General features: G+C 48.8%; 33 protein-coding genes, 1 tRNA gene and 2 pseudogenes (2 of these 36 running past the window's edge). 28 read left to right on the top strand and 8 right to left on the bottom strand.

Annotation, left to right across the window (positions count from 1 at the left end; translation table 11 throughout):
* The 4 genes and pseudogenes from serS to B5G27_RS08095 all read left to right on the top strand — a co-directional run.
* Positions 1–742 carry the 3' portion of a serine--tRNA ligase gene (gene serS, locus B5G27_RS08110; protein WP_087178393.1) on the top strand. Its footprint begins 545 nt before the window's first position, so the window shows 742 of its 1287 coding nt (coding positions 546–1287); the start codon falls outside the window, past its left edge; the stop codon is at positions 740–742.
* A gap of 45 nt (positions 743–787) precedes the next feature.
* The gene (locus B5G27_RS08105; protein WP_087178392.1) at positions 788–1663 is read left to right on the top strand and encodes a DUF3881 family protein; all 876 of its coding nucleotides are present in this window, start codon (positions 788–790) and stop codon (positions 1661–1663) included.
* Between the two features lie 26 nt (positions 1664–1689).
* The gene (locus B5G27_RS08100) at positions 1690–2715 is read left to right on the top strand and encodes a LacI family DNA-binding transcriptional regulator (protein ID WP_087178391.1); all 1026 of its coding nucleotides are present in this window, start codon (positions 1690–1692) and stop codon (positions 2713–2715) included.
* 350 nt (positions 2716–3065) lie between these two features.
* Positions 3066–3326, top strand: a pseudogene (locus B5G27_RS08095) (PfkB family carbohydrate kinase); the annotation flags it as partial.
* A gap of 153 nt (positions 3327–3479) precedes the next feature.
* Here B5G27_RS08095 and B5G27_RS08090 read toward each other — a convergent pair.
* The 3 genes from B5G27_RS08090 to B5G27_RS17060 form a co-directional block, all read right to left on the bottom strand.
* The gene (locus B5G27_RS08090) at positions 3480–4283 is read right to left on the bottom strand and encodes an ExeA family protein (protein ID WP_087177053.1); all 804 of its coding nucleotides are present in this window, start codon (positions 4281–4283) and stop codon (positions 3480–3482) included.
* Positions 4283–5527 carry a DDE-type integrase/transposase/recombinase gene (locus tag B5G27_RS08085; protein ID WP_087178389.1) on the bottom strand — a complete coding sequence of 415 codons (1245 nt, stop codon included), beginning with the start codon at positions 5525–5527 and terminating at the stop codon, positions 4283–4285. The genes B5G27_RS08090 and B5G27_RS08085 overlap by 1 nt, the downstream gene beginning before the upstream one ends.
* Before the next feature lie 64 nt (positions 5528–5591).
* Positions 5592–6113 carry a DUF6431 domain-containing protein gene (locus B5G27_RS17060; protein WP_442911428.1) on the bottom strand — a complete coding sequence of 174 codons (522 nt, stop codon included), beginning with the start codon at positions 6111–6113 and terminating at the stop codon, positions 5592–5594.
* 216 nt (positions 6114–6329) lie between these two features.
* Here B5G27_RS17060 and B5G27_RS08075 point away from each other — a divergent pair.
* From B5G27_RS08075 to B5G27_RS08025, 11 genes and pseudogenes are all read left to right on the top strand, one after another.
* Positions 6330–7115 (top strand): annotated as a pseudogene (locus B5G27_RS08075) (PfkB family carbohydrate kinase); the annotation flags it as partial.
* Between the two features lie 20 nt (positions 7116–7135).
* On the top strand, positions 7136–9067 hold the full coding sequence (gene iolD / locus B5G27_RS08070) for a 3D-(3,5/4)-trihydroxycyclohexane-1,2-dione acylhydrolase (decyclizing) (RefSeq protein ID WP_087178388.1): 1932 nt from the start codon (positions 7136–7138) through the stop codon (positions 9065–9067).
* Between the two features lie 30 nt (positions 9068–9097).
* The gene (locus tag B5G27_RS08065) at positions 9098–9883 is read left to right on the top strand and encodes a 5-deoxy-glucuronate isomerase (RefSeq protein ID WP_087178387.1); all 786 of its coding nucleotides are present in this window, start codon (positions 9098–9100) and stop codon (positions 9881–9883) included.
* 26 nt (positions 9884–9909) lie between these two features.
* Complete coding sequence (locus B5G27_RS08060) at positions 9910–11067, top strand: iron-containing alcohol dehydrogenase (protein WP_087178386.1); 1158 nt, start codon at positions 9910–9912, stop codon at positions 11065–11067.
* Positions 11068–11081: 14 nt separating this feature from the next.
* Positions 11082–12095, top strand: a complete 1014-nt coding sequence (iolG, locus tag B5G27_RS08055; RefSeq protein WP_087178385.1) for an inositol 2-dehydrogenase — start codon at positions 11082–11084, stop codon at positions 12093–12095.
* A 13-nt stretch (positions 12096–12108) separates the two neighbouring features.
* The gene (gene iolE, locus B5G27_RS08050) at positions 12109–13008 is read left to right on the top strand and encodes a myo-inosose-2 dehydratase (protein ID WP_087178384.1); all 900 of its coding nucleotides are present in this window, start codon (positions 12109–12111) and stop codon (positions 13006–13008) included.
* A gap of 25 nt (positions 13009–13033) precedes the next feature.
* Positions 13034–14365 carry an ABC transporter substrate-binding protein gene (locus B5G27_RS08045; protein WP_087178383.1) on the top strand — a complete coding sequence of 444 codons (1332 nt, stop codon included), beginning with the start codon at positions 13034–13036 and terminating at the stop codon, positions 14363–14365.
* Between the two features lie 188 nt (positions 14366–14553).
* A tRNA-Arg gene (locus B5G27_RS08040) sits at positions 14554–14627 on the top strand.
* 750 nt (positions 14628–15377) lie between these two features.
* Positions 15378–15815: a PTS fructose transporter subunit IIA gene (locus B5G27_RS08035; RefSeq protein ID WP_162611220.1), complete on the top strand. Its 438-nt coding sequence runs from the start codon at positions 15378–15380 to the stop codon at positions 15813–15815.
* Positions 15816–15841: 26 nt separating this feature from the next.
* Complete coding sequence (locus tag B5G27_RS08030) at positions 15842–16633, top strand: carbohydrate-binding protein (RefSeq protein WP_087178491.1); 792 nt, start codon at positions 15842–15844, stop codon at positions 16631–16633.
* Between the two features lie 332 nt (positions 16634–16965).
* Entirely contained in the window at positions 16966–21345 is a 4380-nt protein-coding gene (locus B5G27_RS08025; protein WP_087178381.1) for an Ig-like domain-containing protein, read from the top strand.
* Positions 21346–21503: 158 nt separating this feature from the next.
* On the opposite strand, the gene B5G27_RS08020 is transcribed toward B5G27_RS08025, so the two are convergent.
* Positions 21504–22367 carry a helix-turn-helix domain-containing protein gene (locus B5G27_RS08020; RefSeq protein WP_087178380.1) on the bottom strand — a complete coding sequence of 288 codons (864 nt, stop codon included), beginning with the start codon at positions 22365–22367 and terminating at the stop codon, positions 21504–21506.
* 373 nt (positions 22368–22740) lie between these two features.
* Here B5G27_RS08020 and B5G27_RS08015 point away from each other — a divergent pair, with 373 nt between their 5' ends.
* The 6 genes from B5G27_RS08015 (at position 22741) to B5G27_RS07990 (ending at position 29297) form a co-directional block, all read left to right on the top strand.
* Complete coding sequence (locus B5G27_RS08015) at positions 22741–23931, top strand: glycoside hydrolase family 88 protein (protein ID WP_087178379.1); 1191 nt, start codon at positions 22741–22743, stop codon at positions 23929–23931.
* A gap of 45 nt (positions 23932–23976) precedes the next feature.
* Entirely contained in the window at positions 23977–24468 is a 492-nt protein-coding gene (locus B5G27_RS08010) for a PTS system mannose/fructose/N-acetylgalactosamine-transporter subunit IIB (RefSeq protein ID WP_087178378.1), read from the top strand.
* An 18-nt stretch (positions 24469–24486) separates the two neighbouring features.
* Positions 24487–25272 (top strand): PTS mannose/fructose/sorbose/N-acetylgalactosamine transporter subunit IIC, encoded by a 786-nt coding sequence (locus B5G27_RS08005; protein WP_087178377.1) that lies wholly within the window; start codon positions 24487–24489, stop codon positions 25270–25272.
* Positions 25262–26071, top strand: coding sequence for a PTS system mannose/fructose/sorbose family transporter subunit IID (locus tag B5G27_RS08000; RefSeq protein WP_087178376.1), 810 nt, complete (start codon positions 25262–25264; stop codon positions 26069–26071). The genes B5G27_RS08005 and B5G27_RS08000 overlap by 11 nt, the downstream gene beginning before the upstream one ends.
* A gap of 76 nt (positions 26072–26147) precedes the next feature.
* Positions 26148–28145: a heparinase II/III domain-containing protein gene (locus B5G27_RS07995; protein ID WP_242958269.1), complete on the top strand. Its 1998-nt coding sequence runs from the start codon at positions 26148–26150 to the stop codon at positions 28143–28145.
* 147 nt (positions 28146–28292) lie between these two features.
* Positions 28293–29297 carry a LacI family DNA-binding transcriptional regulator gene (locus B5G27_RS07990; RefSeq protein WP_087178375.1) on the top strand — a complete coding sequence of 335 codons (1005 nt, stop codon included), beginning with the start codon at positions 28293–28295 and terminating at the stop codon, positions 29295–29297.
* An 87-nt stretch (positions 29298–29384) separates the two neighbouring features.
* On the opposite strand, the gene B5G27_RS07985 is transcribed toward B5G27_RS07990, so the two are convergent.
* A complete protein-coding gene (locus B5G27_RS07985) occupies positions 29385–30380 on the bottom strand; it encodes a cytidylate kinase-like family protein (RefSeq protein ID WP_087178374.1) in 996 nt (331 codons plus the stop codon).
* Between the two features lie 15 nt (positions 30381–30395).
* Positions 30396–31832, bottom strand: a complete 1437-nt coding sequence (locus B5G27_RS07980; RefSeq protein WP_330399017.1) for a sodium:proton antiporter — start codon at positions 31830–31832, stop codon at positions 30396–30398.
* Positions 31833–32044: 212 nt separating this feature from the next.
* Between B5G27_RS07980 and B5G27_RS07975 the strand changes: the two genes are divergently transcribed.
* Positions 32045–33187, top strand: a complete 1143-nt coding sequence (locus B5G27_RS07975; RefSeq protein WP_087178488.1) for a LacI family DNA-binding transcriptional regulator — start codon at positions 32045–32047, stop codon at positions 33185–33187.
* A 29-nt stretch (positions 33188–33216) separates the two neighbouring features.
* Here the strand turns inward: B5G27_RS07975 and B5G27_RS07970 are convergent, their stop codons facing one another.
* Entirely contained in the window at positions 33217–33480 is a 264-nt protein-coding gene (locus tag B5G27_RS07970) for a PIN domain-containing protein (RefSeq protein WP_242958268.1), read from the bottom strand.
* The gene (locus tag B5G27_RS07965; protein WP_087178373.1) at positions 33452–33736 is read right to left on the bottom strand and encodes an AbrB/MazE/SpoVT family DNA-binding domain-containing protein; all 285 of its coding nucleotides are present in this window, start codon (positions 33734–33736) and stop codon (positions 33452–33454) included. The genes B5G27_RS07970 and B5G27_RS07965 overlap by 29 nt, the downstream gene beginning before the upstream one ends.
* Positions 33737–33982: 246 nt before the next feature.
* On the opposite strand from B5G27_RS07965, the gene B5G27_RS07960 reads away from it, so the two are divergent.
* The 6 genes from B5G27_RS07960 to B5G27_RS07935 form a co-directional block, all read left to right on the top strand.
* Positions 33983–35890 (top strand): PTS beta-glucoside transporter subunit IIBCA, encoded by a 1908-nt coding sequence (locus tag B5G27_RS07960; protein WP_087178372.1) that lies wholly within the window; start codon positions 33983–33985, stop codon positions 35888–35890.
* A gap of 69 nt (positions 35891–35959) precedes the next feature.
* The gene (locus B5G27_RS07955; RefSeq protein ID WP_087178371.1) at positions 35960–37498 is read left to right on the top strand and encodes a glycoside hydrolase family 32 protein; all 1539 of its coding nucleotides are present in this window, start codon (positions 35960–35962) and stop codon (positions 37496–37498) included.
* Between the two features lie 338 nt (positions 37499–37836).
* Positions 37837–43320 (top strand): discoidin domain-containing protein, encoded by a 5484-nt coding sequence (locus B5G27_RS07950; protein WP_087178370.1) that lies wholly within the window; start codon positions 37837–37839, stop codon positions 43318–43320.
* A 101-nt stretch (positions 43321–43421) separates the two neighbouring features.
* Entirely contained in the window at positions 43422–49673 is a 6252-nt protein-coding gene (locus tag B5G27_RS07945) for an alpha-L-fucosidase (RefSeq protein ID WP_162611219.1), read from the top strand.
* Positions 49674–49990: 317 nt separating this feature from the next.
* Positions 49991–56005, top strand: coding sequence for a beta-N-acetylglucosaminidase domain-containing protein (locus tag B5G27_RS07940; protein WP_162611218.1), 6015 nt, complete (start codon positions 49991–49993; stop codon positions 56003–56005).
* Positions 56006–56020: 15 nt separating this feature from the next.
* Positions 56021–57671: the 5' portion of a discoidin domain-containing protein gene (locus B5G27_RS07935; protein WP_087178367.1), read on the top strand. The gene runs 3341 nt beyond the window's last position; the window shows 1651 of its 4992 coding nt (coding positions 1–1651); it begins with the start codon at positions 56021–56023; its stop codon lies beyond the right edge, outside the window.

The raw sequence follows: 57671 nt of genomic DNA, 5'->3' as shown, positions 1-57671 counted from the left end.
CGCATATGCAAGAGATTTTATGATCAACAGAGGATTTACCTACTGTGTACCCCCGTTCATGATCCGCAGCAATGTAGTGACAGGGGTTATGAGCTTTGCAGAGATGGATGCCATGATGTACAAGATCGAGGGAGAGGACCTCTATCTGATCGGTACGAGCGAGCATTCTATGATCGGCAAATTTATCAATACACAGCTTACGGAAGATGAGCTCCCGCAGACGCTGACCAGCTATTCACCGTGTTTCCGCAAGGAGAAAGGCGCGCATGGGATCGAAGAGAGAGGCGTATACAGGATCCATCAGTTTGAGAAGCAGGAAATGATCGTTGTATGTAAGCCGGAAGAAAGCATGGACTGGTATGACAAGCTCTGGAAGAATACGGTAGACCTCTTCCGCTCTATGGATATCCCGGTAAGGACACTGGAGTGCTGCTCGGGAGACCTTGCGGATCTGAAAGTGAAATCCGTGGATGTGGAGGCATGGTCTCCGCGCCAGAAAAAGTATTTCGAAGTGGGAAGCTGTTCGAACCTGGGCGATGCACAGGCAAGGAGACTTGGTATCCGCGTAAAAGGAGAAAACGGAAGCTATTTCGCGCATACACTGAATAATACAGTAGTCGCTCCGCCGAGGATGCTGATCGCATTCCTTGAGAATAATCTCCAGGCGGACGGCTCTGTCAGGATACCGGAAGTGTTGAGACCGTATATGGGCGGCAATGATAAGATCGTCCCGAAAAAATAGAGGCGGATACTCTCCGGGAAATAATTGTAGAAAGATGAAGGGCAGATGCATCAGTATTTAAAAGCAATCGGATTTGATAATATCAATACGAGATATGATCTGAAAGATCTTATGGATGATGTGGAGGCTGGATTTACACATCAGACGATCGTTTCATACAGGCCGGGGGAAGATTTCTGCGAGCTGCGCAGGGAGTATGGGCAGTGTGTCGGCGTTGCGATCTGCGGTGAGCTTGACGGCGATGACAATTTTTATCCGGATTATTATTTCCCCTATTTCGAGGGGAGCGGGATCAGTACCTACGCAGACATTGCCATAGAGAGGAAGATTGAAAAAGAGCAGTATGTGGGAATGTGCGAGGATTCTAAGATCGGGATCAGCCTGATCTTCACCCTGCAGAACGGGATCGAGTATATGAGAGAGCGGCAGGCCGGATTTACTACAGGAGTCACAACATCAGTCACATTGTCCGGTCTGGCTCTGTCCGGGATGATACTCCTGCCTGTCGTGAAAGATGAGCGGCAGCTAAAGAGTGAGCAGGCGGCGTCAGACAACAGAAAAATGCTGCTCAATGCAGCGAGGAACGGAGACCAGAGCGCGATAGAGACATTGACTCTGGATGATATTGATATTTATTCGCAGGTATCCAGACGCCTTGCGAATGAAGATGTTTTCTCCATCGTTGACACATATTTTATGCCTTATGGAGTCGAGTGCGACCTGTATTCCATCATGGGCGAGATACTTGCAGTCAGGCACAGGACAAACTCAGCGACAGGGGTGGAGTTGTACCAGATGAAGCTCAATGTCAATGAAATGCAGTTTGACGTATGCGTGCCGGCGGAGGAAGTCATGGGAGAGCCGGAGATCGGGCGGAGGTTTAAGGGCACGATCTGGCTGCAGGGGTATATCAATTTCTAAAGACCTTGTACTGATCGAGGTGAAGTATGAAAGTAACGATACAAAAAATAGCGGAAGCTGCAGGAGTATCCAGGGGAACAGTGGACAGGGCTCTCAACAACAGAGGGCGGATCGATCCTCAGGTTTCGGAAAGGATCCTGCGGATCGCAGATGAAATGGGATATGTTCCCAGAAGCCGCAGACAGACAGCTTCCAGGGGAAAACCCATTAAAATAGGCGTTGTAACACAACTTGCAGGATCGTCTTTTATGCTGGAAGTAAATAGAGGGATCCAAAAGGCGGCATCAGAGCTCAGAGAGAAAAATATCGAGCTGATCTTAAAAGAAGGAATGACAGTAGATGAAAAAGAGCAGCTCCGTTTTATTGAAGAACTGGAGTCTGAGGGGATCAGTGGTCTTGCTGTTATGCCGGTTGACTGTGAGTCTGTGAGGGAAAAGCTTGAATCTCTGTCAGTAGAGAAAAAAATCCCGGTGGTGACATTTAATTCAGATATTGTCGGGAGCAAGCGGCTCTGTTTTGTTGGTATGGACAACCGCAAGAGTGGAAGGACAGCGGCCGGACTGCTTGGCATGCTCACACGTGGAAAGGGAAAAATACTGATCATCACCGGTTACTTTAGTAATCATGTAGATAACCAGCGCGTGGACGGTTTTTTGGAAGAGGTAAAAAAAGAATATCCCGAGCTGGAAATCGCAGGAGTACATGGAAGCTTTGATGAAACAGCGGAGGTCGAAAAGATCATAGAGAATGTGATGACAAATATCGAGGGCATCACCGGGATCCTGGTAGTTTCCGGAGGGCAGGCCGGGGTAGGAAAGGCGTTTGAAAAACTGAAGCTGGATAAACGCCCTTATGTCGTGATCTATGACCAGACGCCAAAGAATGAAAAGGCGCTGAAAGATAATACGGTAGATTTTCTTATCGATCAGAACGGTTATGTCCAGGGGCATAAGCCGCCGCTTATCCTGGCGGACCTGCTGCTGAATGGGAAGACACAGAAAAAAGAGTTCCTGTTTACAGATATTATCATTAAAACAAAATATAATTTATAGGATCTGTTACTTTACAGGATCTGTTACGAAAAAAGGCGTATGCGCGTTGATGAACGTGCCTGCGCCTTTTTTTGATGCTGAAATTTTGATATTGAAATCTCTGCGTGCTTTATGCGTGCGAAAAAAGCTGCAAAAGAATATAAATAGTGCTGAAAAACAGAATGTAAATGGATTTATTATTAGAACTTATGAACTAAGTATTTTAAGAAATCAAAATAATAAGTACAAAATCCGTAAAGTACTTGTTAAATGTGCAAAAATGTGTTACCATACGAATTAAGAAAAGCACACGCTAATACATATAAAAGCACACTAATACACGCAGACAGTGAAAGGTATGGAGAGGAAAAATGAAATATATAGAATTCGATGAAACAAGAAAGATGGACCTGGTCCTGCTCGGAAGGGTGGCTATCGATTTTAACCCGGCATATAACGATCAGGTGAAGGAAGAATTTAAACCTTTGAAGAAAGTACATATGTTTGAAAAATTTGTAGGAGGTTCTCCTGCTAACATTGCGGTTGGAGTCACCCGGCATGGATTAAAGACCGGATTTATCGGAAAAGTTTCAGATGACCAGTTTGGGGAGTTTGTGACAGATTACTTTAATGTGTTGTCCGGCAAATTAAATGATGCTCTATCAGGCAGATTATTTTATGCCGATTTCGGCTCCCATGGGGGGAACAGTCACTTTAAAAATGGCTGTTTCTGCGAATTGTTTTCCTAAAAGAAAAACATCCGCAAATTAATTGCGGATGCCTTTTCAGCCAAGCGTGCTGTCGTTGATCGCCTGCATGACAATGTCGGATGTAATGCGGCCTGCAGATTGGCTGTGTCCAATCACAAGTGAGGCATTGCAGAGCTTGCTGATCACACGGGCTGTCCCATCGGAAGCGTTCAGGATCGCTTCAATTGCTGCATCGTCAAAAACAGAGTCTGTACAGCCTGCTTTTTTCAGTTTCCACTCAATGTAAGCGCGCCCCTCTTCCTTTGAGTACCCTTCAATGTTGTAGTTCATAATGATACGCTGGCGGAGTGGCTCATGGATGGACAGCTGGAGCGTATTGTTCAGCTGGGGCAGCCCAACCAGAAGGATCACTGCCCGGTCCCGGGAATCCATCTCAAAGTTGAACAGGATCTTCAGATCGTTCAGGACGGCGTTCTTGATATAGTTCGCCTCATCAATGATGATCACAGGGGTTTTCCGTTTGTCCAGGGCAAGGCGGTTGATCTCCTCTTGAATGATATGGAAGTTTTCTGTTTTACGGTAGGAAGCCTGCGCACCAAGGGATACGGCAAGATTACGGTAGAAATCATTTACCGTAACCGTGGAGAGGCTGGTATAGATCACTTTGTATAAGGAAGGATTCAGCCCGGCAGACCAGGAACGTACCAGTGTTGTTTTCCCACGGCCGGGGGCGCCGGTAAGAAGGCCGAAGCCTTTCGTCTTTGCGAGGTAATCCAGCCGGAACTTCGCTTCCGTATATTCAGTACCCTCAAAAAGGATCTCTTTGGAATTCTTTAAAAATGGGTTGAATTCAAGTCCGTAACGCGCAGTAAGCTCCATCAGTCCTCACCTCCTGCCAGCCGTACTTTGTCACGTTTTACAAAGGAGTTGTCCTGTTTGTTGAGGAGGTGGATCGGCGTAAGGGAACCATCGGCCTCCACAACAAAGATATCTTTCATGTCCGGCGTATAACGCAGGGTGATGCGCTGCTTTGCAAAACGGTAATCGACCTCATACTCTGTCTGGTCGATCACGATGACCGAGTCCGCCGATACCCTGCGTTCGATCTCAAGAAGGAAAGAGGATTCGATCTGTTCATCCGGCAGGCGGCGGATCAATTCCGGCTCCTGAAAGAAGCGTTCCTGCGGGGAGATCCCTTTCAGGGAGGAATGGGGCCTCTGGTTATAGCTTCTGACATAGGCCAGCAGGCTGCCCCGGAGCTCTTCGAGTGTGTGGAAGTCCCTCATATCCAGGGATGCCATCCATTGGTCCTTCAGGGTACGGAACCACCGTTCGATCTTGGCCTTCTGCGTGGGAGTATAGGGGCGGCAGTAACTGATCACAGAGCCGATCCGGGCAGCCAGCAGTTCCATCTGCCGGTTTTTATAGGCCGGGCCGTTATCAAAGTTGAAAACCTTGGGCTTGCCATACTTTGAGACGGCAGACTTCATGACGGACATCAGGTTCACGAAGGTATCGCGGAAGAAAACATCCGCGCCAAGGATAAACCGGCTGGCATCATCGATCAGGGCGATCACGTAGACACGGTGTTTCCTGCCGTCTGCGGTCTTGAGCCATGGGCCGGCACTGGAATCGCCGCACCATACCTCATTGATGTGCGGCCTCTCGTAACGCCGCATATCCTGATTGTTTGTCAGGCGCTGCTGCAGGACGAGCTGGTTGATGAAACGGCAGACCGTAGATTCTGAGAGCTGCCCGGAACGGATGCTGCCGTTGTCCTGGAGCTGCTTATAGATTGCTGCGGCAGACATCCGGGGATACTGGTGTTTGAGATAGATGATCTGCTCTTTCAGGTCCCCGTCAATCTTCCGGCTGACACCGCAGTCAGAACGGCCGGTGGGAACCAAAGCATCAAAGCCGGATTTGCGGTAGGCAAGATACCATTTTTCCAAAGTTCCCGGAGAATAGTGGCGAAGAGAACCGTCCGGCGCTTTGATCCCTTTTGCCGAAACGGTGCGGAAATAAGCACTCAGGGATTCATAGTCTTCCTGGGTGCCTGTAATGAGTGGTGCAATCGCTGAATAACGCATCAGTGCGACTGCCTGTTTCTTTTCCTGTTCCATAGGTCAGGCCTCCTTGTTGTTTTTTCTTTATTGTAAGAGGCAACAGGAAGCCTGTCAGGTAAGGTTATGTGGGATAGGGAAAAAGTTTGTTGACCCGCCGGTGTATCTGCATGAACTGGGAAGAATAATCCGAAAAACAGGAACGGATCAGCGCATTTATTGGGGAGAGAGGTATCCTGAGGGAACAGAGCTTTTCCCTCCAGCAGCGTGTGTAGTTTCGGAGGACTGACTTGACGTTATTCTCATCAATGGATGGATTGTCTGCACAGGTCGAACTGACGCACCTTCCCTCTTCGTAGTCGTTACAGATCCTTTGCTGGTCAGAAAGAGGGATCTGGGAGTAGGGGACTATGGAAGACAGGAGGATCGCATGGGTAGCCCCGCATTCCGAACACTTTACCCGGCAGACTCTGAGCCGGAGAGGTCCGGAAGGGAGTTTCACAGTCCGCCTGTAGTAGCCGTGTATGGAGAGGCAGGCAGCGTGGCCGCAGGAACAGGCCAGCTGATGGAATGGAAGGTTATAAATAACAGAATCATAAAAGGATTGAGAAATCTGATTGCAATCCCTGACAAAAATGGTTATCATAGTCTTGTGAATGTGCACAGGCAATACTGTGCGTATGAGCAGTAGCAGGCCAGACTTTCCAGGGTGCAGGCCTGCTATTTTAATGCAACGACCATTATGATAACACAAACGGCATAGCATAAAGCAATCTGATGGAAAATCTATCAGAATAATTTATGCTATGCCTCTTTTTAATTCAGCTGAATATAACATGATTTAAAGGTAGATAAAATGCGGGATAACATTAATGAAGAGGGAATTGATACCAGCCATATCACAAAATGTACAGGCGGAGAAAAACTCGGGCTTACTTTTACAGAAATGCTTTCACCTGAGGAAAGCAGTATACTGATGTACCGCAATTGCATCGCAGACCTTCAGCTCAGTGTGGATGATATAGATGAAGAGTATATCAAAAATACGAAAGCGATTTTGATCTCGGGGACTTCACTGGCAGAAAGCCCGTCAAGGGAAGCAGCTATGAAAGCGGTGATGCTGGCAAAGAAAAATAATACGAGGATCATTTTTGATATAGATTACAGGGCTTATAATTGGAAAAATAAAGATGAAATTTCCATTTATTACTCAGCTGTTGCAAAAGAAGCGGATATTATCATGGGTTCCAGAGAAGAATTTGACCTGACAGAAAGGCTGATCTGCCCGGGAATGGATGATGAGCAGAGTGCTGCATACTGGCAGTCGCATAATGCAAAGATCCTGGTCATCAAACATGGAATGTCCGGATCTGCCGCATATACATGCGATGGACAGAAATTCAGTATCAAGCCTTTCCCGGTAGAGGCGAGGAAAGGTTTCGGAGGAGGAGACGGATACGGTTCCGGTTTCCTGTATGGGCTTTACAGAGGATGGGAGATAATTGACTGCCTGGAATTCGGCTCTGCGGAAGCTTCCATGATGGTGAGGAGCAATAACTGTTCGGATTCACTTCCCGGACCGGAAGAGGTGGAAGCATTTATCAGGGAAGAAAAAGAAAAATACGGTGAAATGGTGGCAAGAGCGTAAACGGAAAGGGAGAAGGAAAAATGACAAAAACACTTCGATTGACAACAGCCCAGGCGATTGTGAAATTTTTAGATAATCAGTATGTTTCCATGGACGGGAAAGAAACAAAATTTGTAGAAGGATTTTTTACGATCTTCGGACATGGGATCGCAGTAGGCCTGGGGGAAGCATTAGACAGCGATCCGGGACAGTTAAAAGTTTTTCAGGGAAGAAATGAACAGGGGATGTGCCATGTGGCAACAGCTTTTGCAAAACAAATGAACAGGAAGAAGATCATCCCATGCGCTTCCTCTATCGGACCGGGCGCGGCAAACATGGTTACAGCGTGTGCGACAGCTACGGTAAATAATATTCCTCTGCTTGTTTTTCCGGCAGACACATTCGCTTCCCGGCGGCCGGATCCGGTCTTACAGCAGCTGGAACAGAGCAGCAGCCTGGCTACGACTACAAACGATGCGTTTAAGCCGGTGTGCAAATACTGGGACAGAGTGACCAGACCGGAAATGGTCATGACAGCGCTTATCAATGCGATGCGTGTCCTGACAGATCCCGCGGAGACGGGAGCGTGCTGTATTTCCCTGTGTCAGGATACGGAAGGGGAATCATATGATTTCCCGGAATATTTTTTCCGTAAGAGGGTCCACAGGATCACAAGACCAGCCGCTGTGGAGGAGGAACTCGAAGATGTTGCGGAAGTGATCGCAGGGGCAGAAAAACCACTCCTGATTGTAGGCGGCGGAGTAAGATACTCTGAAGCAGGCGAGGCAGTGGAAAAATTCTGCGAAGAGTTTAAGATCCCATTTGGCGAGACACAGGGAGGGAAGAGCGCATGCAGGTCCAGCCATCCGTACTGCCTGGGAGGTATCGGGGTGACAGGTACATCCGCATCTAATATTCTTGCAAAAGACGCAGATGTAGTAATTGCTGTGGGATCCAGGATGTCTGACTTTACGACAGGATCCAAGAGCCTGTTTAAAAATGAAAATGTCCGTTTCGTGACAATAAATAACAGCCGCTACCACGCATATAAACTGGATGCGGTGAAAGCGGTCGGAGATGCCAGGGTGACGATAGAGGCATTGGCGGAAAAGCTGCGGAAAAGAAATTACAGGTCCGCCTACACAGACGAGATCGAGCGCGCGAAAGCCGCATGGGATAAAGAGCTGGAACGGCTCGGGTCGATTGAATATACGGGAGAGGATTTCGAGCCTCTCATCAAAGCGAGAGATATGCGGACGATACCGGAATTTGTCAGGCTGACAGACGGAAAAATCACGCAGACGGCTGCCCTGGCGGCAATCAACAGGACGATCGACAAAAACGCCACGATCATTACAGCGGGCGGTTCTCTCCCCAGCTGTATGCAGCGGATGTGGAAGACAGATAAAAGAGGCGGATACCACGCGGAATACGGCTATTCCTGTATGGGATATGAAGTGGCTGCAACACTGGGAGTAAAAATGGCAGAACCGGATAATGAAGTATACTGCGTGGTGGGAGATTCCAGTTTCCAGATGCTCCACAGTGAGATCATGACCATTATGCAGGAAAAAAAGAAAGTAAATATCCTGATCTTTGATAATTGTGGATTCGGATGCATCAATAATCTGGAAATGAACCACGGGATCGGGAGTATTGCTACCGAGTTCCGCTATACGGACGGCAGGAAACCGACGGGAGACTTGATCCCCGTAGATTATGCAAAGATCGGAGAAGGGTATGGATTAAAGACATATACATGCCGCACGGTCCAGGAACTGACAGACGCCCTTGAAGATGCCAAAACACAGAGAACAGCCTGCCTGTTTGACCTGAAAGTTATACCAAAGACTATGACAGACGGGTATGGATCCTGGTGGGATGTGGGCATTGCAGATGTTTCTGAGAAAGAAAGCGTCCGCAAAGCCAGTGAAGAGGTGATGAAAGAGCGCAGTGAAGCAAGGGATTATTGATCTGGATGTGCATGACAGGAGGAAGGAAAGATGGGAAAGGTATTTGGCTGGCCGGAGTTTGATGCAGACGGGGAAAAAATCCTTACGACCTATGAGAATGATTACAGTGAGATGATGATGGATATACGCGTATACCGTATGAAGCCGGAAGAGAAGAGGGAGTTTCTGCGTACAGGGGAAGAAACGGCTGTGCTCCTCCTGGAAGGAACTGTGACTTTTCAGTGGGAAGGGCAGGAAAAGACGGTCAGCAGGAAAAACGTATTTACAGAAGGACCGTGGTGCGTGCATACATGTACGGGACAGAAGATCGATGTAACTGCCCTCACAGATGTGGAAATACTGGTACAGTGTACAAAGAATGACAGGAATTTTCCGGGAAAACTGTACACGCCGGAGGATGCCCCGTGGGCCTATTCCTGCGCGGGAAAGTTTGGGAATACGGCAAACAGGCGGGTGAATACAATATTCGACCATGATATAGCGCCTGATTCAAATATGGTACTTGGAGAAGTGCTCAATGACCGGGGCAACTGGTCGGGATATCTGCCGCACCGCCATCCCCAGCCGGAAACCTATTATTTCAAGTTCGACCGTCCGGAAGGATTTGGGGCAAGCTTTGTGGGAGACGAGGTATTTAAAAGTACGGACGGGAGTTTTTCCGCGATCCCGGGAGGATGTCTCCACCCACAGGCGGCTGCTCCGGGATTCCAGATGTATACGTGCTGGATGATACGGCATCTTGATGGGAATCCATGGCTGCAGACAGACCGGTGCGAAGATGAGAGATATACATGGCTTCATGATGCAAAATGGTAAAAGCTTAAAAAAGAAAGAGAGAAGAAATGGCAAGAGAATTTATTGTACCGGGACGGATCATTTCCGGGACCGGGGCGCTTGAAACTGCAAAAACGATCCTGAAAAAGATGGGAAAGAAAGCTTTGATCGTCACAGATAAAGTGATGGTCGAACTGGGGAACTGTGCAAAGGCAGAACAGATTTTAGCGGAAGAGGGCATCGCATACAGTATCTGTTCTGAAATCACCGGAGAGCCGACAGATATTATGATCGAGAAAGGGTTAAAGCAGTACAGGGAAGAAAATTGTGATTTCATTATTGCCCTGGGCGGCGGAAGCCCGATCGACTCGATGAAGGCGATCGGATCCCTGGTTGAAAACGGCGGGAATATTTCAGATTATATGGGAAAAGAGATCGATGTGAAGATGCCGCCTATGGCAGCGATCCCAACCACTGCGGGAACCGGGTCCGAGGCAACACAGTTTACGATCATCACAGACACAAAAAAGGATATAAAAATGCTGCTGAAAGGCAGAGTGCTCATGCCGGATCTCGCGATCATCGATCCTCAGTTTACGATGACCGCTCCGCCGGCTATCACAGCGGCGACAGGGCTGGACGCCCTGTGCCATGCGGCAGAGGCGTATACTTCAAGAAAAGCCCAGACTCTGTCGGACACTTTTGCACTGTCTGCGGTAAAGAGGATCTTTCAGTTCCTTCCGGAAGCATTCCGTGACGGAAAAAACGAGGAGGCAAGAGTGCAGATGTCGATCGCGGCGCTGGAAGCAGGAATCGCCTTTAATAATGCGTCTGTGACTATCATACATGGGATGAGCCGGCCGATCGGCGCACTGTTCCATGTCGCGCATGGACTGTCAAACGCAATGCTGATGAAGGAATGCCTGGCTTTCGCGCTGCCGGGAGCATACAGCCGGTTTGCGGACCTGGGAAGAGCCATTGGAGCAGCGGATGAAAAAGACGGAGAGAAAGAGGCGGCGGAAAAATTCCTCAGCGCGGTAGAAAGACTGACAAAAGAACTGAAAACACCGGCTCCTGCGGACGTAGGGATCGGCAGGGAGGAGTTTTTCAAAGCGATCGATAAGATGGCGCATGACGCGATGGAAAGCGGAAGCCCGCAGAATACGGCGCGTGACGTGAGCGAAGAAGATTTAAAAAATATTTATAAAAAATTGTGGGAAGCATAAGAGGAGAACACGTTATGATTAAAATAGGGATTATAGGAGCAGGCAGGATCGGAAGGGTACATATTACCAGTATTACAACAAGAGTACATGGAGCGGTCATCAAAACGGTAGCGGATCCGTTTTTAGACGAGGATACGGCAGCATGGGCGAAAAGTATGGGGGTAGGACATACGACAAAGGATTACAGGGAGATCATTGAAGACCCTGAGATCGACGCGGTGCTGATCTGTTCGCCGACAGACACACATTCAAAGATCTCACTGGAAGCCATCAGGAGCGGAAAACATGTATTCTGTGAAAAACCGATCGATCATGATATGGATAAGATACAGGAAGTTATCAAGGCACTGGAAAATACCAATCTGAAATATCAGGTCGGGTTTAACAGAAGGTTCGACCATAATTTTGAATCACTGCAGAAAACAGTAAAAGAAGGGAAAATAGGGACGCCGGAAATCATTAAGATCACATCCCGGGATCCGGAGCCGCCGAGTATTGATTACGTCAAAGTCTCAGGGGGGATGTTCCTGGATATGACGATCCACGATTTTGATATGGTACGGTTCCTTGCGGGATGCGACGCAGAAGAGGTATATGTACAGAGCGCAAATCTGGTTGACCCGGCGATCGGGGAAGCGGGCGATGTAGATACGGCGGTCATTACTCTGAAAATGGAGAACGGAGCGATCGCTGTGATCGATAACTGCAGGAAAGCGGTCTACGGATACGACCAGAGAGCAGAAGTATTTGGTTCTAAGGGGATGGCGTCTATTTCCAACGACAGCCAGTCCTCGGTAACCGTAAGTAATGGGGACGGCGTGACCAGTGAAAAACCGATGTACTTTTTCCTGGAAAGATACATCGAAGCATATGGAAAAGAAATCGAAGCGTTTATCGATGCGGTCGTTAATGATAAGGAGACACCCCTGGGAGTATATGACGGATTAAAGCCGGTGTTAATGGGGCTGGCAGCTAAAAAGTCGAGCGAAGAGCACAGGCCGGTGAAGATTTCAGAGATCATGCAGTAAGGGGGTGAAAAAGATGTTTAATAAAGAAAAAGTAAAATTGGGGATCGCACCGATCGCATGGACAAATGATGATCTTCCGGATCTGGGGGGAGAGAATACATTTGAACAGTGTGTCAGTGAAATGGCTCTTGCGGGATTTACAGGCTCTGAGGTGGGAAATAAATATCCAAAGGATCCGGATATACTGAAAAAGGCGCTGGAACTCAGGGGGATAGAAATCTGCAACCAGTGGTTTTCCAGTTTTCTGCTCACAAAGCCTTTTGAGGAAGTGGAAAAAGAATTCCGGGCGCAGCTCGCTTTCCTGAAAACAATGGGCTCCGGGATCATAGGAGTTTCTGAACAGAGCCATAGTGTACAGGGGATGCAGGACACACCGATATTCGGACATAAATATGTTATGAATGACGCCGAATGGGATATTTTCTGCAAAGGGCTGAACAGGCTTGGGAAGATCGCAGCGGATGAGTATGGGATCTGCCTTACATATCACCACCATATGGGTACTGTTGTCCAGGATGAAGATGAAGTAGAACGGATGATGGAAGAAACAGATAAAAAATATGTCAGCCTGCTTTTCGATACAGGGCATTTTAAATACTGCGGAGCAGACCCGCTGAAAATGGTACAAAAATATGCTGACAGAATTAAACATGTCCACCTGAAAGATATCCGCCCGGAAGTTGTTGAAAAGGTAAAGAAAGAGGACCTGAGTTTCCTGGAAGGAGTGAGGCAGGGCACCTTTACGATACCGGGAGATGGATGCATCGATTTTGAACCTGTTTTCCGGGTGCTGGAAGAGAATGGATATGAAGGGTATATGGTGGTAGAGGCGGAACAGGATCCGGCCAAGGCAGATCCTCTCGAATACGCCATCAGAGCGAGAAAATATATTTCAGAAAAAACAGGATTATAACAGAAAAAAGAACAGGAGGGTTACTATGAAGAAGAGGATGAAACAAATAACAGCGCTGCTTCTTGCAGGAATAATGACAGCAGGTCTGGCGGCATGCGGCAGCAGCCAGGACGGAGATAACGCAGATAAATCTTCAGATGGCAAAACAACGATTAAAATCGCATGGTGGGGCGGAGAATCCAGACATGAGTACACACAGAAACTGATGGACGCCTATATGGAAGAAAATCCAGATATTGAATTTGAGGCAACTCCGTCAGGCTGGGAAGGATATTTTGAGAAGCTTTCAACCCAGGCATCATCCGGAAGTATGCCGGATCTTGTCCAGATGGATTATCAGTATATTTCAACTTATGCAAAAAATAATTCTCTGGCAGACCTTCAGGAATTTATTGACGACGGTACCCTGGATATGTCCCATGTTGATGACGCGACGATTGAAAGCGGCAGGATCGACGGAAAGACAGTCGGCATAGTTACCGGAACAAATACTCTGGCAGTAACCTATAATCCGGATGTACTGCAGCAGGCAGGGCTGGAAGCCCCGGCTGATGACTGGACATGGGACGACTATATTGAACTGAATACAAAGGTTACAGAGATGACGGGCGAACCGAGCGCATTAACTGCTACGATCGGTGCGTTTGGTGATATGAACTACTTTAACTACTGGGTAAGACAGCATGGAGAAACGCTGTTTAATGAAGACGGAACAGGACTTGGATTTGATGATGATTCCATAACGGCAGATTATTTCCAGATGTGGAAAGATCTCTCTGATAACAATGTAGCACCGGATCCGGACGAGCAGTCCCAGATAGAGACGCTTGGCATCGAATCTCTTCCGGTCGTAACAGGAGAGGCGGCTACGACGATCGAATGGAATACTTATCCGACAAAGGTTATGAGCAGCAATGATAATCTGAAACTTGCTTTTATGCCGGGAGCGACAGAAAATAACGCGATGTGGATGAAGCCGGCTATGTTCTGGAGTGTTTCCGAGACATCAAAAGTGAAAGAGGAATGCGCGAAGTTTATCGACTGGATGCAAAATTCAGAAGAAGCAAATGATATTATCATGGCAGATAAAGGCGTTCCGATCTCTTCTGAGATCCGCGATTATATGGTAAATTCAGGCAAGCTGACACAGACTCAGATCGAAATGTTTGAGTATGCGGACAAGGCGACAGAAATAGCAGGGGAATGCCCGGCGCCGGAACCGAGCGGGATTTCTGAAGTGAACGAAGCGTTTAAGAATGCGGGAACCAGTGTCCAGTACGGACAGACAACTCCGGAAGAAGCGGCAGCATCTTTCAGGGAGCAGGTTACGGATATCCTCGAAAGAAATAACGGGTAGACCGGAGTGCAGTGCATAATGCCTGCTGAATAAAAAGAAACAGTTCCGCAGGAAAGTGGATTTTAATAATTCCGGTTTCTGCGGGACTGTTAAATTTAATCTGGCGAAAAGCAGAAAAAAGGTTGAGAAAATTATAAAAACATGGTATATTATTAATTGTGTCTGATATGGACACAATTATAATATAAGTTTCCGTAGCTCAGCAGGATAGAGCGACCGCCTCCTAAGCGGTAGGTCGGGTGTTCGAATCACCTCGGGAACGTAACCGAGAAGCCGAAAATTCCTTGAAAGATCAAGGAGTTCGGCTTCTTTTTATTTTCTGGAAAATCCGAACACGGAACCTGACGGCGATCAGCAGTTCACAATTTGCTAATCGGAGCAAAATTTCTGCGAAAAATCCAATTATAAAACTGAATAAAATTCAAAATAAATACTATATCAACTGTTTTGGAAGTTCGCTCAGACAAAGGATTCTCGGTATCCAAGCTATATATCACATATACAAATCGGAGGATGCTGGGGACTTTGTATTATAAAGGAATCGCCGGGATCGACAGCATGCTGGAGATGAAAATCTTTTTTGGTGATAACTGGTAGCCAGCATCGGGAGCAAATTTATGGAGGAGAATCCGTGTATGTATTAAGATATCAGGAAGAAAAGGATGGAAAGATCACCTTTAGCAATGAGGCAGAGTATAGCAGAATGCAGCGCGGCGTACAGTGGTAGCGCGGAAAGCGGTTATACGGTCACCCAACAGCCATACTCCTGTCAAAACAGAGAATACACCGGAAACAGGTGACCATGGAAATCCTGTATTGTGGATTGTCCTTATGGGATTCGCGGGAACAGCTTTTTGCGGTTAATAGAGAAAAAAAGTAACCTCGTACGGATATTGCAAATCATAATACTATATTGAAAAAAGGCTTCTTTTTTTTGATCTGATTGACGTGGCTGCTGACATTGTTTTATGATACAGCCAGTTTATATATAGTAATTAGGAGGATGATTAAGATGGTAGGAGTAGTTGTAACAGGGCACGGAAATTTTGCAACAGGACTTGAATCCAGTCTGAAACTGATTTACGGAGGATCTTCCCACATTAAGTTTGTAGATTTTATCGAGGGAGAATCCACAGATACATTGAAAGCAAATCTGAATGCAGCTTTTGATGAGCTGAAAGAGGAGGGAAGCATTCTCGTCCTGTCAGATCTTCTGGGAGGATCGCCGTTTAAGATGGCAGTGGAAAGTAAATTTGAGCGCCAGGATGTTCCAATCCAGGTTGTGGCAGGGACAAGTTTTGCTCTGCTTCTCGCCTGCGCGACAATGATCGAGATGTTCGATGACGCGCGTGATCTGGCTGAAGCTGCAATCGTAGAGGGAAAAGATGCAATGACACTTTTCGCACTCGAGGAAGAAACGGAAGAAAACTCTGATGAGGAGGGAATTTAAGCAGGACTTACTGGAGGAAAATGAAGGTGGAAAACAGAATTCAGATCATTGACAGAGAGGGCGCTATCAAGGCAGAGGCGAGTGCCGGGGGACAGGTTGTCCTTGCATGGAAAGGTGAGTATGGAGAGGGAGATCGGATCATATTCCGGGCCGGAAGCACAGATACGTTTTATGTGCTGCGGGCAGACGACGTCATGGATGAATCATTCGTCTATTTGACCAGAGAAGAGATCATCTTCGACATACCTTTTGAAGAAAAGAAACTATGTTATAATCCAAAAGCCTTTACAGGGGAAAGACATTATCTGACCATGCGTCCGGCTGAAGAGTGGGAGATAAAACGGTATAAAAACCTGGCACACAATCCGATGGACCAGCACGGTGATACAGGATACTGGCCGCATGCATCCGCAAATGTAGAAACAAGGGGTGAGTCTGTCTTTGCCGCAAGAAATGCGATTGACGGACTTCTCGCGAATGACTCTCATGGGAGATGGCCTTATGGATCATGGGGGATCAATATGCAGGATGACGCTGAGCTGACGCTTGAATTCGGACGACCGGTAGACTTTGACAAGATCCTGCTCTATACACGTGCAGACTTTCCTCACGACAACTGGTGGACACAGGTCACATTAACATTTTCTGACGGAACGGAAGAAACAGTGGAATTAGAAAAAAGTTCCAGAGCGCACGTAATCCCCCTGGTCAGAAAAGCAATTACATGGCTGAAGCTGGGCAGGTTGATAAAAGCAGATGATCCGTCTCCGTTTCCTGCGCTGACACAGATCGAGGTATATGGAACAGAGAGCAAATAATAGCAGACAACAGGTTTACATATCAGAATTGTCTTAAAAAATAATAAATGTGTTAAGAAAAGCAGTGGAGTGTGTGATGCTCCACTGTTTTTATATGCAGGTTTCGGGATAAGAAAGATCCATTAAGCGGGAAACATGTAGAATAAAGAGTTAATAGTTTACCAGGTAAAAGCATGTAAAAAGGCAATAAATTTGTACTTATGCACAAAAAATGAGTGAATATTTTGTAAAAAATAATCATTATATTTTACTTGTACAAAATATAATGATGCATTAGAATGAAATTTAAGTAAATAGGTTTACTTAAATAAAACGGAAGAAGGAGCGTTGCAATGAAGGACAAAAGATTTATGAAAAAGTTTTTCTGTCTGATTCTTAGTCTGGCAATGATCGTATCGCCGCTGAGTGTAAGTGCGGCAGGTGATGGAAATTCAGGGGGAACCAATTATTTTACAAACGGTTCCTTTGCAGACGAAGATGGTGATGGAAAAGCTGATGGCTGGACATACTGGAATGGAACAGCCACATCCGCAGGATCACAAACAGGAGAGGATGGATTAACTATTTCTGCCGACAGTAGCACTGTGAAACAGCGTTTGACTGTACATCAGACGGTTACTGGACTTGAAGCAGGAAAGACTTATACATTTTCAGGTTTGCTAAATGTATTAAGTACATCAAAAGGTTCGGTTGAGGTCCGTTATGGTGTGGACGGCACTAATACAAGAGTTGCTTATCACACGAGCAAAACCGACGGGTGGGAGGAAATGAAAGCCGAGATCACACTTCCGGAAGGTGTGACGAGCATCAAGTTTGAGGTTGTTGTAAGTGAAGGTGCTACGCTGGTAACCTCTGTAAAAGATTTTTGTCTTACAGAAAGTGAAAATCCAGGGGAAGAAGAAAATGAAAATCTGATCGTTAACCCGGCTTATGATACGGATGACATTTCCTCTATACCCGGGTGGTTTTATTATCCGTCTTATGAGGATAATGCAGGAAAAAATTACAAAGCTGAGATAACAGATGATAATGAATTCAAGGGAACAGTACTCGGAGGAAGCAATCTGGTTCTTCATCAGACTGTTAAATTGGATACGGACGGGCTGAATAAGAAATATCGTTTTTCCGGCCAGATCAAAACGGAAGATATTTCTGGCTATGCAAGCTTTAGGGTCCAGCTTGTAAACAGTTCGAACAGTGGACTGGGCACTACAGAACCGAAGCAGATTAAAGGAACAACAGACTGGACAGATATCGAATTTGAATTCGAGGTGCCGGAGAAGTCAGGTGGAACTCCGGTAGCAGGGTTTAAACTGGAGCAGTATATACTGAAAGGAACAGGAACTGCCTGGTTCAGAAATGTAGAGATTGTTGAAGTCGGCGCAATGGATGATCTTGAGGAAGGCGATCCGATCGACACCCTGATCTTCAACGGCGGATATGAAAAGACTGCTTCGGGATTCCCGGCTTCGTGGAGTCTGTGGCAGAGTACGGGAGGTTTGAAGGGATCTTCTGACAGAGAAGTATTTTATGAGGGATATTCTTCACTGCACATGGAAAATGTAGTGGAGGGCACGAACTCAAGAGGTTCTGTTCACCAGACATTCAATTTTACAGACGATCTGGAAGATCTGCAGGGACAGTCCATCAAGATGTCACAGATGATCAAAACAGAGGATTTTGCAGGAAAAGGACTGTCGATCCGCCTTCACTATACAACGCGGAGCGGCGTTAAGATCGAAGTGTCAAGCAAAGCTGTTCCGGTGAACACGACACAGGACTGGACGGAGTATGTCTATATCCTGGATCTTCCGTCAGAGCCTCTCGATGCCCTGAAAGTAGAATATCTGTATGATGAGTGTCAGGGAGATGTGTGGATTGATAATACAAGAGTAGAGAAATATATCAAGGCGACAGGCGTTGATGTAACGCCGGAAGCGCTTATCATGGAAGCGGATGAAGAACAGCAGATGAAATTGACCTTTGTGCCAGAAAACACGACCGTGCAGGACGTTACATTCAGTAACAGGGATAACTCTGTGATATCAGTAACTTCAGACGGACTGGTTAAAGCGTTAAAGAATGGTGTTTCAACGATCACTATTTACCAGGAAGACGGTGTGGAAAAAGAAGTGGCTGTTCTTGTAGGCGATAAGATCCTGGATTATGCAGGGCAGATCTCGATTTCCACACAGCAGAATGTCACCAGTGAGGGATCCCTGCCGGAGGGATATATTTACAAAATGCTGGCAAGACCGCAGCACGGGACGTTCCTGATCGAAGATGGAAATAACTACACATATTATCCGGATAAAGATTATGTGGGAGAAGATTCTGTGGCACTGCTGGTAAGCGCAGAGGACGGTTCGGGAGCGCAGACAATCGTGGTTGCTGATCTCCTGGTCGAAGCAGTGGATTCAGCTCCGCAGTTTGATGATTTCACTATTCTGACTACAATAGGTGAACCGGTTAATGGAACACTTGTAGCCACAGATCCGGAGAATGAAGAACTTACATTTTCTGTTGTTGAAGCTCCGGAAAACGGCGCACTCACATTGGAGGGAAATGCTTATGTATTCGAGCCGGCTGACGGATTTACAGGTTATGACAGTGCGATCGTAAGAGCTGAGGATAAAAATGGAAATAGAGCGGATGCTTCTGCTACAATTTATGTTGCAGATTCACCGGAAGCAATCCTGAAGACAGTCAAAACCGGACATTCCCGCCTGCTTGCGGACGATGCAAGGTTTGAAGATTTGAAAAACCTGGTTGAGACAGACGACAACGCAAAGGCGTGGTTCGAGGATGTGAAGGAGACGGTGGATGCACTGGATGACACTCCTGTTCCGTATGAATGCCCGGACGGTGTAAGGCTGAACACGCAGGGGTCAAAAGATGTTGTGAATCTTGCTTTTGTATATCGGATTACTGGTGATGAGAAATATCTTGACCGCGCATGGGTAGAACTGGACTCTATGTGCAGTGAGGCATATCCTGACTGGCACCCGAGCCATCTTCTTGATACAGCTATGACTGCGAATGGAGTTGCCATTGCGTATGACTGGCTGTATGACTACCTGACAGAAGAACAGCGTGTGCAGGTAGAGGAGTCGATTTATGAAAAAGGTCTTCTGGAAGCTGAGAGACAGTTTGATGCAAACCATATGTTCGTCACCAATACGAACAACTGGAATTATGTATGCAACGGCGGTTTTGCAACCGCGGCGCTGGCAATGGCAAACCATGAGAATGAAGATTATTCATATAAAGCAGGCGAGATCCTGCAGAAATGCTATTTATCTATACAGTACGGTCTGCCGCAGTACGCACCGGAAGGAGACTCCATTGAAGGGATTTCTTACTGGGATTACGGAACAAGATATCTTGTATCGTTCCTTGCAAGCGTCTCTTCTGCGACAAATGTAGAGAACCCGTTCCTTGATGCGCCGGGAATTTATGAGACTGCTCTGTATCCGATCTATATGAGCGGAAAAGCGGGAACATACAATTATTCAGACAATGATATGACAGATGCAGCAGGATACCTTAATCTGTGGTTTGCAGAAGTGTTTGATGAACCTTCCTATACTTGGTATCACAAGGATTACATGGCAAAAGGAAATCTGGGAACGATCTATGACCTGCTGTACTACTATCCGGATCTGTATGAAGCCGATGCGCCTGAGCAGCTGGATCGGTATTATACATCCCAGGCAGTGACAACGATGCGCCACGATTTCGAAGATCCGGACAGTTCGTTCCTCGGATTTAAAGGCGGGCTTAACGGAGCTCCTCACGGAGATATCGACATCGGAAGTTTTGTGTATGACATTTACGGTGTAAGATGGGCGTTTGATTTTGGAAAAGAAGATTATAACCTTCAGGGATATTGGGAGATCGGAGAAGGCGGAACAAGATGGAACTATTATCGCAAAAATGCAATGGGACACAATACGCTTGTGATCAATCCCGAAAAAGGCGCCAACCAGACTGTCGGGGCGTATGCGGGAGCGATAGAACAGAAGATCAATCAGCCGGGAGGCGGTTACACGATCCTTGACATGAGCGATGCTTATCAGGAAAATGCCGTTAATGTGAAACGTGGATTTGCATATTTGAATCGTACTCAGGTATTGATCAGAGACGAGTTTATCCTGAAAGAAGCAGGTGATATCTACTGGCAGATGCATACAGAGGCAAATGTAAAGATCTCTGAGGATGGAAAAACAGCAGTTCTGTCAGAAGATGGGAAATCCATTGAACTGCGTCTCTTTGACCAGGACGGAAGCAATTACAGATTCGAGACGATGGCGGCAAAGCCTTATGATGGGATTGAAATGTCAGAAGGTGAAAATCCAAATGAAGGGATCACGAAGATTTACATTAAAGCTTCGGGGATCCAGCAGGGAACATTTAATGTGCTGCTGACTCCGGCAGGAGAAAAGGATCCGGAAGTTCTTCCACTTGACGAGTGGGATCAGTATGATTTCTCTGAACTGAGACCAGAAGTCCCGGACAGCGGAGAAATTCCGGGAGAGCCGGATACAGAAGGTGATACTGTCAACGGAGAAAATCAGCCGGTGGGTGACAAGGGAGAAAATCCAAAAACCGGAGATGGCGGTATGGGAATGGCTGTCCTGTATATGGCTGCATTGGCCGCAGTCCTGACCGGATCAGTAGTATATATCAGAAGAAAAATGTTAAGACGGTAACCTGGCGCTGAGCGGGCGTGAAAACGCAGCCAGATATGCCGGGAAGCAGTAAATAACCTGCCCCTGCACAGACTTTGCAAATGCGGAAGTCCTGTGCGGGGGCAGGTTTGAGTTTCGGGGATAAACAGTATCTGAAGGGGATAAGTTAAGTGCAGGGATCATATCCGGACAGGATGATCATGAGAAATTTTGTACTGCTTTGGGGACAGGCCGTATTCTTTTTTGAAAGCGCGGTAAAAACTTGTATAATCCCTGAAGCCGTACTGCCGGAATACCTTCGTAATAACCGCGTTTTGGCAGAGTGCCTTTCTACACATTTCAAGCCGCCTTTTTGTGATATACTGGTGGACGGTGATCCCAAAGTCCTTTTTAAAGCTCTGGAGGATCTGCGAACGGCTGATATAAAATGTTCTGGCAAGCTGATCGATCGTCAGATCCTCATTCAGATGGTGTTCAATATACTGGATAAGACTACTGTTTAATTGAAGATGCTTTTGTGTTTTATCTGAGGTTTCCAGTTCGTAAATGATCCGATTCAGATCGAAGACGATCTCACTGATACAGAGCCTGATCTTTGTTTCCTTTCCAAAACGGCTGGAGTTGATTTCCTGGAAGAGATCGAATATCCTTGAACAGACGGACTGAAATGCGGCAGCTCCAAGAGGATAAACGTATTTTACATCTGCTCCTGACGCGTGGATAAAATAGTTGTAATCAGGCGGATAACCAGGCAGGCTCCTGAGGATGCCTGGAGTGATCCTCAGGGTGATATTCCTGCAGTCTGGATCCGTGCCTTCAAAGGTTATAGAGCGGGCTATGCCCGGGGGGATAAGGATGACTGTATCCGGAGAGACTGTATATGTCCTGCCGTCGATCACAAGGCTTGCCCTTCCTGAGGAAAAAAAACAGAATTCGTAATGATCGTCTGAAAGCGGTCCTCTGCCTATACAGCTGTCGAAACAAAGTTCTAAATCTTCACCGATCAGATCCGGTATTTCTGAAAATAAGTATACTCTATTCATATCACATCTCCTCTTTTGTTTCCATTTGAGAGGGTATAAATTTTAATGGTTTACCAAGTGAGTTTAACACTATGTTTACTTATGATTCAAGAGGGAAATAGCGAAAAAGGGATTTTGGTAAACTTTTACATATTTGGTTTACTGACTTTTTGAACATTTAAAAGTTGTTTTTTTTAAAGGGGATACGTAAATATATACAAAAAACAGTGGTTAAAAATGTCTATAATGCTGAAAAAAATAAAAACAGTGAAAACTAATTGACTTGAAAGTTATTTTTGTTATACTACAAAAAGTAGTAAAACAATTTACTAATTATCTACAATATGAAGGGATACATAAGACGTCTGGTATCGGATTCAGAAAAGGAGCAAGTATGATTAAAAAAATTCACGTAGAAGATGTGAAGAAAAGGGAAAAGTACCTTGCGGAACCTTTTTTAACGGAGGAAAAGGTTAAAAAGGCTATGGATGGCGTAGTTGAGCGTGTCCGTATTAATATGGACTATTTCGGGACAAAGTTTCCCAGTCCTGCCACAAAAGACCTGAAGTATGGCGTTATTGAAAACATTGAATGGACAGATGGGTTCTGGACCGGTCTTCTGTGGCTCTGTTATGAGTATACAAAGGACGAGGTCTTCCGCAGGAGAGCGGAGGAGAATATTGATTCTTTCCTGAACCGTGTGGAAAAAAGAATCGAGCTGGATCACCATGATCTGGGATTCCTGTACAGTCTTTCATGCGTAGCCGGATATAAGGTTACAGGAAGTGAAAAAGGCAGACAGGCGGGGATCCTCGCGGCAAATAAATTAAGCGAGAGATTCCAGGAAAAAGGTGGTTTTATCCAGGCATGGGGAGAACTCGGAGCCAGGGATAATTACCGACTGATCATTGACTGTCTGTTAAATATCCCGCTTCTTTACTGGGCAAGTAATGAAACAGGTGATGATTCTTTCCGGAAGATGGCGGAACGTCATTATACAGCAGCATGTAATAATGTGATCCGGGACGATGGCTCTGCATACCATACATTTTATTTTGATCCGGAGACAGGAGAGCCGCTGAAAGGCGTTACGAGGCAGGGATACAGCGATGATTCGGCATGGGCAAGAGGACAGGCATGGGGCATCTACGGTGTACCGTTGAATTACTGCTATACGAAGAACGAAAGTGCTTTTAATCTTTTTAAAGGTATGACGAATTATTTTCTCAACAGACTGCCGGAAGACGATGTGTGCTATTGGGATCTGATCTTCGGAGACGGCTCGGGACAGTCAAGGGATTCTTCTGCAGCGGCCGTGGCAGTATGCGGCATGCATGAAATGCTCAAATACCTTCCGGAGATGGATGCAGATAAAGATGTCTACCGCCACGCTATGCACAGGATCCTCGGGTCTCTGATCGACAACTATGTCAGTGATGCGAAAGAACCGGGATCACCCATCCTGCTTCACGGAGTTTACTCCTGGCATTCGGGGAAAGGTGTGGATGAAGGAAATATCTGGGGCGACTACTATTACATGGAAGCACTGATGAGATTCAGCAGAGACTGGAACCTCTATTGGTAAAAGAAAAGGAAAAAGAGAAAAGGTGAAAATGAAGGAGGAACAATCATGGCAACACCAAATATTGTATCATTGAGGATTGATGAGAGACTGATCCACGGACAGGGTCAGATCTGGATCAAGGCACTTGGCGTCAATACTGTAATTGTCGCGAACGATGAGGCGAGTACGGATCCGATCCAGCAGACGCTGATGAAAGCAGTTGTCCCGAAAACGATCGCAATGAGATTCTTTTCTGTACAGCATACATGCGACATTATTATGAAGGCATCTCCAAAACAGATTATCTTCATCGTGTGCAAGACACCGGAAGATGCATTAAAACTTATCGCCGGAGGAGTGCCGGTAAAAGAGGTTAATATTGGAAATATCCACCATGCTCCGGGAAAGCAGGAAGTGAATAAATATATCGCACTGGGAGAGGAAGACAAGGCTGCGCTCAGAGAACTCCGCGATAAGTACGGCATTACTTTCAATACTCAGGCTACAGCTTCCGGCGACGACGGTACCGCGAAAGTGGATATTAATAAATATTTATAATCTAAGGAGGAGAGAAAAGTGGAAATTACACTGCTTCAATGCGTATTAATCGGTTTGTGGACCGCATTCTGTCTTTCCGGCATGCTGCTGGGGATCTATACGAACAGATGTCTGGTCATGGCTACAGGTGTGGGCCTTATCCTCGGTGACCTTCCGACAGGTCTGGCGATGGGCGCTGTAGGAGAACTTGCATTTATGGGATTCGGAGTGTCTCAGGGAGGTTCTGTACCGCCGAATGCGATGGGACCTGGAATTATCGGTGCGATCCTGGCTATTACGATGAAAGATTCCGGTATGGATGTCAGCACAGCGCTTTCATTATCTTTCCCGTTCGCCGTGGCGTTCCAGTTCCTGATCACAGCAACTTATACGTTTGCGACAACACTGACAGGAACAGCTATTAAAGCTCTTGAGAAAAAGCAGTTCAGGAAATTCCGTTTTTCCGCAAATCTGACAATCTGGATTTTCGCGATCGTCGGATTCATTATCGGATTTGCAGGCGGTATCAGTTCCGAAGGACTTCAGACAGTAGTCGAGCTTATTCCGGAATGGCTGAACACAGGACTCAGTGTAGCTGGTAAGATGCTCCCGGCTATCGGATTTGCTATGATCCTGAATGTTATGGCTAAGAAAGAGCATATCCCGTTCATTATCCTGGGATACATTGCAGTTGCTTATCTGGCACTCCCGACAATGGGTGTTACCTTCCTGGCAACAGCAGTAGCGCTGATCGTATTCTTTAGCATCAGCAAGAAAGAAAAATCTGTAGAAGAAGTGGAGGTTGAATTCGAAGATGGCATCTAATCAGTTAAGCAAAAAAGATTATGTTAAGACATCCCTGCGCGCATATTTCCTGCAGAATGGATTTAACTATGGAAATTACCAGGGACTTGGATATGCCAACATGCTTTATCCGGCGCTCCGTAAAATGTACAAGGACGATGATGATAAGCTGCAGCAGGCATTGGAGGAGAACGTGGAGTTCTTTAATACGAACCTTCATTTCGTTCCGTTTATTACAAGTCTCCATCTTGTAATGCTTGAGAACAAGACACCGTTTAAAGAGATCCGCAGCATTAAAATGGCGCTGATGGGCCCTCTGGCGGGTATCGGCGACTCACTTGTCCAGTTCTGCCTGGCTCCGCTGCTCGGTACGATCGGTGCTTCTCTTGCCAGCGACGGCCTTGTACTTGGACCGGTCCTCTATTTCCTGGGAATGAATATCATTCTGTTCCTGGTAAAATACCTGACAGGTGTATGGGGATGGAAGCTTGGAACAAGCATCATTGACAAGCTCAGCTCTATGATGGAACAGATTTCCAATGTTGCAAGTATGATCGGTGTGACAGTGATCTCCGGACTTGCGGTAAGCTTTGTAAAAATAACCACGCCTCTGGAGTATGCGACAGTAATGGCGACAGGAGAAGAAAATGTTGTTGCGATCCAGTCGATGTTTGACGCCGTGGCGCCGAATCTGCTTCCGGTACTTTATACCGCGCTTATGTTCTATCTGCTGAAAAAGAAGAAATGGACTACATACAAACTTGTTATCTTCACAATTATTGTTGGTATTCTTCTTTCTGTATGCGGACTGATCGCATAGTAAGAATGTGTTTTAAGGAGACGCCGCGAGGCGTCTCCTTACTGTTTATGTGAAAATCAGAAAGGAGAGGAAAAAGGTGAAGGATAAATACAGTAGTTTTACTGCTCTGGCAGAGGATTATGTGAAAAAGTTTGATACACAGGCTGCTGTCCGCTATCTGCGGGAGTACTGCGGGGCTGAGACAGATGAACTCCTTAAGCGCGCCGGCGAGCTTAAGGACCAGACATTCCGTTTTGTGGACAGATGGGATATGGAACCTTGTGAAACGCCTTATCATCTGGAAAAGATGGAGTGGGACAGGACTCCGAACGGAGATCCTGAGTGGGTCTATATGCTGAACCGTCATGATTATATGTATAAACTTTATCTGGCATACTGTCTTACGGAGGACACAAGTTATGTGGAAAAACTCCGCTGGTATCTTTTTCACTGGATCCAGAATAACGAGATAAAAGAAGAAGGAACAGAGACGACCAGAACGATCGACACAGGGATACGCTGCATGAGCTGGCAGTTTCTCCTGCTCCATCTGACCGGGAGCCATCTGCTCAGTAAAGAGGAAACTGAAAAGATTATCAGCAGTATAAGAGAACAGTACTTAAACATGCAGAAGAGGTATATCAGAAAATATACTCTGAGCAACTGGGGAGTTCTCCAGACTACCTCCATATGTATGGGATACATGCTGTTCGGTGAAGAACTGCCGCAGAACGGTCTGGAAGAATGGGCGTGGAAAGAGCTGGAAACACAGCTGGAACTTCAGGTCATGGACGACGGCGGACACTGGGAGCAGTCGATCATGTATCATATGGAAGTCCTTCTGTGTTCTGTGAAACTGCTTCGTATCTGTCGGTTTCTTGATATCAGGATAGAGTGGCTGGAAGAAAAAGCAGCCAGGATGGCGCGTTATGTAATGTTTGCCGCCGGACCGGATCATCGGCAGTGCGCCCAGTGTGACAGCGATGTGACAGATGTCAGGGATGTGCTGGTAAAAGCGGCAGTTCTGACCGGAAACGGAGAGTTCCGGATGATGGGATATGACACGCCTGATCTGGACAGCGTCTGGCTGCTCGGTATGCAGGGTGTGAAGATGTACAATGCCATGGAGAAACAAGTCCCGTCTGAACTTACCTTAAATGAAGTTGATACCGGAAATATTTATTTCAGAAACAACTGGTCCGAATATGCGGATTATACCTGGCTCACATGTGGTCCGCTGGGCAGCAGCCACGGACATGCGGATCTGACTCATATATCGTTGTATCACGGCGGCCGCGCGTTTTTCGTGGACAGCGGAAGGTATTCCTACCGTGAGGATGAACCTGTCAGACCGATGTTAAAAAGCGCGCAGGCTCACAATGTATGTGTGATCGATGACAGATCAATGGCAGTTCCCACGGGAGCATGGGGATTTAAGAGTTACCCGGATGCCATGAAGAATTATTATAAGGAAAAGGATGGGATACATTATGCGGAGATGTCCTATCGTGCTGTCCTTGAAAAAGGGAAAAACTGCAGCGTTGTCAGGAAAGTCATGGTATCTGACGAAGGGGTCTGGATGATCGTGGATGATATCGCTTATGACGGTATGCACAGTGTGAAGCAGTATTTCCACTGCAGCCCGGATGTCAGCGTGGATAAGGCAGAAGAGATGTTATGCCTGGAAATGTCCTCGGCGGACGTGAGGCTGAAGATATATGGGGAAGAAGCATTGAAAATGGAGTCATGCGTGGTCTCCCCGCGGTATAATGAGTTGGAAGAAAGTATCTGTCTTATAAAGGAACGTACATTTGAAAATCAGCTCTCAGATATGACGGTCATAGCTGATGGAAATATTTCTGTGCAGAAGGTTCCGGTATTTCAATACGGGAGAGAAGAACCTGTGTCGGAGGATGTTGTGTTTGCACGGGAGTTTACATTCACATCGGGAGGATCGGTCGTATTCCTTATCTGGAACCATGAGACGTTCCGGGGCGGGAAGGTTTATACATGCCAGGACGTTCCGGTTTATGGAAAAGCGGCTGCAATCCGCAAAAAAGGCAACACTGTCAATATATTGAGGCTGAAAAACTGATCATTAGCGCGAAAGGGAAATCATTGTTCAAATCTCTGTAACATAAAAAAATGATTCAGTTTATTACTAAATCGTGTTACTATATCAGATAGAAGTTTTTTCCGCTTCAGTATTTAAAAACAGGAAGATGAAGTACGAGGTTTGAATATGAGCAAGTTGACAATAAATGAGATAGCAGAACGGGCGGGAGTATCAAAAACAACAGTATCGTTTTTCCTTAACGGGAAAACTCACAAAATGTCTGAGGATACTCAGCAGAGGATTCAGCGGATCATTGACGAGACCGGATATGAGCCGAGTGCGGCAGCGAGAGCGATGAAGTCGAAAAGTACCGGACTGATCGGGGTTATCCTGGGAGACATCTCAGATCCATACTGTGCAAAAGCGCTAAAAGGCATGGAGGACGCGGCCAGCGCCAGAGACTTTCAGATCCTTCCGGGAAGCAGCGAGATGCTGTTTAAATCAGAACAGGAATATGTTGAGCGCATGATGCGGATGGGCGTTGAGGGATTTATTATTCAGGCGACATATCGTTTCGGCATGCTGGCACAGGATTTGGAAAAGAAGCGTAAACCCATCGTGTATCTGGGATCAAGACCTTACGAATATACGGGAAGATACGTGAAGGAAAATAATTATGAGAGTGTATATAAGGTGATCACGGACTGCGTTAAAAAGGGGTATGAGACCTTTATTATTATTTTCAATGAAGAAAGTGATTTCGGCATTGGATTTGAGACGTCAAGAGGATTCCGGGATGCGCTTCAGGATTCCGGGATGGACGGAAATACAATATATCTGAATCCGGACACAAAATCTGAGGAAGTTTACGAAGTGCTCAGTGAGAGTGTGGATCTGAATAAGAAGACGCTGATCTTTGTCGTTTCCCCGCATACGCTGAAGGTTGTATATCAGGCGATCCGGCAGTTCCCGAACTATATCGAACTGTTTTCGGACAGGCTCGGACTGATCGGATTTGATCCGGAAGGGTGGACCCAGCTTGCCACCCCGCCAGTGTCCGCAATTATTACACCGGCTTACGAAGAAGGCGTGCGGGTGATGGAGGAGATGCTGCAGGTTCTGGATGGTAAGAAAAAAGAGACAGAGGTTGTATTTAAAAATATTGTGAAGTACAGGGGAACTACCCTGTGAGAAAAGAAGGGGCAGACAAATGCGGGGGAGAAAATACCGCTTGTCTGTCCCTTCTTTTTAAGCCGCTGTTTTCAGCGTGCAGCCTGATCACTTCTTTTTCTGGTCGATCAACCTCTCGATCAGATCGATCGTCTCCCGTATGCCGTAATTGGCGCTGTTGATGCACAGGTCATAGTTCTCCGGCCTGCCCCAGCGTCCGTAAGTGTAAAAGTCATAGTATTTCTTATGCTGCCGGTCCATCCGTTTCAGGAACCGGGACGCATGGCGCAGGTCCATGTTTTTCGCCGCCATGATCCTCTGGACGCGCTGTGAGAACGGCGCGCTGATAAAGAGGCTGATGTGCGGGATATGGTTATTCGAGAGGATCGAATCCGCGCACCGGCCCATGATCACACAGTCCTCTGTCCGGGCGAGATTACAGATCAGGTCGCTCATATTGAAAAAGACGGCGTCCTGTCTGGGAAGCCCGTGGTAGCGGTTGAATTCCCGGAACCAGGTATTAAGCCGGAACGAGCGCTTCCTGTATTTGTCAAAACCGGCGAAACTTTCCGTCTCCGCATCAGTGACAGAGCCTTTTTCCGCCTCCAGGCGGGTGAGCACCTGGTTGAAGATCTCAACATCATAATAGTTAATGTGCAGATCATCCGCCAGTTCAAATCCGATATCATTTCCCGCGCTTCCCTGCGTCCTGCTGATGCAGATGACCAGATGGTCGTCCCCGGAAGGCTGCTTCCGGGCACTGAGGTTCAGTTCAGCCCTTGCCAGGTCCACGATATCCACTTTCCCAAAGACATCAGGGAGTTCTTCGATCTGCTTCAGGATGTTGTCGTATTCAGACATCATCAGATGTCTTTTTTTCTTATCTTTAATGGTCCTTGCCATATTGCTGATCAGGGCGAGCTCGCTCCGTAAGAGGTGACCGTCCGGTTTGGTCATCATCAACGTACACAGATTCCTTATTGTATTTTCCCTGTCACCGGTGAATGTCCTTCCAAGCGCAGAGCCGACACTGTCGTAAACTTCCGCGTCCAGGTCATAGATACGGTTTGCGAGCTCCATATATTTCTTTTCATTTTCCTGCATATCCGACCACCCTCCTTACAAAAAGAAAATCAATGTGTCCAGCAGAAATACCGGGATCAGGATCCCTACTGACCAGAGCATGTATCCGAAGAAAGACGGCATGTTTACACCGTTTTCGTCAGAGATCGACTTGACCATGAAGTTCGGGGCGTTCCCGATATATGTATTCGCGCCCATAAATACAGCTCCGCACGAGATCGCTGAGAGCAGATGCACAGGTATGGTGCCCAGGCTGGTCGCGATCCCGCTTGTAAACCCGAGTGTTCCCGCTGTTGTGAGGAAGACCAGGTAGGTAGGCGTATTATCCAGGAAACTGGACAGAGCGCCCGTGGACCAGAAGAGCTGCCAGGGCTGCTCCAGACCGAGGTTCGGCCCGACCTGCCTCAGAAGCATCAGGGCAGGCTGCATGGTGATGAAGATCCCGATGAACAGCACCGCCACCTCCTGGATCGGTCCCCAGGTAAAGTGGTTCCGCGTCCGCACATCCTTTGGCGTAGTGCGGAATGAGAGAAACGCCGCCGCGAGGATGATCGCGATCTCAATGAGGGAAGGAAAACTTAAGCTCACATCTCCGAAGATATGGATGCCGAGTACATTCCCCGCGCCGTCCTGGAACGCCTTCATCCCCGGGAGCACGCCGCTTAAGATGACAGCGCCCACGATCATGACGAGGAAGACGAGATTGTGCAGTCCGTCGATCCGGAAGCGGGTCCCGGGCCTGCTGATATCCGGCTTCCTGCCTTCCGCGATGTCCCTGCGGTACATCCTCTTGTCCACTTGATAAAAGATAAAAAGAAGGATCACCATATTAAAGAGAAGGACCGGGAACAGATGCAGGCTCCAGAAGAACGGGATGCCGCGCATAAATCCCATCAGCAGCGGCGGATCGCCGATCGGGGTCAGGATCCCGCCCATGTTGGACACGAGGAAAATGAAGAACACCATGATATGCGCTTTTCTTCTTCTCCAGGAGTTCATTTTCAGAACGGGACGGACCATGAGCATGCTGGCGCCTGTGGTACCGATGCAGCTCGCCAACAGAGTCCCGAGGACGAGAAGTCCGGTGTTGATCCTGGGAGAGCCCGCGAAATCCCCTTCCATTGTGATGTTGCCGGATACGCAGAACAGTCCGAACAACAGGATGATAAATGTCAGATAATCATTTACCGCACACTCCAGTACGGTTTCCGCCATCTGTCCCGCCCCGTAGTAAAGGGCGAACGGGACCGCCATAACAAGGATCCAGAAAGCCACCGCGAGAGGCTGATGGCTGCCCCACCATTCCTCTTTGATAAGCGGCATGATGGCGATGCAGAGCAGCAGCCCTGCAAATGGGATGCACAGCCAGACAGGGACTGCGGCATCCTGCGCGTTTTCCGCTGCCTGGACGCATACCGGGCAGAAGATAAGGATAAAGAGTAGGATTGCTGATAAAGTTACTGATTTTTTCAAAAATGTCACCTCCGTTAAGCCAATAAAAATTATAACTCCGGCATTCGTCAAAATCAAACGAAACAGAGAGGGATTTGTCAGTATTTTGCAGGGATTTTGCCAGATGCATCTCCATTGGATCCGGACAATGGGGAGTTCACAGAAAAGAAAATACGTGATACAATTTCCTTACAGTGAGCAAAAAAGATCAAATGAAGGAAGCTGCCATTATCATGACCATCAAAGAAATCGCCCGCCTCGCAAACGTCTCCAGCGCCGCGGTATCGCGCTACTTAAACGGCGGCTACATCAGCGAGGAGAAGAGGGCACAGATCAAAAAAGTGATCGAAGAGACCGGGTACCATCCTTCCGCCCAGGCGCGCACCCTGCGGACGAAGCGCGCCAGCCTGGTCGGAGTGGTCGTACCAAAGATCAATTCAGAGAGCATCAGCCGCGTCACAGAGGGGATCGGCAATGTACTCGCGGCGCGGGGGTATCAGATGCTCCTTGCGAGCACGGACAACAATGCGAAAAAAGAGATCGAATATCTCCACTTATTTGAAAAATACCCGGTGGACGGGATTATCCTCATCGGGACCATGATCACAGCGGAGCACAGGAGATTTCTCAAAAATGCCCGGATCCCTGTTGTCGTGACCGGACAGAATACGAAATATGCAAACTGTGTATACCATGACGATTACGGCGCCGGAAAGGCAATGGGGAAGCTGGCGGCGTCTCTGAGCGGGAAGCATAAGCATATCGCCTACATCGGCGTCACGCGGGAAGATAAGGCCGCGGGCGCGGCGAGGGAGGATGGATTCCGCGCAGGCCTGAGAGCAGAGGGCAGGGAGCTGGAAGAGGAGTATGTGCGGATATCCGCGTTCCGGGCGGAATCAGGATATGAGGCTGCCCTCTCTCTTCTGGATGAAGAGACGGACATCGGCGTGATATCATGCGCTACGGATACCATCGCCGCGGGGGCGATTCGGGCGCTGCGGGACCGGGGGATCAGACTGGCGCAGGACCAGCCCGCTCTGCTGCAGGGTCGGCCCGCTCTGCAGCAGGACCAGCCCGCTCTGCCGCAGGACCGGTCTGACCTGGCGCAGGATCGGTCCGTCCTGCCTCAGGCCCGGCTCGTTCTGCCGGATGCTGACGCCTCGGCAGACAGCTGCAGGATCGCGGTCACCGGGTTCGGTGACAACCAGCTTTTAAAGGCTGCCACAGGGGGGATACCTACGGTGCACTTCGGGTACAAGACGAGCGGGATCCGCAGCGCGGAGCTGCTGCTGGATGTGATCGAGCGGGGGGAGAAGATCCCTGTGGAGATGAAGCTGGGGTTCCGGCTGGTCAGGGGTTCGGAAGGGCGCATGTAGCCACGGAGGGCTTCTCAATTACCTCTATTTTATAACCATAATTCGGACAGATTTTTCACGCCGGACTCTAAGAAATCCTTATCGCCGGTCAGCAGAACATCTGCTTTCGCTTCAATGGCTGCCCGCAAAATGGGGCGGTCATTGACATCCCTGATTTGTGTTTCGGTCATAACTTTCTCTACCGGAACTGGGATTAATTCCAGGGTAAGCAATGCGACGGAAAGAAATTTGTCCAGCGCCGTCAGGCGGTTCGGGAATTTCTTGTTAAATATCCGCTTTATTTTCGTCCTCATTTCTCAATTCTTTGACGAGATTCATAACATCATCTTCCGAGGTCAGTCCGGCGCGTTCTGCTTCTCCAGCCATTTCCCGCTGAAGAACCTGCATAGCATACACGGCAGAATTGACAATGCGGACGGTGTTTCCTTCCACGATAAAAGTAACCCTGTCACCATTTGACACGCCAAGCACATCGCGGACATCTTTCGGGATTGTGATCTGTCCTTTTGCCATAACTTTGGCATTATCTACAAACGCATTTATTGACATGATTTTACACCACCTTTCTGGAACATGGAAAGTAGGGATTTCCCTACTTTTTTTTACTTTCCCGAATACAGAAAAAAGCCCCTAAATATAATAATGCACAAATCGAATCATTAAATATCAGTAAAAATGCCATATTTACAAATCCTCTGTTTTTTCTTATCATTTATACAAGATATGAAATCGATTTCATAAAAATAGATTTCATATGCGAGATAAATCGCTTAATTAAAGGGAAGGAGAGATAATATGGATTACAGGAAAACAGCACAAGAGATCCTGGATCAGGTCGGCGGAAGCAAAAATATCGTATCCGCCGCACACTGTGCGACCAGGCTGCGGCTCGTTATCGCGGATAACAGCAGGGCAGACAAGGGAGCGATCGAGAATATTGACGGGGTGAAAGGCGTGTTCGAGGCGTCCGGGCAGCTCCAGATCATCCTCGGCACAGGGACGGTCAACAAGGTGTTTGACGAGTTCATCGCCATCGCGGGCATCACTGCCAGCTCAAAGGCAGAGGCAAAGGAGGCGGCAGCGCAGAAGCAGAATGTATTCATGCGCGCGATCAAACTGCTGGGAGATATCTTCGTACCGATCATCCCGGCGATCGTGGCGAGCGGTTTCCTCATGGGGATCATGAACTCCCTGGACTTCATGATCAATAATGGCTTTATCAGCATGGACACGAGCAGTTCGATCTATGTGTTCGCAAATCTGTTCAGCAATACAGCGTACACCTTCCTTCAGATCCTGATCGCGTTCTCAGCGGCAAAAGCATTCGGCGCGAACCCGTATCTGGGCGCAGTCATCGGTATGATCATGATCAACCCGGCTCTGCAGAATGCATACACCGTGGCGACTGAGGGCGTACAGCAGACACAGTCCGTATTTTTCGGGCTCTATGATATCGACATGGTGGGCTATCAGGGACATGTCATCCCGGTTGTGATCGCGGTGTGGCTGCTCTCGGTGATCGAGAAAAAGCTGCACAAGATCGTGCCGGAGGTGCTGGACCTCTTCGTCACTCCTCTGGTCAGCGTGTTCGTGACAGGTTACCTCACACTTTCCATCATCGGCCCGGTCTTCGTCTGGGCTGAGAACGCGATCCTCGGCGGCATCCAGTGGCTGCTCACTCTTCCGCTCGGCATCGGAAGCCTGATCATGGGCGGCCTGTACGCGCCGACAGTCGTGACCGGTATCCATCAGATGTACACGGCGATTGATATCGGACAGATCGCGCAGTACGGCGTGACATACTGGCTCCCGCTGGCAAGCGCGGCAAATGTGGCACAGGGAGCGGCAGCTCTTGCAGTGGCACTCAAGTCCAGGGATAAGAAGATCAAATCACTGGCGCTCCCCTCATCTCTGAGTGCGTTCATGGGGATCACAGAGCCGGCGATCTTCGGTGTAAACTTAAGATTTTTCAAGCCGTTCATCGCGGGATGCATCGGCGGCGGATGCGGAGCCCTGTATGCTTCCCTCGTACATCTCGGGGCAAAAGGCACAGGAGTGACAGGTATCTTCGGGATCCTGCTCTGCCTGGAGCAGCCGGTGCAGTACGTGATCGAGATGGCGATCGCGGTGGGCGTTGCGTTTGTGATCTCTTTCATTATGTATAAAGACCAGAAGCCGAAGGCAGAGACAGCCGGCATAGAGGCGAAAGCATCGGCAGGGGCAGCGGCAGCTGAGACTGCGGGAACAGAGAAAGAGACAGTAAAGAGTCCTGTCAGGGGGCGGATCATCCCCCTTTCTGAAGTGAGCGACGAGACATTCTCCTCTGAAATGCTGGGCACGACTGTGGCGGTAGAGCCGGAGGACGGCAGGGTCGTATCCCCGTGCGACGGCGAGGTGATCAATGTATTCGATACAGGACATGCGGTGTGCATTGCCACAAAAAGTGGCGGCGAGCTGCTGATCCATATCGGGGTGGACACCGTGAAGCTGGGCGGAAAAGGATTTACAAAGAAAGTATCAGACGGACAGCAGGTCCGCGCGGGAGACGTGCTCATAGAGGCAGACCTGGATACGATCCGCGCGGAAGGGTATCCGGCGGCTACGATGGTCATCCTCACCAATGCGGATGAGTATTCCGAAGTGGAAAAGGCAGCGCCCGGGGCAGTCGGCACAGACGATCCGGTCATGACGCTGAAAAAATAGAGTCACTGAGCAGACCGCACAGTGAAAAAGCAACCGATCAGATTGATAATACAGACAGGGAGAATGGATATGAACGCACTGACAAGGGATTTGATCAGACTTACAGAAAAAGCGGAGGCAGAGAAACCGTCGGCTGCGGACAGCCGGTTCCGGCAGGAGATCCATCTGATGCCCCCGACAGGGTGGCTGAATGACCCGAACGGTCTCTGCCAGTTCGGCGGCGTCTTCCACGCCTATTTCCAATACTCACCGTTTCACGCTGAGGGCGGAGTCAAGATGTGGGGGCACTGCACGAGCCGGGACATGGTCAGGTGGGAATACCAGGGAGCGGTCCTTTATCCGGATCAGCCCTTTGACTGCCACGGCGTGTACTCAGGCTCCGCCTTCACAGAGGACGGCGTGATGTACGTGTATTATACGGGAAATGTAAAGCTGGAAGACCGGGCGGACTATGATTATGTAAATACCGGGCGCGAGGCAAACACCGTCCTCGTGACGAGCCGGGACGGGCAGAGCTTCGGGCCAAAGCAGCTCCTTATGAGAAATGCAGACTATCCGTCAGACCTGACCCTCCATGTCAGGGACCCCAAGGTATGGAAAGAGCAGGGACTCTACTATATGATACAGGGAGCAAGGACGAAAGCGGATACAGGGCAGGCGCTGATCTTCCGGTCAGCGGACAGGGTAAACTGGACGCTCCACAGCAGGGTAGAGACAGAGGAGCCCTTCGGATATATGTGGGAATGCCCGGATTACTTTGAGGTGAACGGGGTGAAGCTGCTCTCCGCGTCCGTACAGGGGCTGGAAGGCGGCGTGTGGGAAGACCGGAATGTGTACCAGTCAGGGTATTTCCTGGTGGAAGGTGACATCCTGGACGCGGCCGGACAGCCAGCAGACAGCCAGCCGGGAGCTGTGCAGCCGGGGGGCAGCCAGCCGGGATCCGCGCAGCCGGCGGACCGGCATCCGGGATACAGGCTGTCAGAGTACAGGCTCTGGGACTATGGATTCGACTATTACGCGCCGCAGAGTTTTGAGACAGAGGACGGCAGGCGGATCCAGATCGGCTGGATGGGCATGCCGGACTGCGAGGAGTATACCAATCCTACCATAGAGAACGGGTGGCAGCACTGCTTCACCTTCCCCAGAGAAATCTTCGTGGAAGACGGGAAGGTGCTCCAGCGTCCGGTCAGGGAGCTGGAGGAAAGAGAGCGGGAGATCGCGGCGGCTGAAAAGGGAAAAGGTTCTATTTCAGAACCATTCCTGATAGAAGGATACCAGGTTTATGATATGTCCGTGGACCGCATATCCGGGAACCGATTCCGCGCAGTGCTCGCGGAAGAGCTCGTGCTGGAATACACGGACGGAAGGTTTGAGATGAGGTTCTTAAGCCGGGAGAAAGGATCCGCGTCAGCCGGGAGAGGGCTCCGGTACGTTGAACTTGAACGGCTGGAAAGCGTAAGGATCCTGGCGGATGTATCTTCAGTGGAAGTATTCTTAAATAATGGAGAGTATGTATTTACGACAAGATATTATCCTGAGAGAGCATGCGTCCGTGTGGAAGCCGGAGACGCAGAGATAAAATTTAAAGTGATCGAAATCAGATCGTGAATGAGAGACCAGAGTATAGGGAGCTGCCGCGCCAGGTATGAGCGCGGTGGCTCTTTTAATGTATGTTTTGCTAAAGATGATAACTTGAAGTTAAAATTTTGATGTTTTGCACAAAAAAATGTGCTTAAATCAGAAAACAGAGTGTAAAAATTGGGAGTATTAATGAATCTTTATGAGCTGTTCATAATTAAATAGGAAAAAATTTACAGAAATGTTACAATATAGGATAGTAATTACATAATGGCAGTATTCTCTGCAAAATTAGGAAAACTGCGGTTGTGTAAAATAAAAGGGAAATGGAGGAAAAGGACTAGAAAAAGTATTTGTCCGAAAAAAGGATGAAAAAAAATGACTTAAAAAGAAAAGGTGCAGCAGTCATCGCGGCAGCGCTGGCGGCGGGGATGATCATCCCGTCCATGGCACTGGCAGCGGGACCGTCCGTTAAGGTCGGTTCAGACTCAGGCGTCCAGATGAGCTCGGACCCGGAAGCAGTGTATGTGAATAATTACACCGGGACAACGCGCTCGGAGAATTTCAGTGATAACTGGAAGTTCTATATGGGCGACGCTTCCGGCGCACAGGATCCGGGTTTTAACGACTCGGGCTGGGAGCAGGTGAACCTGCCTCATGATTACAGTATTGAGCAGGAATACACCAAATCAGGGGAGGCTGAAAGCGGCTATCTTCCGGGAGGAACCGGATGGTACAGGAAGAACTTTACCGTTGACAGCAGTGCGGAAGGCAAGAGGATTCGGATTGATTTCGGCGGAGTTTACATGAATTCTACGATCTGGGTAAACGGCCATGAGGTCGGAAGCCATCCTTACGGATACACACCGTTCTCCTTCGATATTACTGATTATGTAAATTACGGCGGAGACAATGTGATCACTGTAAAGGTAAATCACCAGACTCCGTCCAGCCGCTGGTATTCAGGAAGCGGTATCTACAGGAGCGTGGATCTGACGATCACAGATCCGGTACATGTCGATCTGTACGGAACAAAGATCGAGACTCCGAACCTGGAGGAAGAAGCTGGCGGCACGGTAAGCACGAACGTCAGCACAACTGTGGTAAATGATTCCGCAGAAGCACAGAATGTAACACTTACACATACTGTATTCCCGAAAGACGGAGATGCAGAGGACAGCATCGGAACTGTGACGACAGAGGCTGTAGAAGTAGCTGCCGGCGCGAGCGCAGATATCGATGCAACAGTACCGGTAAATAATCCGACACTGTGGGACACATCCGATAACCCGGCACTCTATACTGTGAGAACAAAAGTGAAGGTTGGTGACACTGTTGTCGATACATATGACACAGAATTTGGTTACCGCTATTTTAAGCTTGATGCCAATACAGGTTTCTCATTAAACGGAGAGAATATGAAGCTGAAGGGCGTCTGCATGCACCACGATCAGGGAGCCCTTGGAGCAGAGGCATGGGAGGATGCGATCAACCGTCAGGTGAAAATCCTGAAAGAGATGGGATGCAACTCCATCCGCGTAACACACAACCCGGCGTCTGATGAGCTGATCGAGGCGTGCAACGAGCAGGGAATCCTTGTGATCGATGAGGCGTTCGACGGCTGGATGTATCCGAAAAACGGCAATTCCAATGACTATTCTGTATGGTTTGACCAGACAATTGATGACGGTAACGAAATCATCGGGGCAGAATCAGGAATGACATGGGCGCAGTTCGATCTGACCGCCATGATCAAGAGAGGACAGAATGCTCCTTCCGTGATTATGTGGTCTCTCGGAAACGAGGTGCAGGAAGGAACAGCCTATGGTCTTAACCAGACTTATGCAGATGCACAGAGCAAGCTGATCGCATGGGCTCAGGAGCTTGATTCGACAAGGCCTGTCACAAGAGGCGATAATAATGTTAAAGGTAATACATCCGGAACAGCATATAATATTATGGATTCGCTTGCTCAGGCCGGCGGTGCAGTAGGACTCAACTATACAAACGGATCGCAGTATGATACGCAGCACGAAGCAAGTCCGGACTGGCCTATCTACGGATCAGAGACGGCTTCATCGGTCAACAGCCGCGGTATTTATGACAGATTAGGAAACGGCGGCGCGTCACAGACGGCAGATAAGTACCTTACGTCTTATGACAACTCGGCAGTAGGCTGGGGGGCTCTTGCAAGCAGCGCTTGGTATGATGTGATCCAGCGTGATTTCGTGGCCGGTGAATATGTATGGACAGGTTTTGACTATATCGGCGAGCCTACACCGTGGAACGGAACAAGCACCGGGGCAGTGTCATCCTGGCCGTCTCCGAAGAACTCCTATTTCGGTATCGTTGATACCGCAGGACTTCCGAAGGACAGCTACTATTTTTATCAGAGCCAGTGGAACGACGACGTTGACACGCTCCATATTCTTCCTGCATGGAATGAAGATGTCGTGACAACAAACGGAAGCGGAGAAGTTCCGGTCGTTGTATATACAGATGCAGCGAAAGTAAAACTGACGCTTACTACTGCAGACGGAGAAGTAAAGGATCTTGGAACAAAGGAATTTACGACAAAGACTACGGATGCGGGATATACCTATCAGATTTATGAGGGAGAAGGCGCAAACGGAACCGCCCATAAGAATCTCTATCTGACATGGAATGTACCGTTTGAAGAAGGAACCATTTCCGCAGAGGCATGGGACGCAGAAGGCAATGCGATCGATCTCGACCAGGTTGAAGGACGTACTTATGTGACGACGACCGGAGATGAGGCTAAGCTGGATGCAGAGGCCGACCGTACAGAGATCGCGGCTGACGGCACAGAGCTGAGCTATATTACTGTCAGCGTTGAAGATGAAAATGGTGAAATCGTTCCTGATGCGGCAAACAATGTGAAGTTTACAGTAGAAGGCGAAGGAACGCTTGTAGGTGTTGACAATGGCGAGCAGGCAGATCATCAGTCCTATCAGGACGATAATAGGGATGCGTTCAGCGGTCAGCTTGTTGCGATCGTACAGTCTACGAAGAACGCAGGCGAGATCAAAGTAACAGCAAGCGCGGACGGACTTGATCCGGCTGTTGTGACGATTAATACGACACCGGTGGAAGAAGAGTCCGGAGAAACGTCATTAAGCTACTACATGATGTCCAGAAACTATTATGTGAAGACCGGCAATATGCCTCAGCTGCCTGAGACAGTAACAGCTGTGTATTCTGACAATTCTGAGGCTGACATGACGGTGACATGGAATGAGATCTCAGAGGACCAGATCGCACAGACAGGCACATTCTCAGTTGCAGGTGTGACAGAGGCGGGCGATACAGTTTCTGTAACGGTCAACATGATCGATCAGGTGGCTGCACTGCTCAACTACACTACTACAGTTCCGGTCGGAACAGAACCGGTGCTTCCGGAATCAAGACCTGCAGTGCTCCAGAACGGCGAAGTGATCAGCGCATCCTTCCCGGTAGAGTGGGGCGAGCCTGAGGGCAGCTATGATGAAGTCGGTCCGGTGATGGTAACAGGTACGGCGAATGTACTCGGACAGGAGATGACAGTGTCTGCTGTTGTACGTGTGCAGGAGCAGCAGGTTACAATCGGCGACAGTGTGACAGGAGCAGCCAACCTGAGCCAGGATATTGAGGCAGGCTTCCAGTCAGATACGCTTGAAGCGATCAAAGACGGAAATACAGCGATCAGCGACAACACAAGCGGCGGAGCTAACCCCACGGCATGGAGCAACTGGACGAATACAAATAAGAATAATGACAATGATGCGGAGATTACATTCCGCTATGATACTCAGCAGAGAGTCGGAGAGATCGTTGTTTACTTCGCAAGAGACAACAGTGGCCTGAGATTCCCGAACGCTGGAACGACAGAGATCTATATCTCCGAAACAGGCGAGGACAACAGCTGGACAAAGGTAGAGGCGGAAGAGACGATCGCTGAGTCCGAGAATCCGACAAGGGTCAAGGCATATACATATAATTTTGACCCGCAGTTAGCAACTTATGTAAAACTTCGTGTTGTGAATCCGACAGGTACAGATCTGTCTAAACCGAGTGTAGCGATCACAGAGGTTATGATCAACGAGTGGACAGGCTCCTATACGACGAACTCGACAGCAGCACTTCAGTCGCTGTCAGTCAATGGCCTGGAAGCAAGTGCGTCAGATCTGGCAAACGGATACTTTGACACAGAGGCGATCCTGATCGACACGATCCAGTATGCAGGCGCAGACAATGCAGCGGTAACATATATTCCGCCGTATGAGAACGCAGCAAAACTGATCATCGAGTCTGAGGACCACAGTACAAGAAACACATTTACGATCAACCTTGGTGTAGACGCATCTGCAGGCGACGCTGCGGATGACAGCAGAGATTACGACTATACAAAGACAACTGCAACAGCAGCAAGCGAGTATCCGGGAGGCGGAAATGAAGGACCTGCATCCTATGCGGTAGATAATAATGCCGGAACATGGTGGCATACGAACTGGAGTGTGACAGTTCCGATGTCCGATTTCTGGATCACGCTTGAACTGGAAGAAGAGACAATGCTCGATGCACTTCGTTACTATGGACGTGACGGAAGCATCAACGGCCGTGTCGGAAATTACAAAGTAGAAGTAAGTACCGACGGTGAAGAGTGGACAGCTGTATCTACGGGATCCTGGGAAAATACGGCAGGCTGGAAGCTGGCAGTGTTTGATCAGCCGATGATGGCAAAATATGTCCGTCTCACAGGTCTCAGCACATTTGGCGATTCCGGAAATAACAGATTCATGAGCGCGGCTGAGCTCCGTGTAAGAATGGCAGAAGAGACGACAGACATCAGTAATGCAGAGGTTACAGTTCCTGAAGTGAAGGAAGTGGATGTTGTAGATGAAGACCATCCGGTAACACTGAGCGCTGATGAGATCACAGTTGCTCTTGACGGTGCAGAACTCAGATACGGCGTTGACTACATCGTATCATATGAGAACAACACTGCTGAGGGAACGGCAACAGCAATCGTTACAGGTCTTGGACAGTACGGATATTCCGGAAGCGCATCCGCAGAATTTGAGATCAAAGCAGCAGAGCCGGCAGAACCGGTTCTTGAAGAAATTGCTGTAAAAGAACCATGCAGGACAAACTATACAGAGGGTGAAACACTTGACCCGGCAGGTCTTGTACTTGAGCTGAAATACAGCGACGGTTCAACAGCGGCAGCAGCATATACCGAGGAGACGGCAGCAGACTTTACATTCACACCGGCTCTGGATCAGCAGCTTACAACAGGCGATACAGAGGTTACTGTAGAGTATGCGGGCAAGACAACAGCTTTCAATATCAATGTCCAGCCGGCAGCGGTTACGATCACTTCCGTGGAAGTGGCAAAAGCTCCGGATAAGACAGAATATACTGAAGGCGAGACGCTGGATCCGACAGGACTTGTACTTCGTGTAATATATTCAGACGGTTCAGACGGAACGATCGGTTACAACGCTGAGACAGCAGAATGGTTCGAATTCACACCGGCTCTTGGAACAGCGCTGACAGCAGATATCAAAGAAGTAGCTGTTACATATCAGCATCATACAGCTAACTTCGCTGTCACCGTGAACGAGAAGGACCCGGGAACAGATCCTGATCCGGAACCGGGAGATCCGGGAACAAAACCGGAAGACCCGCAGAAGCCGGGAACAGGCGGAAGCCAGAACGGAGATAAAGGTCAGGGCGGAGACAAGGCTGTCCAGACAGGCGACACAACAAATGCAGCAGCATGGGCAGCAGCAGCGACCCTTGCGGGAGCAACAGTGGTTATCGCCGGAAGAAAGAGAAAATCAGAGAGGTAAAACTTTCTGATTAGCAGCGGGGATAGAGGCAGGATAATGCCTCTGCCCTGTTGGCATAAAAAGTAACTTATAAACAATGATTCAAAGAAAGGGAGAAATACGTGAAAAAGAAAACAGCTAGAAGTTTAGCGCTCCTGATGGCAGCAGCCATGACAGGGACTACGTTTTTCGGAACCGGGGCGCCGGTAGCACAGGCTGCAGACGAGTGGATCGGTGACGATCAGCTTAAGGAAAACTCCACATCGGAGCCGGAAGCCGATGACGTATTGCCAAGCGAGAATCAGTACAATTATCAGAAGGAAGAACTCGCAGCATTCTGTCATTTCGGACCCAATACATTCAACGAGATCGAGTGGGGTGAAAATTACGGAGATAAAACTCCTAATGAAATTTTTAAACTTACTCAAGATTTTGACGCTGATACATTGGTCAAAGCAATCAAGGATGCAGGGTTTCATAAACTGATCGTAACAGCAAAGCATCACGACGGATTCTGTATCTGGGCAAGTGATTATACAGAGTATGATGTTGATGCAGCAACAAACTATCCGGGAGATGCAAAGACAGGAAGAAGGGATATTCTTGAAGAGATATCCGCAGCCTGCACAGAGCATGATATCGACATGGGACTGTATCTGTCCCCGTGGGATATCCATGATCCGAGCTACGGATATTATGATGAAAACCGTAATCCGGTATCTGCTGATGAGGATGTCCTGGATTACAACGATTACTACAATGATCAGCTCGAGGAGATCCTGGGCGATGACAGATATGGCAATGAGGGTCATTTCGTAGAAGTATGGATGGACGGCGCAAAAGGAAGCGGCGCCAATGCACAGGAATATGATTTTGAGAGATGGTTCGCCACGATCCAGAAATATGAAGGTAAGGCGTCAGGCAAGTATGATTCCGACTGTATGCTGTTCGGCGCGCAGGCATATACGACCGTGCGCTGGATCGGTAATGAGAACGGCTATGCAGACAAAAACACATGGTCCAAATCAATCGTGGATTATGAGAATAACACGATCAACAGCAACAGCCAGGGCGGCTACACTTTAGGATGGGAAAACGGAAATCAGTGGACAGTACCGGAAGCTGACGCCCGTATCACATCCGGATGGTTCTGGGGAACGACAAAAGCGGCTCCGAAGTCTATTGAGGCTCTCGGAACGATGTATTTCAATTCCGTAGGACACAACTCGCCGCTGCTCCTGAACATTCCTCCGAATAATCAGGGTACAGTGGATGAGGCAATTCTGAACAGAGTGGCAGAGTTCGGACAGAATATCAAAGATACTTTTGATGAGAATATGGCGGCTGCTGACGGAGCTGAGGTAAAAGCTTCTGACGTACGCGGCAGCGATACAGCTTTTAAGCCGGGCAATACAGTAGATGGCAATGACGATACTTACTGGACGACAAATGACGGCACAAATGAAGGCAGCCTTCTGATCGATCTTGGTTCATCTAAGAAGTTCGACGTTGTTTCCATCGAGGAAGCGATCCAGAACGGACAGCGCATTAACAGCTACAAAGTAGAGTATCGCAATGGCAGCGGCGCATGGACGGTTCTTGATGAAGGCGAGACAATCGGAGCAAAGAGACTGGTAAGGACGTCCGCTGTAACAGCAGATCAGATCAAGATCACTGTTTCAACGACAGATGGTAAAGTTCCGATGATCAGCGAGGTAGGTGTTTATAAAGCGTCCGAAGGATTCGAGCTTGCGGCGTCAGCTCCGACAGGTATGGATGTGATTGACATCGAGGACAGCGCAGCTGATGATAATGTAGGATTCACGTTTACCGGCGGGACATGGAATAAAGAAACCGGAACAAACTTTGTCAACGAGACAAACCGCTGGGCAAATGCTGGTGCAAGCCTGGAACTGAATTTCACAGGAAGCAAGGTTTATCTTGTGGGAACAAAGGATTCGGGACATGGGCAGGCCACCATCACGATTGATGGCGGGGCTCCGGTGACAGTGGACACTTCAGCGTCAGAAAGAGCTACAGGTCAGGTATGGTTCAGCTCGGAAGATCTGACAGACGGCCCGCATACTCTTACATTGACAGTAGATACAAAAGCAATTGGTATTGAGGCTGCTTATGTGATCAATAACGGCGGAGTCGGAATGATCGGTCTGGAAGCCGATGAGTTCACAATGAACGAAGACGAGACCATGAACGTGAAGATCACCAGAGTCGGAGGAACAAACGGACGTATCAAAGCGTACCTTTCCCCGAACCCGGGAAGCGCGATTCAGGACGACTTCTATACAGAGCCTGTAGTGGTAACACTTGCAGACGGTGAAAGCGAGACAACAGTACCTGTCAGAACAAGAAGAAATACGAATACAACAGGAACGCAGGACTTCTCGATTGAACTGAACTCCCCGAGCACAGGACTGATCCTCGGATTCATTGATGCAGCGACAGTAAATATTCTGGATGCAGAGTCAATGACAAAAGAGCAGCTTCAGGAACTTGTTGATTCAGTGAGCGGCTGGAGCAAAGATGTATATTCAGGCGACTGGGCGTCATTCGAGAGTGCTCTTGCAGCTGCCAATGTGCTTCTTGCACAGGAAACCCCGGATGCATTGGAGATGGGCAAGGCTTATGCGGCACTCGAGAATGCAAAGAACAATCTGCAGAAACGTACACAGTTCACCGCAGAAGACCCGCTTGTATTACCGGCAAAACAGGGAGTGACAGTAAGGGCAGAGGCAGAGCTGTTTGAACTGGTAAACGGAGAAACACATGATTTTGTCAAAGCTGAGAGCGACGCTTATTCAAATGGGATGGCTGTATCTTGGTTTAAGCCTGACAATGTAATGTATGTATACTATAATGCTCCGACAACCGGAACATATACTGTTACAGTACAGGGACAGAGCGGCAGAACGAGTTCCAATCCGAACCGTCTGATTGTCTCAGAAGAGAATAACAATTTTGCTGAAGTGACTCAGGACTTCAATGGAACAAATGCCAGCAACCCGGCATATGAGAATTTAGGATCATTTGATATCAATGTGACAACCGCAGGACCGGGCGTCATGAAGATTGCGACAGATTCCCATGAAGGTCCTAATATCGACTACTTAGACATCACGCCAAAGGACATTGTTTCAACCTTTGATATCACTGCATCTGCAACAACGGGCGGCAGTGTTGAAGTTTCCGCAGACCAGGTGGTACAGGGCGGCAGCTTTGATATTACGATCACACCGGATTCGGGATATGAGATCAGCCAGGTACTGGTTGGCGGAAGCGATGTTACGGAAAATGTTCAGGAAGGGAAATACACAGTGTCTGACGTACAAAGTGACATCAAAGTAAATGTAATGTTCAGTTTCGCTAATTATACGGAAGCGAACAGATTCCAGTTCCCGACAGCAGAAGAAGATACTGTGACATTGGAAGCAGAATACTTTACTCTGCAGAATACAGGGGAAAATGAGCAATGGCCGCTTCAGGTATCAGAGGCAGACTGGGCAAGCAATGGCAAATTCGTAAATTCGCTCAATGAGAACGATGTGATCTCTGTACCGTATTTTGCAGAGAAGATAGGAACATATAAGATCACGGCAACTTACAGAAGCGGATCTACTGTAAACAGCCTCGCATGGAGCACAGAGCCGGAAGGACTGATCGAAGGTGAAGGCAGAAACACAGTTGCAACTCCGAGCGAAAATAATGGACAGGGAAAAACAAGGACTGTTGACTTTACAGTTACAGTTACAAAACCGGGCGCAGGAGTCTGGATTTTTACCGGACCGAGCGGTAATTCTCCGCAGCTTGATAAGTTCGACATTGTTCTTACAGAAGAAGTAGACAAGATCGCAGATAAGACTGATCTTGAAATCGCAATTCAGGATGCAGAGAGAGAACTTGCCAAGGAGAATACATATTCTCAGGAGACAAGAGCAGACCTTGAGGCGGTGCTGGTAAACGCAAAGACAGTATTTGAAGATCCTTATACTACACAGTCAGTAGCTGACCAGGTGGTTGAAAAACTTAAGGAAAAAATCGACAACCTTGCATACATTTCTTACAATGTAAGGACAGAGGTTGTAGGCGGAGCCGGCGGAACTCTTACGCCAAGCAAGGAGACCGTAGACCGGGGCGAGAGTGTTGACATTACGATCACACCGAATTACGGATTTACGTTAACTTCTCTGGAAGTAAATGGCAACGAGATCACCAGCTTCCACAAATACAATGTAAGCTACACTATTTCCAATATCACTCAGGATCAGGTAGTGAAAGCGGAATTTGAGAAGACCGGCTATACAGTAGGCGAGCCGTTTGAGTTCCCGACAGGAACAGATACGGCGACACTGGAAGCAGAAGACTTTACCCTGTTTAATGTGAACGGTGATACAGAGCGGTATAAGATGGGAATCACCAATGGCAGCGCAGGGGCATGGGATGAAGGCGCAACCTATATCAACGCGTTTGAACCGGGCGACTATATCTCTGTTCCGTATACTGCAAAGGCAGGCACATATGAAGTCAAAGCTATATACAGCAGTGGTTCTGCAACCAACAAGCTTGTATGGGACAGCGACGGAACGATTGAGTCAGGACAGGTGTCCGCTGGAAATACAAATGCAAACGAGTTCGTGACAGCTACATTTGAGGTCACAGTTACGGAAGACGGCACAGGCGTATGGACATTTACAGCGCCGGAAGGCGACAAATCTCCGCGAGTTGATAAGTTCGAGATCACTGCAAAAGGTTCAGGACCGGTAGAGCCGGAAGAGTATACAGTGACAGCTTCCGTTGACGGCGGAAACGGAACGATCACACCGGAAAGCGCAGAAGTTGAGGCTGGCGGCAGCGTAGACTTTACAATTATGCCGAATGAAGGTTATGAGATCAGCGACGTGACAGTAAATGGAACCTCCGTTATCGACGATGTGGATAAGGAGAATGGCACTTATACGTTAAGCAATATCAATGAGGACACAGCGGTAGTCGTAACCTTTGAGGAGATCAGGGAAGATTCGGATCAGTACACAGAGAAGAATCCGTTCGTATTCCCGACAGAGGTAAATGGCACACCTGTTACTCTGGAAGCAGAGAAAATGATTCTCCAAAACACCGGAACGGGAGAGGCATGGCCGCTCCAGGTATCAGAAGCAGCTTGGGCAAGCAATGGCAAATTCGTGAATGCCATGAATGCCGGTGACAGCGTTGTGCTGTATTATACAGCTGAGAAGGCAGGTACTTATGAAGCAACACTTCAATACAGAAGCGGCGACACGAACAACTCCATGACATGGACAGAGAAAGACGGAAAGATTGCAGATGGTTCCCTGGATTCTGTTGAAGCAGAAGAAAATGCAACTGCAACGCATACAGTTGTACTTACATGGGAAGTTGAAACACCGGGAGCCGGAGCTGTGACATTCCTGGCAGGCGCGAAGAATGCACCGCAGCTTGACAAATTTGACGTTGTCCTGGTAAAAGAAAAGACTGATGTGCCTGAGGTCAATAAGGAAGCGCTTGCAGAAGCCATTGCAAAGGCAGAGGAAGAAGCCGCTAAGACAGACGTGTATACTGCAGAGTCCATCGCTGCGCTCGAAGAAGCAATTGCAGACGCAAAAGAGGTATATGGTGATGAATCCGCGGAGCAGGAGCAGGTGGATGCACAGGTATCCGCTCTGGAAGCAGCGATCGAGGCGCTTGTGAAACTTCCGGAACCTCCGCAGACATATACGATCACAGCTTCCGCCGGTGAAGGAGGAACGATCACGCCTTCAGGCGAGGTTACAGTAAATGTCGGAGAGGCTCAGACATTTACGATTAAGGCTGATGAAGGATGGCACATCAAGGAAGTCATAATTAACGGCGAGTCAGTCGGAGCGGAAGAGACATATACGATGGAGGCAGCCGGTACGATAGAGGCATTATTTGAGAAAGATGCCGTGGAACCGGAAGTTCCGGACAAGAGCGCGCTTGAAGCGGCACTCAAAGAGGCGGCTGAAATCCTGGCAAAGACAGACAAGTACACAGAAGAATCTCTTAAAGATTATAAGGCTGTAGTCGATGAAGCTCAGGCAGTATATGACGATCCGGATGCAACAGCAGAAGAGATCGCAGACGCTGTACAGAAGCTCACAGATGCACGTGATCTTCTGAAAGAGATCGACAAAGAAGAGCCTGGAACAGGAGACAAACCTGGTACAGGTACAGACAAACCGGGCACGGGTTCCGGAAATGGTGCTGATAAAGCAGTACAGACCGGAGACAATACCAGCCCGATCCTCTGGGCGGCAGTTCTCGCAGCAGCATGCGCGGCAGGCACAGCAGCGGTAAGGACCCGTACGAAAAAGAATAAGTAAAAAATAGAGCAGAGAGACAGAAACCGGACAGAAAAGACTGCTTTAAAGAAAAACTCCCCATTGCGCGGGAGTTTTTCTTATTTCATCTAAAAATCGTCCTCGCGGGCTCATTGTCAGTTTTAGACAAAAAAAGGCTTCAGATCTGTGAGGAAAGGCAGAGAAATTGGTGATTTTAATGAATCCTGCCGACTGTTCATAAATAAATAGGAAATTGTTTACAAAAATGTTACAATATATAGTAATTACATAATGGAGGCAGTCTCTGCAAAAAACAGAGACTGCAGTTATGTAAAATAAATATGGAAAGGGAGAAAAATGTGAAGAGAAAGACATCAAAAGGTCTGGCTCTCCTGACTGCATCGGCTGTAGCTGCGGTCACTGTCCTGGGGACAGGGACACCGGCGGCGCAGGCTGCGGAAGCGGAATATGAGATCTATCCGAAGCCGCACGAAATCAGCTATGAAGGAGACAGCTGGATCCTTAAGAATGAAGTGAATGTGGTCTATGAGGACGGCATTGACGAGGCAACACAGGACAGGCTGGATGAAGTCTTCGCCCTGAAAGACGGCATCACGGTGAGCGAATCGGATGAGATCGTCGAGGGCAAGACGAACGTGCTTGTCGGGATCGACGGATCAGACGGATACGTTGACCAGTACGCAGAGGAAAACGTGGAGGTATCTGCGGACGGACTTTTCGACAAGCTGGATTCCTACGTCCTGGACAGTAAGGAAGATGTGATCACAGTCCTGGGCGCAGATACAGACGCGAGTTTTTACGGGCTGACTACGCTGTACCACATTGTAAAGCAGATGGACAGCCAGACGATCAGAAGCTTCCATATCGAAGACTGGGCGGATGTGGCGAGCCGCGGATTTATCGAAGGATATTACGGCAATCCGTGGTCCACGCAGGACAGGATCAACCTGATGAAATGGGGAGGATACTACAAACTGAATTCCTATTTCTACGCACCGAAGAACGATCCGAAGCACAACGCACAGTGGCGGACACTTTATACGGATGAGGAGATCGAGACACTGATCAAACCGCTCGCGGATGCGGGCAATGAATCGAAGTGCCGGTTTGTATTTGCGCTCCATACATTCATGAACAATCCGGTCCGGTTTGACACGGAGGAGCATTATCAGGAAGACCTCGCGATCGTCCAGGCGAAGTTCGAGCAGGTGATCGAAGCCGGTGTAAGACAGGTGGCGATCCTGGCGGACGACGCAGCGAATGCGGGGGCGGACAACTATATCCGTTTCCTCAATGATATGACAGAGTGGCTGGCTGAGATGGGCGAGAAGTATCCGGACCTGAAGCAGACCCTTCCGTTCTGTACGGTAGAATATATGTACAACGGACAGAGCTATTATCAGCAGTTCCCGGAGAACGTGCAGATCGTTATGACCGGCGGAAGGATCTGGGGAGAAGTAAGCAACAGCTTTACAGAGACATTTACAAATACTGCAGGCCGCGGACCTTACATGTGGATCAACTGGCCGTGTACAGACAATTCGAAGAACCACCTGATCATGGGCGGGTATTCGACGTTCCTCCACCCGGGCGTGGATCCTTCGAAGATCCAGGGCATCGTGCTCAACCCGATGCAGCAGTCTGAGCCCAGCAAGGTCGCGATCTTCGGAAATGCATGCTATTCCTGGAATATCTGGGAGACGGAAGATGAGGCGGACCAGGCGTGGAATGATTCGTTCAAATATGTGGATCACAATTCTGCAGTGGAGAACGAGGCTTCCGCTGCGCTCAGAGAACTGTCGAAGCATATGATGAACCAGAACATGGACAGCCGTGTGACTGCTCTGCAGGAGTCAGTGGATCTGGCGCCGCTGCTTACGGATTTCAGGGATAAGCTGAATGCGAATACAGTGACAGCGGAAGAAGCGGACGCACTGATCGCTGAGTTTGAGATCCTGCAGGAAGCGGCGGATACATACGAGGCACAGGCGGGCGACACCAATGTCAGAGACCAGATCGTGCAGTTCCTGAACTGCTGGGATGACACGACTGACGCGGCGATCGCATACCTGAATGGGGTGAAGGCGGCGGTCAACAACGACACAACATCCATGATCCAGTACAACTCAGAGGGAAAGACAGCTTTTGACCAGTCGAAGACGCATGCGATCTGGTATCTGGACCATAACGAATATGCGGAAGTCGGCGTGCAGCACATCGTGCCGTTTATCAATGAGATGGGCTCATGGCTTTCCAAGAGAGTGCAGGAAGCTGCCGATCCTACAGTGATCACGCAGACTTATATCAGCAACTCCTTTACAAATCCGTCGGTAGGCACGACGGACAACATGCTTGATGGAAATGATTCTACATCCGTACAGTTCTATGAGCCGAACTATCCGGCGGCAGGAGATTATTTCGGGATCAGATTTAACAGAGGGATCTCAGTTGACAGTCTCCGCGTGTCTATGGGCGGCGGTAAGAACCATCTTCAGTACAGTAAGTTCCAGTATCTGCCGGAAGGCGCTGATGAAGAGGATGGATGGAAAGATGTCAGCGGGACAGAATACACACGTCCGAACGGCTCTACCGAAGTGATCGAGGAGAAGGGGCTTAACCTTGAGAATGTAAAGGCAGTCCGCCTGATCGCGACAAGGGATAATGAATTTGACAGCTGGGTGCTGATCAATTCCTTTGACGTCAATAAGGAAGAGGCTGAGGAGACACCGTCATTTGAGGTGACTGAGGTAACATACGAAAATGCAGAAGCAGTTACTAATACGGATACCACGAAAGTGACCGATGGCGACAAGTCAACGGAATTATGGCTCAAATCTTCCAGCGGAGACAAGATCAATGCCGGTGCGGCAGTGATCCTGAACCTGGGAAGAGTACAGGAGATCGGCTCCGTGTATATCGCACAGGATACGGCCCGCACAAATGGAGGGGACATCATCGACAATGGTATCGTTGAGTACAGTGTGAACGGGACCGATTGGGAGACCTTCGGCGACATGCAGGCTGTGAATGAGCAGATGGTAAATGGCTCTGCTTCCGCACAATATATCCGTGTACGTAATGAGGCGGAGAAAGGGGTATGGTGGAGGATCAGCGAGATCACCGTATATCCGCAGACCGGCACCCCGGCGTTTGTGATGACCGCATCCGGCGTAAATACGAGGATCGGAACCCATACAAGCATTAACGACGGGGCACAGAATAACAAGTTTGAATATATCGTAGACGGAAACCCGGACACACTGGCATGGCTGGCAAGCACCAACCCGGATAATGGCAATATGCAGCAGGGACAGGGCATTGAGATCGCGTTTGACCGCGAGGTCACAATGAAAGAGATCTCACTTCTCCAGGGAACAGGCGACGCACTGCCCACGCTGAAAGTGGAGTACAAGTCTGGCGACAGCGACAACTGGAGCGAACTGAAAACTATCCAGAACGCAGGGGCGAGCGTGGAAATCGATGCAGACGGCACGAAAGCAACTGCGATCCGGCTGACCAATGGCGCAGGAGATACAAGCCACTGGTGGCAGGTATATGAAGTCGATGTGACAGAAGTGTCTGCGGCGGACGCGGAATGTGTATACACAGATGTGGAAGGCACAGCATTCACCGCGGCAGTGGACAAAGAGAGCGCGATCCTTACACCGGGTACGGTTACCCTGGAGGCGGGATCCTATATCGGCATCGATATGAAAGAAATCCGCAAACTGACGTCCATCGACGCTGAGTACACAGGAGACGGAGTCGAACTCCAGTATTCTGACAACGGTAAAGTATGGACCACAGCAGACGGCAGCGCTGCCGGTGAGACTGCGCGCTACATCCGGCTGGTCAATACATCAGACAGCGCAGCAGAAGTAAATATATCGAAGTTTACTGCTTCTCTGTATTCAGTCGGAGCGATGGGAGAACTGATCTCCTCTGATATCCCGGTTGTGGCATCCTGGGGAGATACAAGGAACAACGGACAGGCCTTTGACGGGGATATGACAACTCAGACGAAGTTCGGAGGCTCTGCACTTGAAGGAAATACGGCAGCGTTCAGCTTCGGCCAGGAGATCGGTATCAATTCCATCCGCATCTACACTGCGGATAATACAGAGGACTATATCCGTGACGTGATGGTCCAGCTCTCAAGCGACGGACAGAAGTGGACAGATGCGTTTGAGATCGGCGACGGCGTGGCGGATACCGCAGAGCAGGCGGAACAGACAATGGCTGATACAGCGGCAGGCGAGGCGGATTCCAACTATCCGAACGTGCGCTACTACGGCAGGGACGACCTGGATACAACAGCGCGCTACATGCGGCTGTATGTGACTGCTAACTTCCCGAACCGTTCACTCATCATCAATGAAGTAGTGATCAACGGCGGGGCCTATATATCTGCGGAGACGGATATGGCGTTCTCCGGGACGACAGAAGAGAGGGAACACCAGCCGTCAAATATGCTGGACGGAGACTTTAACACAACATACAGACCGTCAGAGGCAGGCGGAAGCATGACCTACAAGATCGATGAGACTGACGGCATCCGGAGCTTCCGTGTCATCCAGAGTGGTGCGGCAAGCAGCGCGGCAGTAAAAGTCCTTCTCTATAATGAAGAGACAGGCGCTACAGTAACCGAAGAAGTCGGCACACTGGCACAGGCAATCAATGAGTTTACAGTAAAAGAAGGACATTCTCTGCTCAGCATTACATTTGAGTGGGATGAGAAGATCCCGGATATCGCTGAGATCATCACTCTGGAGCAGGTGGCAGATCCTGCGGACAAAGAGGAGCTGAACGGACTTCTGGCAGCGAAGCCTGAGGGATATGACACATGGACCACATCTTCGCAGGCAGCGTATGACGCGGCAGAGGAGATGGCGAAGGCAGTCGCAGCGAGCAAAGGGATATCCCAGACTACAGTGGACAGTGCTGCGGCGAGTCTGCAGAAAGCGGCGGCAGACGCCGTGATCCGTGTAAATACGGAGACAGTAACCGCACTGCAGGAAATGGCAGCTGGTAAGATTGATAACAGCAGCATGATCTATACCACGGTAAGCTACACAACTTATGAAAACATGATCGCAAAGATCGAGGCAGCGCTTGAGGATACGGCAGACCTGTCCCAGGCGGCGGCAGAAGCGCTTGCGGCAGATGCAGACGCAGCGGAAGCAGCGCTGGCATACTCCACGGCAAACCGCGAGCAGGCTGAGCTGGAAACACTCCGCTACGATGCGGTGAACGGTGAGGATTACACAACCGTCAGCTATGAGGCCCTTACGGAGGCGAAAGAAGCCATTGATGCACTGGCAGCCCAGGATAAGGCGGCAGAGTCCGGTGAAGGAGAGCGCGTATATCCGGAGCGGTTCATTGAGGCAAAGGATGCGTTCAGTGATGCAATGGACAGCCTGATCGACGTGACAGAGCTGAAGGCAGCGATCGCGCTGAAAGATCAGGTCACAGACCCGTCCATTTACACTGAGGAAAGCTACGCGGCGTTCGCAGAGGCAGTGGAAAACGGAAAAGCGCTGCTTAAGAACGGTACAAAAGACGCTGTCGCAGATGCAGTGGAACAGATCAAGGGCGCTTATACAGCACTTGACCTGAAACCGGAGACAACTCTGGATGAAGTGATCGCGGAGGCAAAGGCAGTCCTCGGTGCGGAAGGCGCGGCAGATAAGTACACAGAAGATTCTTATCAGGCCCTTGCAGACATCGTGGCAGAAGCTGAGGCGAATACAGATGACTCGAAAGATGCAGAGTATGTGGCAGCGATCCGGAACGCAATGAGCGGTCTGGTCGATGTGACAGCGCTGAAGGCACAGATATCCGCGGCCGAGGCTGTGGATGCAGAGATGTTCACATCTTCGTCCTACAAAGCGCTTACTGACCTGCTCGGACAGACAGATACAGAGAAACTTCTGAAGTCCGGTAGCCAGGAAGAAGTGTCAGCGGCAGCGGCAGCGATCGAAAATGCGGTCCGCGCGCTCGTACCGAGGGCACAGGGAGCAGAGGATTACCGTGACAGCATTACCCTGAAACCAGAGAAAGGCTACACGGCTGATTCCTATAAGGCTTACAAAGAAGCCTATGAAGCACTGATGAATGCAGATCCGTCTGACTTAAGCGCGGCAGAATTCGCACAGCTCAAGGCAGCTTTCGAAAAAGCAGAGCTGAACCTGAAGCTTGTGGACAGCGCCCAGGGCGGCAGTCAGGACAGCGGAAAAGCCGACACAGCAGTCAATACAGGCGATGCTGTGAACGTACTTCCGATCGTCATGGTGATGGTTATCTGCGCGGCGGCAGCTGAGGCTGTTGTGATCATCAGGAAAAAAAGGAAATAAAACAGGGAGGGAACTATGAGAAAAAGCAGAAAAAGTTTGAAAAAACTGAGCGCCTGCATTCTCGCGGCTGCAATGACGGTGACGCTTGCAGCCCCGTTCTCCCCGCTGACTGAAGTGAAGGCAGCGGGAGAGGAAGCGGTGAACCTGGCGCTTGGAGCAACGGCGACGGCGAATGACACTGAAACAAATGATTATCCGGCGTCAAAAGCAATTGACGGCGTTGTCAACAGAGAAGCGGCGAAGCCACAGTCAAGATGGGCGACAAACCCCAACAGCTCGCAGGAGCCGAAAATCCTGACGTTGGATCTGGGGGCGGAAAAGACATTCCAGTCTTTCGTGATCGCATGGGAGAGACTGAATATCACAAGCTACGAGATCCAGACTTCCGAGACAGGAGCAGCTGACGGTGAATGGACAAAGATTTATGAGAAAGAGGGAGATGACCCGATCTCAGACCTGAACGAGAACATCCATCTCGCAGAGCCTGTTACGGCGCAATATGTACGCCTCTATGTAGACGGATACAGCCTGAACCCGGGGAACTGGCAGTCCGTATCAGTCTATGAGTTCCAGATCTACGAGGATCAGATCCCGAGCGATATCCTTCCGGAAGAAAACTACTGCCTGGAAGGGACAGCGGCAGCCAGTGACTATGAGAAGACAGAGGGAGATACACAGGCTCCGGGCAAAGCGATCGACGGCGACAAGGCGACCCGCTGGGCGACAAATGACGCAGGAAACGGGACAACGGCACGCACGCTGACGATTACGCTTCCGGCAGCACAACGCGTGCAGTATTTCAAGATCAACTGGGAAAAAACAAATATCAAGAAGTATACGATTGATGTAAATACTGTAAATGACGGTGAATTCCAGACGGTATATACGCAGGATCAGCAGATCGATAATACACAGCAGATCATCTCTCTGGAGAGTCCGGTGTGGGCAAAGCAGATCCGCCTGAATATCACAGAGTATGGCGAGTCGGTAAGCAACTGGTGGAATGTCTCCGTGGCAGAGTTCGCGGCATACGCGGTTGAGCCGGGATCAGTCAAGGAAGACTCCACAGCTCAGGAAATCGCGGATGTACTCAGCGCTCCGACGGTAAATACAGAAGAGATGAAGCTGGAGATCTCTGAGACAGTGCCAGATGGTACTGTAGTAGAGTTCCTTGCAGATTATGAGCAGGTTGTCGGAAAAGACGGCACAATTTACCAGCCTCTTACTGAGAAAGAGATCAATCTTATATACAAAGTGACAAAAGACGGTGAATCCGCCGAGGGAACAGTAGAACATACAGTTACAATTCCGGGACAGTATGAGAATGCCGGAACAAATGCTAAACCGGTCGTGATCCCGGAGCTGGCTGAGTGGTACGGCGGCACAGAAGAGGGCGCAGTCACGATCAGCGACAGCACAAAGATCGTATATAAGGATGCGGCGTTTGAGACAGCGGCGACAGCCCTGGCTGAGGACTACAAAGCTGAGTTCGGTATAGAACTCGCAGTTGCAGCAAGCGGCGAAGCAGCAGGTGATATCGTTTTTGAAAAAGATGAGGAGAACGGCCTGGATGAAGAGGGATACATCATCGATACAGACGATATGATCACCGTGAAAGCTGAGCAGGCGACAGGCGCTTACTGGGCGACACGTTCGATCCTTCAGA

Source organism: Lachnoclostridium sp. An76 (genome assembly GCF_002161355.1).
Classification (GTDB): Bacteria; Bacillota; Clostridia; order Lachnospirales; family Lachnospiraceae; genus Mediterraneibacter; species Mediterraneibacter caccavium.
Note: the sequence above shows the minus strand (reverse complement) of the source record. Positions and strands in the feature narration are given on the sequence as shown.

What these genes read in the sequence shown, in the direction of transcription:
- B5G27_RS08105 (WP_087178392.1), top strand. Translation starts at nt 788, where the DNA reads ATGCATCAGTATTTAAAAGCAATCGGATTTGATAATATCAATACGAGA.
- B5G27_RS08100 (WP_087178391.1), top strand. Translation starts at nt 1,690, where the DNA reads ATGAAAGTAACGATACAAAAAATAGCGGAAGCTGCAGGAGTATCCAGG.
- B5G27_RS08090 (WP_087177053.1), bottom strand. Translation starts at nt 4,283, where the DNA reads ATGGAGCTTACTGCGCGTTACGGACTTGAATTCAACCCATTTTTAAAG.
- B5G27_RS08085 (WP_087178389.1), bottom strand. Translation starts at nt 5,527, where the DNA reads ATGGAACAGGAAAAGAAACAGGCAGTCGCACTGATGCGTTATTCAGCG.
- B5G27_RS17060 (WP_442911428.1), bottom strand. Translation starts at nt 6,113, where the DNA reads ATGATAACCATTTTTGTCAGGGATTGCAATCAGATTTCTCAATCCTTT.
- iolD (WP_087178388.1), top strand. Translation starts at nt 7,136, where the DNA reads ATGACAAAAACACTTCGATTGACAACAGCCCAGGCGATTGTGAAATTT.
- B5G27_RS08065 (WP_087178387.1), top strand. Translation starts at nt 9,098, where the DNA reads ATGGGAAAGGTATTTGGCTGGCCGGAGTTTGATGCAGACGGGGAAAAA.
- B5G27_RS08060 (WP_087178386.1), top strand. Translation starts at nt 9,910, where the DNA reads ATGGCAAGAGAATTTATTGTACCGGGACGGATCATTTCCGGGACCGGG.
- iolG (WP_087178385.1), top strand. Translation starts at nt 11,082, where the DNA reads ATGATTAAAATAGGGATTATAGGAGCAGGCAGGATCGGAAGGGTACAT.
- iolE (WP_087178384.1), top strand. Translation starts at nt 12,109, where the DNA reads ATGTTTAATAAAGAAAAAGTAAAATTGGGGATCGCACCGATCGCATGG.
- B5G27_RS08045 (WP_087178383.1), top strand. Translation starts at nt 13,034, where the DNA reads ATGAAGAAGAGGATGAAACAAATAACAGCGCTGCTTCTTGCAGGAATA.
- B5G27_RS08035 (WP_162611220.1), top strand. Translation starts at nt 15,378, where the DNA reads ATGGTAGGAGTAGTTGTAACAGGGCACGGAAATTTTGCAACAGGACTT.
- B5G27_RS08025 (WP_087178381.1), top strand. Translation starts at nt 16,966, where the DNA reads ATGAAGGACAAAAGATTTATGAAAAAGTTTTTCTGTCTGATTCTTAGT.
- B5G27_RS08020 (WP_087178380.1), bottom strand. Translation starts at nt 22,367, where the DNA reads ATGAATAGAGTATACTTATTTTCAGAAATACCGGATCTGATCGGTGAA.
- B5G27_RS08015 (WP_087178379.1), top strand. Translation starts at nt 22,741, where the DNA reads ATGATTAAAAAAATTCACGTAGAAGATGTGAAGAAAAGGGAAAAGTAC.
- B5G27_RS08010 (WP_087178378.1), top strand. Translation starts at nt 23,977, where the DNA reads ATGGCAACACCAAATATTGTATCATTGAGGATTGATGAGAGACTGATC.
- B5G27_RS08000 (WP_087178376.1), top strand. Translation starts at nt 25,262, where the DNA reads ATGGCATCTAATCAGTTAAGCAAAAAAGATTATGTTAAGACATCCCTG.
- B5G27_RS07990 (WP_087178375.1), top strand. Translation starts at nt 28,293, where the DNA reads ATGAGCAAGTTGACAATAAATGAGATAGCAGAACGGGCGGGAGTATCA.
- B5G27_RS07985 (WP_087178374.1), bottom strand. Translation starts at nt 30,380, where the DNA reads ATGCAGGAAAATGAAAAGAAATATATGGAGCTCGCAAACCGTATCTAT.
- B5G27_RS07975 (WP_087178488.1), top strand. Translation starts at nt 32,045, where the DNA reads ATGACCATCAAAGAAATCGCCCGCCTCGCAAACGTCTCCAGCGCCGCG.
- B5G27_RS07970 (WP_242958268.1), bottom strand. Translation starts at nt 33,480, where the DNA reads ATGAGGACGAAAATAAAGCGGATATTTAACAAGAAATTCCCGAACCGC.
- B5G27_RS07965 (WP_087178373.1), bottom strand. Translation starts at nt 33,736, where the DNA reads ATGTCAATAAATGCGTTTGTAGATAATGCCAAAGTTATGGCAAAAGGA.
- B5G27_RS07960 (WP_087178372.1), top strand. Translation starts at nt 33,983, where the DNA reads ATGGATTACAGGAAAACAGCACAAGAGATCCTGGATCAGGTCGGCGGA.
- B5G27_RS07955 (WP_087178371.1), top strand. Translation starts at nt 35,960, where the DNA reads ATGAACGCACTGACAAGGGATTTGATCAGACTTACAGAAAAAGCGGAG.
- B5G27_RS07950 (WP_087178370.1), top strand. Translation starts at nt 37,837, where the DNA reads ATGAAAAAAAATGACTTAAAAAGAAAAGGTGCAGCAGTCATCGCGGCA.